The 57,671-nt window shown below is 53.7% G+C and carries 32 protein-coding genes and 1 tRNA gene (1 of these 33 cut by a window edge); 16 read left to right on the forward strand and 17 right to left on the reverse strand.

Annotation, left to right across the window (positions count from 1 at the left end; all coding sequences use genetic code 11):
• The 3 genes from KJZ99_08015 to KJZ99_08025 form a co-directional block, all read right to left on the reverse strand.
• Entirely contained in the window at nucleotides 1-1,410 is a 1,410-nt protein-coding gene (locus KJZ99_08015; GenBank protein ID MCL4305847.1) for an MBL fold metallo-hydrolase, read from the reverse strand.
• Nucleotides 1,411-1,624: 214 nt separating this feature from the next.
• Nucleotides 1,625-2,149 carry a fasciclin domain-containing protein gene (locus KJZ99_08020; protein ID MCL4305848.1) on the reverse strand — a complete coding sequence of 175 codons (525 nt, stop codon included), beginning with the start codon at nucleotides 2,147-2,149 and terminating at the stop codon, nucleotides 1,625-1,627.
• Nucleotides 2,150-2,196: 47 nt separating this feature from the next.
• Nucleotides 2,197-2,382 carry a DUF378 domain-containing protein gene (locus KJZ99_08025; GenBank protein ID MCL4305849.1) on the reverse strand — a complete coding sequence of 62 codons (186 nt, stop codon included), beginning with the start codon at nucleotides 2,380-2,382 and terminating at the stop codon, nucleotides 2,197-2,199.
• Between the two features lie 170 nt (nucleotides 2,383-2,552).
• Here KJZ99_08025 and KJZ99_08030 point away from each other — a divergent pair, with 170 nt between their 5' ends.
• The 5 genes from KJZ99_08030 (at nucleotide 2,553) to KJZ99_08050 (ending at nucleotide 8,010) form a co-directional block, all read left to right on the forward strand.
• Nucleotides 2,553-3,179 carry an XRE family transcriptional regulator gene (locus tag KJZ99_08030; GenBank protein MCL4305850.1) on the forward strand — a complete coding sequence of 209 codons (627 nt, stop codon included), beginning with the start codon at nucleotides 2,553-2,555 and terminating at the stop codon, nucleotides 3,177-3,179.
• Between the two features lie 243 nt (nucleotides 3,180-3,422).
• Nucleotides 3,423-3,866, forward strand: a complete 444-nt coding sequence (locus tag KJZ99_08035; protein MCL4305851.1) for a hypothetical protein — start codon at nucleotides 3,423-3,425, stop codon at nucleotides 3,864-3,866.
• On the forward strand, nucleotides 3,842-5,512 hold the full coding sequence (locus KJZ99_08040) for a right-handed parallel beta-helix repeat-containing protein (protein ID MCL4305852.1): 1,671 nt from the start codon (nucleotides 3,842-3,844) through the stop codon (nucleotides 5,510-5,512). The genes KJZ99_08035 and KJZ99_08040 overlap by 25 nt, the downstream gene beginning before the upstream one ends.
• Before the next feature lie 481 nt (nucleotides 5,513-5,993).
• Nucleotides 5,994-6,395, forward strand: a complete 402-nt coding sequence (locus tag KJZ99_08045; protein MCL4305853.1) for a hypothetical protein — start codon at nucleotides 5,994-5,996, stop codon at nucleotides 6,393-6,395.
• A gap of 13 nt (nucleotides 6,396-6,408) precedes the next feature.
• Nucleotides 6,409-8,010, forward strand: a complete 1,602-nt coding sequence (locus KJZ99_08050; protein MCL4305854.1) for a T9SS type A sorting domain-containing protein — start codon at nucleotides 6,409-6,411, stop codon at nucleotides 8,008-8,010.
• 78 nt (nucleotides 8,011-8,088) lie between these two features.
• Here the strand turns inward: KJZ99_08050 and KJZ99_08055 are convergent, their stop codons facing one another.
• Nucleotides 8,089-10,707, reverse strand: a complete 2,619-nt coding sequence (locus tag KJZ99_08055) for a hypothetical protein (protein ID MCL4305855.1) — start codon at nucleotides 10,705-10,707, stop codon at nucleotides 8,089-8,091.
• 211 nt (nucleotides 10,708-10,918) lie between these two features.
• Nucleotides 10,919-12,706, reverse strand: coding sequence for a T9SS type A sorting domain-containing protein (locus KJZ99_08060; GenBank protein ID MCL4305856.1), 1,788 nt, complete (start codon nucleotides 12,704-12,706; stop codon nucleotides 10,919-10,921).
• 308 nt (nucleotides 12,707-13,014) lie between these two features.
• Here KJZ99_08060 and KJZ99_08065 point away from each other — a divergent pair, with 308 nt between their 5' ends.
• Nucleotides 13,015-14,469, forward strand: coding sequence for a deoxyribodipyrimidine photolyase (locus tag KJZ99_08065; protein ID MCL4305857.1), 1,455 nt, complete (start codon nucleotides 13,015-13,017; stop codon nucleotides 14,467-14,469).
• Between the two features lie 205 nt (nucleotides 14,470-14,674).
• Here KJZ99_08065 and KJZ99_08070 read toward each other — a convergent pair whose 3' ends face one another.
• Nucleotides 14,675-15,670, reverse strand: coding sequence for a hypothetical protein (locus KJZ99_08070; protein MCL4305858.1), 996 nt, complete (start codon nucleotides 15,668-15,670; stop codon nucleotides 14,675-14,677).
• A gap of 243 nt (nucleotides 15,671-15,913) precedes the next feature.
• Here KJZ99_08070 and KJZ99_08075 point away from each other — a divergent pair, with 243 nt between their 5' ends.
• Nucleotides 15,914-21,712 carry a methyltransferase domain-containing protein gene (locus tag KJZ99_08075; GenBank protein ID MCL4305859.1) on the forward strand — a complete coding sequence of 1,933 codons (5,799 nt, stop codon included), beginning with the start codon at nucleotides 15,914-15,916 and terminating at the stop codon, nucleotides 21,710-21,712.
• A gap of 474 nt (nucleotides 21,713-22,186) precedes the next feature.
• Here the strand turns inward: KJZ99_08075 and KJZ99_08080 are convergent, their stop codons facing one another.
• From KJZ99_08080 to KJZ99_08110, 7 genes are all read right to left on the reverse strand, one after another.
• Nucleotides 22,187-22,513, reverse strand: a complete 327-nt coding sequence (locus KJZ99_08080) for a hypothetical protein (GenBank protein MCL4305860.1) — start codon at nucleotides 22,511-22,513, stop codon at nucleotides 22,187-22,189.
• Between the two features lie 236 nt (nucleotides 22,514-22,749).
• On the reverse strand, nucleotides 22,750-23,253 hold the full coding sequence (locus tag KJZ99_08085) for a hypothetical protein (protein ID MCL4305861.1): 504 nt from the start codon (nucleotides 23,251-23,253) through the stop codon (nucleotides 22,750-22,752).
• A 151-nt stretch (nucleotides 23,254-23,404) separates the two neighbouring features.
• The gene (locus KJZ99_08090) at nucleotides 23,405-24,382 is read right to left on the reverse strand and encodes a hypothetical protein (GenBank protein ID MCL4305862.1); all 978 of its coding nucleotides are present in this window, start codon (nucleotides 24,380-24,382) and stop codon (nucleotides 23,405-23,407) included.
• A gap of 39 nt (nucleotides 24,383-24,421) precedes the next feature.
• Nucleotides 24,422-29,800, reverse strand: coding sequence for a DEAD/DEAH box helicase (locus KJZ99_08095; GenBank protein ID MCL4305863.1), 5,379 nt, complete (start codon nucleotides 29,798-29,800; stop codon nucleotides 24,422-24,424).
• Nucleotides 29,801-29,802: 2 nt separating this feature from the next.
• Nucleotides 29,803-34,875, reverse strand: a complete 5,073-nt coding sequence (locus KJZ99_08100) for a hypothetical protein (protein MCL4305864.1) — start codon at nucleotides 34,873-34,875, stop codon at nucleotides 29,803-29,805.
• Complete coding sequence (gene drmD / locus KJZ99_08105) at nucleotides 34,872-38,165, reverse strand: DISARM system SNF2-like helicase DrmD (protein ID MCL4305865.1); 3,294 nt, start codon at nucleotides 38,163-38,165, stop codon at nucleotides 34,872-34,874. The genes KJZ99_08100 and drmD overlap by 4 nt, the downstream gene beginning before the upstream one ends.
• Before the next feature lie 509 nt (nucleotides 38,166-38,674).
• Nucleotides 38,675-42,844, reverse strand: coding sequence for a hypothetical protein (locus tag KJZ99_08110; protein MCL4305866.1), 4,170 nt, complete (start codon nucleotides 42,842-42,844; stop codon nucleotides 38,675-38,677).
• Between the two features lie 352 nt (nucleotides 42,845-43,196).
• Here KJZ99_08110 and KJZ99_08115 point away from each other — a divergent pair, with 352 nt between their 5' ends.
• Together KJZ99_08115 and KJZ99_08120 are read left to right on the forward strand one after the other, a co-directional pair.
• Complete coding sequence (locus KJZ99_08115; GenBank protein MCL4305867.1) at nucleotides 43,197-44,864, forward strand: T9SS type A sorting domain-containing protein; 1,668 nt, start codon at nucleotides 43,197-43,199, stop codon at nucleotides 44,862-44,864.
• A gap of 359 nt (nucleotides 44,865-45,223) precedes the next feature.
• Nucleotides 45,224-45,508, forward strand: a complete 285-nt coding sequence (locus tag KJZ99_08120) for an excisionase family DNA-binding protein (protein ID MCL4305868.1) — start codon at nucleotides 45,224-45,226, stop codon at nucleotides 45,506-45,508.
• A gap of 90 nt (nucleotides 45,509-45,598) precedes the next feature.
• Here the strand turns inward: KJZ99_08120 and KJZ99_08125 are convergent, their stop codons facing one another.
• A complete protein-coding gene (locus KJZ99_08125) occupies nucleotides 45,599-46,675 on the reverse strand; it encodes a hypothetical protein (protein ID MCL4305869.1) in 1,077 nt (358 codons plus the stop codon).
• Between the two features lie 675 nt (nucleotides 46,676-47,350).
• Between KJZ99_08125 and KJZ99_08130 the strand changes: the two genes are divergently transcribed.
• The 3 genes from KJZ99_08130 to KJZ99_08140 all read left to right on the forward strand — a co-directional run bounded on the left by KJZ99_08130 (nucleotide 47,351) and on the right by KJZ99_08140 (nucleotide 50,639).
• Nucleotides 47,351-47,635, forward strand: coding sequence for a helix-turn-helix domain-containing protein (locus KJZ99_08130; GenBank protein MCL4305870.1), 285 nt, complete (start codon nucleotides 47,351-47,353; stop codon nucleotides 47,633-47,635).
• Nucleotides 47,636-48,888: 1,253 nt separating this feature from the next.
• Complete coding sequence (locus KJZ99_08135) at nucleotides 48,889-49,065, forward strand: hypothetical protein (GenBank protein ID MCL4305871.1); 177 nt, start codon at nucleotides 48,889-48,891, stop codon at nucleotides 49,063-49,065.
• Nucleotides 49,062-50,639 (forward strand): recombinase family protein, encoded by a 1,578-nt coding sequence (locus KJZ99_08140; protein MCL4305872.1) that lies wholly within the window; start codon nucleotides 49,062-49,064, stop codon nucleotides 50,637-50,639. Before KJZ99_08135 ends, KJZ99_08140 begins: the two co-directional genes overlap by 4 nt.
• On the opposite strand, the gene KJZ99_08145 is transcribed toward KJZ99_08140, so the two are convergent.
• A tRNA-Gln gene (locus KJZ99_08145) sits at nucleotides 50,607-50,681 on the reverse strand. The genes KJZ99_08140 and KJZ99_08145 overlap by 33 nt on opposite strands.
• Before the next feature lie 182 nt (nucleotides 50,682-50,863).
• Between KJZ99_08145 and KJZ99_08150 the strand changes: the two genes are divergently transcribed.
• From KJZ99_08150 to KJZ99_08165, 4 genes are all read left to right on the forward strand, one after another.
• Nucleotides 50,864-52,951, forward strand: coding sequence for a hypothetical protein (locus KJZ99_08150; protein MCL4305873.1), 2,088 nt, complete (start codon nucleotides 50,864-50,866; stop codon nucleotides 52,949-52,951).
• Nucleotides 52,952-53,145: 194 nt separating this feature from the next.
• Nucleotides 53,146-54,843: an aminodeoxychorismate synthase component I gene (pabB, locus tag KJZ99_08155; GenBank protein ID MCL4305874.1), complete on the forward strand. Its 1,698-nt coding sequence runs from the start codon at nucleotides 53,146-53,148 to the stop codon at nucleotides 54,841-54,843.
• A complete protein-coding gene (locus KJZ99_08160) occupies nucleotides 54,840-56,219 on the forward strand; it encodes a sodium:solute symporter family protein (protein MCL4305875.1) in 1,380 nt (459 codons plus the stop codon). Before pabB ends, KJZ99_08160 begins: the two co-directional genes overlap by 4 nt.
• Nucleotides 56,220-56,222: 3 nt before the next feature.
• A complete protein-coding gene (locus KJZ99_08165; GenBank protein ID MCL4305876.1) occupies nucleotides 56,223-56,525 on the forward strand; it encodes a Dabb family protein in 303 nt (100 codons plus the stop codon).
• Between the two features lie 71 nt (nucleotides 56,526-56,596).
• On the opposite strand, the gene KJZ99_08170 is transcribed toward KJZ99_08165, so the two are convergent.
• Together KJZ99_08170 and KJZ99_08175 are read right to left on the reverse strand one after the other, a co-directional pair.
• A complete protein-coding gene (locus KJZ99_08170) occupies nucleotides 56,597-57,301 on the reverse strand; it encodes an ABC transporter ATP-binding protein (protein MCL4305877.1) in 705 nt (234 codons plus the stop codon).
• A gap of 3 nt (nucleotides 57,302-57,304) precedes the next feature.
• Nucleotides 57,305-57,671 carry the 3' end of an FtsX-like permease family protein gene (locus KJZ99_08175; GenBank protein ID MCL4305878.1) on the reverse strand. 854 nt of this gene lie beyond the right edge of the window, so only the last 367 of its 1,221 coding nucleotides appear in the window; its start codon lies off the right edge, out of view; it ends in the stop codon at nucleotides 57,305-57,307.

Consider the following 57,671-nt stretch of genomic DNA (forward strand, 5'->3'; position numbering starts at 1 on the left):
CTACAACGTAAAGCTTTCTCCGCGCTGCGGAATGTTCACTTCCAACTGATCGTTGTCGTACAGAAGCCGGTCACGAAGAGAAACGGCTTGATCGTGTTCGCCGTGCACCAGAAACACTTTTCGTAGCCCGGCTAAGTTTCCTGCGAACGCGTGCAGTTCTTTGGCGTCCGCATGCGCGCTGAATTCGTTGATGGTGATCACCTCCGCCTTCACGTCGTACCACTCGTTGAACAATCGCACTTGCGGTTCCCTCTCGACCAGCCGCCGTCCCAAGGTGTGTTCCGCTTGAAAGCCGATCATCATGATGATGTTGCGTTCATCGCTGATAGTATTGCGCAGATGGTGCCGAATACGTCCGCCTTCCAACATGCCCGATGACGCAATGACGATGAACGGCCCCTCTTTGTCGTTCAGCTGCATGGACTCACGCACAGTCCTCGTATAGAGGATGCGTTCATCCACCAATGGATAATCGCCCGGATCTGGAAAGTCCTGCTTGGACTCCTTGTCGTACTGCTCGCGATGCTTACGATAGACTGCCGTCATGTTGATTCCGAGCGGGCTGTCCACGTAAATTGGAATTTCGGGGATCGACCCTTCATCGTGCATCCGGTGCAATACGTAGATCAACTCCTGTGTGCGTCCCAAAGCGAACGCCGGAATCACTACCTTGCCCTTGCGGTCCGTTGCGCGTTGAATAGCCTTCTGCAGCTTCTCATAGGCCAGTTCGCGCGGCTTGTGGACGCGGTTCCCATAGGTTGACTCCAGCAGTAGCACGGGAGACTGCTCGTCACAATACTCAGGATCCTTGAGGATTGGCGTATGAAACCGCCCCACATCACCGGAAAATGCAACTCGCTCAGGACCCGCTTCACCGTCAAATTCAAGCATCACCCACGCAGAACCCAGGATGTGCCCCGCATTGAACATCTTCAAGCGGACTCCGGGAACAATAGTCTGCCACTTTCCATTCAAAGGTTTGGCGTAAGGCGACTCTTGGAACTTCGACATTGTCGCGGGTACGTCGTCAACTTCGTACAGAGGTTCAGCGGGATGTTCAACTGGAATACGCTCCTTCTCCAACCAGCGGCGGTCGCTCTCCTGAATAGATGCACTGTCTTTCAGAATGTATTCCGCAATTTCTATAGTCGGAGAAGTTGCAAAGATGGGACCCTTATATCCGCGATTGACTAATAACGGAAGCAGGCCGCAATGATCCAGGTGCGCGTGCGACAGGACTACTGCGTCCACATGTGACAATTCCTCAGGCATGCCCCAGTTTAGTTCAAGAGCTTCCTTGCGCCGTCCTTGAAACATGCCGCAATCGAGCAGAATACGCTTGCCGCCAGCTTCAACAAGATGTTTTGTGCCTGTGACGCCGCCGGCGGCTCCGTGGAATGTGATCTTCATGACCGACCTTCTGTGAAGAGGAGATGATCTCTTGGTTCAAGATAGCCAAACAAAACGCGCCCGTCAAGTGACGGACGCGTTATAGAAAGAGATTGACGGGTGCCCGGCCGATTCCGGCAGGGGAGACTCCGCGTTCGGACAGGCAATCCCCGTCAAATCCCGCAGATAGTCGCTGACACGTTATATTCCTATGTGCGCGAAAGTGATGCGATGCTTACTTGGGCAGTATCACCGTGTCGATGACATGAATGATGCCGTTTGAGCACTGAATGTCGGTGGCGATCACCGTAGCATTGTCAACCATCACAGCGCCGTCCCTGACTGTAACCTTGAAGCTCTGGCCGTTGACCGTTGCTGCATCCTTCCCTGCAAGCTTCAGCGCATCCGCGGCAGTTACTGTCCCCGAAACGACATGATAAGTCAGTACGGAAGCAAGCTTGGCCTTGTCTGCCAGCAGTGCCTCGAGCGTTCCCTTTGGAAGCTTGGCAAAGGCCGCGTCGTTAGGGGCGAAAACCGTAAACGGTCCCGGTCCTTGCAGTGTCTCGACCAAACCCGCGGCTTGAACCGCAGAGACGAGTGTGTTGAAACTTCCTGCGCTGATCGCCGTGGCGACAATATCCTGCTGTGCGGCATTCTTGGTCAGAGCGGCTCCTGTGTGCGCCTTCTTGTCGCCTGCTGTGGCAAGTGCCGTCATGAGTAGCAGCGAAGAAGCTGCGATCAGAGTAATGAATCGATTCATGGTTGTGTCCTTCTTGCGTGAGTTATCTGGAATAAGGTTGAGCAAACTTAAGATTTGATTCGGAACGCCTGGTAGACAGCCGATAGCCCCACCAGACTATAGACGGTTCGCGAAAGTCCGGTCATGTTTCCGAATAGTGTCGCAACAAGGTCGAAGTTGGCGAGTCCGACAAGGCCCCAGTTCAAGCCTCCGACAATGACGAGAATCTTGGTAAGGATGTTGACGAATTGCATGGTTTCCCCTTTTTTGGGTTAGATTGACTAAGTCGGTTACAAGGTCAGCTTTGAGATATTGTCACGTCAGGGTCTTGACAACAGCTTCAAAGTGACTTACATTAAAAAAACTTTGAATGAATAGAGAATGTTTCCGTGGTTTCAAATTCGATGTCATAGGAATTAAAAACATGCGCAACAATGTTCCCCGCAATGAAAAGACAAGCCCCGAGGCCATTGATACGCTGACTCCCTACCTCGCGCAGTACACTTTAGGCGAGAAGATTCGCCGGCTAAGGCTTAGAAAAAGCATGGGCTTAGTCGAATTGGGGAGGCACACCGGCCTTTCCGCAGCCATGCTTTCCAAGCTTGAGAACAATCACGTTGTCCCGACTCTACAGACCCTCTCTCGGATCGCACTTGTCTTCTCGGTAGGATTGGATCACTTCTTCGCCGACCCGTCCAAGCACCAGACAATTGCCATTACGCGTGCATCCGAACGCATGCAGTTCGACGAGAAGCTGGACACCAAGGAAGTGCTGTATAGTTTCGAGTGTTTGGACTATTCGGCAACTGATCGAAAGTCCAATGAGTATCTTGCGACGATCAAGCGTCACGAAGACGGCACGCTTCCGCAGCACACGCATGAAGGTCACGAGTTCATCTATGTGTTGTCCGGCACACTCGGGCTGCAAGTGGAAGGCGAAGAGATTACACTCCACAAAGCTGACACCGCCTACTTCAACGCGCGGCTGCCGCACGGGTATCGCAGTATCGGCGAATCAGACTGCAAAGCCATCGTTGTCACCGTGCCGTAACTCAATGCAACGTGCGAGCGGTATCGCTCTTGGTAGCACGAACGCACAGATAAGCAAGGCGGTCCATCGGGCCGCCTGAATTTTACACGCTCGTTATATCAAACTGTTTATTGGGAACTTCCTCCTGTGAAGCAATTCACGATAGCAATCCCCTATTGACAATTGTTTTTTTTTTTTTGATATAATTACGGCAACCCGACCTGGCTTAAACTCCGGCACCACTCAATCCCCAAGGAGGTTGCAATGAAGAAGTCACTGTATGTGCTAATGCCCTTGATTATGGCTACTACACTGCTAACAATTCGGCAACTTAATGCGTGCACTGCCCCCACTGTGTCAGAGCAGAAAGCGTCTTTTACATGCGATGGAAACTGCCGATTTGACGCAATTGAAGCGTTCTGGACTTGTACGGCGAATAGCGGAAGTTACAAGGTTCATGTTGGAGTTTCTGAAGCAGGCGCCGGTGGCACTTTTGTCGTGAAACTGTGGGATACGACTCCTCATCCGGATAATGAGATTCTATCGCAAACCTTTAGTGCAACAGGCAACTGCGCGAGCGGCGACTTTTCCGTCAATCTAATCAATGGACATGAATACCGGCTGTATGTTGACGGAGCAAGTGGAATTGGTTGCAATGAAGGCGAGCAGGCCTGGGCAAAGATGTGCTACACTTGCCCCGCAAACTGAAAGATCAAGAGATGCGTTTCTTAAGCGGCATAGCGGTTATTGCTATACTCTTAAGTGAAAGCTTACACTCCGAGGGAGCGATTATCAGAGTTCCTGAAGATGCCGTAACTATACAGGAGGCTTTCGACCAATCAAGCATAAGCGACACAATCCTGCTATCAAATACCTATTACCATGAAACTGTTCGTGTTCCTCTTGGCCTTCGAACACTCGCAAGTAACTTCATCTATTCGAACGATCAGAACGATATAAGCACGACAATCATCCAACCCGGTGACACGGTGACTTCCGATACGTCTTGTTGCCTTGTGCTGATGCAGGGTTGCAGTCTGGAAGTTATCGGAATCAGCTTCAAGTTTGGGAAAGGCGTTCGCCAATCAAACGGCCGCTATGAGGGAGGCGCGATTTACGCTGAGTCATCTTTTCTTCGCATCTCCGACTGCTCATTCAGCAATTGTTTCGCAGATTTCGGAATCTGTATCTGGATACGTGGAGGTTCAGCGTTATCCGTCTATCGCACCCGTTTCACGACAAATGGCAGGATTACAGGAAGTTCTTATCCCCAAGCCTGCATACGAGCGACGGACACCCAACTCACTGTTGGCAATTGTCGTTTTGATAACAATTTAGTAGTTAGCGCACCAGCAATTGTCTTGACTTTCGGATCGGCGCAGATCCTCGATTCTGTTGTGGATTCAAATCTAACAACCAATTCATTTCTCCCGGCCATTACGGCGGATGACGCCGATTTGGTTGTCCGTGGAACCATTTTCAGGGAGAATGTAAACCTACATGGATTCGCGAACACAGCAATCAGCTCGGATACACGCAATGTTGTCATTGAAGGGTGTTCATTCTACTCGAACAGAGGTGGAAGTGTGCTCTCGCTTTGGGGAGACTCCGCACGTGTAGAGAACTGTCTGTTTGAGTCGAATGTTGCATCCATAAGGGGCACGGCCGGAATTTCGTTTGGTTACGGCGCCTACCAGGTATCCAATTGCACTTTTCGCGACAACACCGCGGAGGGTTGGGCGGTGCTGACGACCAATGGGACTACAACTGTAGCTGATTGCGAGTTCACAGGCAATGTATCGCAGTTAGACTCTGTCGGGTTAATGACAAGCCTCTACGATTCAATCATCCTTAGAGACTGCTCATTTCAAGGCAATACACCGTGCGCATTCTCGACAAATCAATGGTTTGAAGGCTTCATTGATGCGCGAAACTGCTATTGGGGTGCGGAGAGCGGTCCGTTTCATAGCCTTCTTAATCCCGATGGAGAGGGTGATACGATTCTCGGTAATGATGTCTTGTTTGTCCCTTGGCTCGAGAGTCAACCCAATGTGGTTGAAGAGCGAATAACTCCCGCAGTTAGTGGATTCGAGATCAATTCTGTCTATCCCAATCCCTTCAACTCTTCTGTAACCATTGAATATGCTTTGACTCGCGAGCAGGTCGTTCTGCTCGAAGTCTTCGACGTTCTGGGCCGCAAGGTCGAAACACTGCTTCACACCACACAGGCTCCCGGCGTGCATTCCGTGCTCTGGAATGCGGAGCATCAAGCGACAGGCCTCTACCTCGCCCGACTCTCTTCATCCATCACGGTTCCAACGTCTCAATCCGTCAAACTTCTCCTGCTAAAGTAAACTGTAGTTCAAACTGTCTTCAAAGAAAAGCCCCGCTTGTCGAAACAAGCGGGGCTTCACATGCGTTCTTAGCGGAGATTACGAATTGACCGCAACCACCACATAGTAGAACCTGTCTCCGATATTCAGCACACCGGGATCGGTGTATGACGTAGGGTGAGGCAAGAATTGGCGTTCCGGCAGTATCCAGAGGGCGCGTGTAATCATGCAAGTCCTGCGGATCCGTGACCAACGCCAGCAAGCCCGGCAAACCCTGACCGCCCACGGTATCAAGACTCGAAACCTCGATCCAGAATTCGCCTTGCAGTCTCTTCAGTGCAGCAACACTGGACTCATGCCAGCTTTCTGATTTCAGAGTACTTCTGCTGTGAATTTCTTCATGATTGTGAAATGGTCTTGACATTCTCCGTTTACTTTGATATGCTTTTAGCGACAGCGAACTCCGCGAATCAATCGATAATCAAGCTTTTTAGGGGCTGAAATGCAGGGACTTACATTGGTACTGGCAATTTGCTCATTCCTTGCAACGAGCAACGCACAAACATTCTGCGTTACAGCCACAGGTACGTGCTGCGTTGAAGACTACACGATAGTGTCCGATACGACGATCGTTCAGATTAACGATCTTGCTATGACATTTGATGCAGGAAGCGCAAATCATCGTCTGCACATTGTGCTTCAAATTGACGGCTTTGATCAGGAATCGTGGACAGTCTGCGGATGCGGCGAGCGAGAAGTACAAGTTGACCCAATTGGTCCGAATCACGTGGTTTCTCTGAAAGCTCGATGTACAGGCTGTGACTCCCCTTGCAGTGCTGGTGAAGGCAAGGCCTCCGTTTATGCGCCTGCCTCAAGCGTCACTTGCAAACTTCCGTGCAATTAGCATGTGTAGGATTATGCTTCTTGCAGTCCTCGTGCTCGCAGGAACAGGAACAGCCGAGTTGCGCGTCGTGCCCAGGGATTACTCTACTATTCAATTGGCAGTTGATCTGACTGCGGCGGGTGACACAGTACTTGTTCTCCGAGGCACGTATACAGAATCAGTGGACGTGCCGTGCCGAAGCATCGTTATCGCAAGTGAGTTTCTGATTACCGGTGACTCAAGCGACATTGCTGCCTGTATCTGGCGTGCCCATTCCGGGCAGCGCCACGTACTGGCAACAGAGTGTGCATTTGAAGTCAGCATAGACATCCTCGGCTTCACGTTTTCCGGAGAATTGACGGGAGGCGGACTGGAGATGATCAGGAATCAGGTTGAAGTCGCTGACTGTATATTTGATAGTTGTGTCGCCACGAATGGTGCAGCCATCAGAGCTGCAAAGTCCAATCTACAGATCGAACGATGCACGTTCAGTCACTGCTGGGCTGCCTCGAACGGCGCGATTGCTTATCTTGACAGCGTGAGATGCAACTTGGTCGATTGTGTTGTCTATGGATCCGGCGTTGGTAACCCGACCCGCGCGTTGTTTCGATTCCGACATCGTTCTGCTTATCTGAATGACCTGGTGATCAGAAACTGCGTCCTGCCGGACGAGCGGGTGCTGATTGATCTCTCCGGCACCGTTGATACTGTTTGGGCTTGCTCTTGCTCCATTGACAGCAACACCTTTGCCTATGGCTTCGTTCAAAGCGATGGACTTTGTCATGTCTTGACTCTGGAGCGGTGTAACTTCAGCACCAACACAATCCGGCGGAGTATTCTGCATGACGTGGTCATGGAAGTCGGTGAGGTTTCTGTAACCGAATCCATCTTTGAGCGAAACAACGCTGCACCGAATTTTGGTGGCGTATCCGCGATGTTTGTAAGCGGCGGGCGCTATGCCGACTTCCGGTTTTGGAGAAATCTCTTTCACGAAAATCATTGGAACGACGAGACCTGTCTCAATATCGATTTGGTGGGCGCTGAACGTGTCAGTCGTAATTACTTCATAGGTAACTCCTCAGTGTCCGTGGTCTTCGTCCCTTGCGTCACTTACGTGAATGGCAATGCAGAAGGCTCATTCATCCATAACGTGTTTCAAGGGAATCTTATGTCCTCAATGGAGGCACACACAAGCCCGCCGCCTGCGCGCGCTATTGAAAACTTTTGGGGCGACGCTTCCGGACCATTCAATGCAGAACAGAATCCCGCGGGACTCGGCGACACAGTCGGCACAAACATAGATTTCATCCCGTGGTCAATAGACACGTTGTTCTTGTCTGCGAATTCTTCTTCTGGACTTCCGACCGCCTTTGCGATGGGCTATCCCTATCCCAATCCGTTCAATTCTTCTGTAACCATTGAATATGCCTTGACGCGCGAGCAGGTCGTTCTGCTCGAAGTCTTCGACGTTCTGGGCCGCAAGGTCGAAACACTGCTTCACACCACACAGGCTCCCGGCGTGTATGCCGTGCTCTGGAATGCGGAGCACCAAGCGACAGGCTTCTACTTCGCCCGACTCTCTTCATCCGTCACGGCTCAAACATCTCAATCCGTCAAACTTCTCTTGCTAAAGTAAACTGTAGTTCAAACACATTGCAAAGAAAAGCCCCGCTTGTCGAAACAAGCGGGGCTTCACATGCGTTCTTAGTGAAGATTACGAATTGACCGCAACCACCACGTAGTAGAACCTGTCTCCGACATTCAGTACACCGGGATCGGTGTATGACGTAGTCGGAATCGGTACCGGCGTCAGCAACGTCTGCAGCGGCGTATTGAAATCATTCGAACGATACACCAAATATCCGTCAGCACGATTTGTTGCGCTCCAGCGCAGAATTGCGTCGTTGGTAACTCCGTCACGCAGAATTGTGAGGTCGATAACGGGATCGGGCCATGTTGTGGGGACGATTGTCGTTTCCACACAGTAACGGCTCGGCGAAGCAAGAATTGGCGTTCCCGCAATATCCAGACGGCGCGTGTAACTATGCAAGTCCGTCGTGTCCTGCGGATCCGTGACCAGCGCCAGCAAGCCCGGCAAACCCTGACCGCCCACTGTATCCAGACTCGAGACCTCGATCCAGAATTCGCCTTGCAGTCTCTTCAGTGCGGCAACACTGCTTAAGTCAACCTGCCACCAGCGATTCAACAACGAATCGCCGCCAAACGGCGAGACAGTCTCATTGGTGTCGATCTCTTCTTCGTAGACATACAGAAGTTCACCTGGAGTTCTGTTGTCAGGTCCTGGTCCATAGAACTTGAGCTGGCAGCGTGCCGTTCCGTCCGGCAGAGAGTTAATGTCTTCCGGATCCCAGTTCCACATGACCTGCACCTTGTTGATATCCACGGTATCCGCGTCTGCGGCCGGAACACCGTCCGCCAGCGGTGTGTAACGCACAAGGCGCGGATTGGTTAGCACCACGCTGTAATCACGCATGTGATACGCCAGCTCGTACGTTCCGGCAGGCTGTACATCTACAGCCATGTTATAAAGGGCGTTCAGCGGAACGTTGATCGGCGAACGTGTCGTGTCATTGGTGCGATCCTGCTCACCCGGATAGACCGAAGCCACACGAAGGCGATACGAACCGACAGCATCCGGAATCCACGTGACGGGAATAGTGACAAACTCGTTCGTGGCCAGCGTAGCCGTCGTCTGCTTCAGCGAGTCGGTGCCCTGATTCGTGCCGTTGGGACGTGTATACAGTTGGCGATAGCGCAACGCGTTGCCGATATTGCTGCTGCCTTCATTCACATACTCGAATGACCACGTCCGTGACAGGCCGACGGTCACCGGGAACGGGACCACCATCTTGCGCGTGGCCGCGTCAATCGCGAAAGCGCGCGTGGCAACGAGGTGAATGTAGTCAACGTGCAATCCGCTGCCGATTCCACCGTCATCGTTGCAGTCGGTTTCCAGGCGGAACTGCAGCAGCACCGTTTGCTCTCCCCACCGCGTGAGATCAATGTCAACCTGTGTGCCGCCGGTGGTCAAACCGCGGCTGCGGCGGACCCATCCGTTCAGCGAGTTGCCCGCATCCGGATGTGTCTCGCTGTTGTTGTACGCATAGTCGTAAACCACACGTGTCCAGGTTGCTCCGTTATCTGTGGAAATATAGATGGAGTAAAGATCATCCAGAGAGCTGTCGTTGTTTCCATCAGCATCCGGCAAATCGCACCAGACATAATATGCGAGCACCAACTTCTGGAATGCGTTGGGATCTGCGCCCGGTCGTGCCGTGTCCGGCAATACGATCGGCGGAGATGTCAGCGCGGTATTCAACCCGGCGATGCCGCGATGCTCGGCATTCCACGACCACACTTGATCGGGGCAGCCGACCATTCCTGTTGGTGCGGTAGAATCCTCATACACCCATGTATTGCCGATTCCGCCGCCCTCCACGGCATAGGTCGTCCAGCCGGTCGCATCGCCGTCGTTCGACAATAAGTTGCCGCCGCTGTGTGATACGCGAATTGAATCCACGATCAGGCCGTAGTAGGATGAATCATCCACCGCGCTGAAACCCGGATCGGAATAGAAGCTGTAACGGAACTTCACATTCGACTGTCCTGCGTAGGCGTCGAGATTCGCGGTAATCACAGTATATGCATTCGCGTTGGCCGTGCCGCCCCATGCCGGAATGTTCGGCCCAAGGCACCACTGCTCGCCGAACGCGTAACAGCTCTGGCCTGTGAAAGCAAGCGACAAACCAGTGGTAACGACTGACCACGTTGCGCCGCCGTCCGTGGAAATCTGCAGATTCCAACCGTCCCACATGTCGTATCCCGCCGGCTCTCCGCCCGGATCCTCAATCTTCCAACGGGCTTTGAACGCCAGCGTAATCGGCGCGCTTGCGCCGCTGAGATTGACAACCGGTGATTCGAGGTGCTGTTGCCATGCGTTGTCGTAGCCGCCGGGGGCAACGAGGTTATCCGTCATCGCGGCATTGCCAACCCACCATGCGGGCGCATTGGGATCGCCGATCGGCACGTTGTCTACATGCCAGTAGGGGGGTTGCGAAGCCGTTAAGTCACTTGACGTCCATACTGGCCCTGCTTCAAATGTCTGCAATACAATCGTGGTATCAAAAGCGTCCAGAGAATTTCCGGGACGACGAGCGAACAATTCCTGAATGGGAATCTCAATTTCCTCCCAGCCGTCGTTCCACGAAACGGCGGGAGAGTTGGCAGGCGTGACCATGAGATTCGTGCCGGCAAATGCAATTGCCGCGATTCCTGCGATCAGCGCCAGACGAAATCCAATTTTGCTGACCATACTTTGCTCCGGAATAGGTTGTTTATCCTTAGGTTGGGACCCGGTTACCCCAAGGTGACCGGAAACGAAAACGGGCACAAGAGGCGTTCTCTTCTGCCCGTTTCTGGAGGTTCGGAAGACGTTGGGCGGACAGACCACATCGCTGCGATCTGCCCGCCACAATTTAGAGTTTACGGCTTTACAACTGCCAGAAAGACGGGCGAAGTAGAAACTACTTCATCAACACCATCTTCTGGGTGGCGGTGAAGCCGTTCACCGTCAACTTGTACAGATACATACCGGTGGCCAGACCAGAAGCGTCAAACTCGACGCTGTGCTGACCGGCATCCTGCAAGCCATTCACCACCGTGGCGACTTCGCGGCCATCCACCGAGAAGACCTTCAGGCTGACCTGACCGGCTTCGCGGAGTGCGTACTCAATCGTCGTGTTCGGGTTGAACGGGTTCGGGTAGTTCTGCATCAATGCATACTCGGTCACGAGTCCGGCGCCTGCTTGCGGCGTCGCATAGACCGTCGAACCGAACAGCGTCATGCCGCCATTCAGATCAACTGCCGTCAGCTGATAGCCGTAGTTCGTGCCGTTCACGACATCGCGATCCACAAACGTGTAGCGATGGCCGCTGGGGCTGTCGCCTTGACCCGCTACTTGAGCAATCTCAACGCCGTTGCGCGTGAGCACGTAGTAGTCAATTTCGCTCTCTGCGTTCGTGCGCCAGTTCAATGTCACCATGCCGTCGCCGGCGATGGCGTCAAAGCTCGTGATTTCCACGGCCAGAATGTTGTCGCCAGCAAACGTCACATCCACCGGGCAGCAGCAATTGCGCGTGTCAATGTAGAGGTAATACGTATCGGGGAACCAGCAGCCGAAGTCATTAGGATCGCCGTTGCCAGTCCAATTGTAGGTCTGGCTTCCACCAAGCGGCGGGAAGGCCGGCTGACCGGCATCGAGATAGCCAAAGCTGTCGAACAGCCACGAGCGAATACGGAACCATTCCGCACAGGTCGAAGACGGAGCGATCGTGATGTAGAAGCACGTCGGATCATTCACGGACGTCCACGACAGCACGACGTCGCCGCCGCGGCCGGTGAACGATGAGGGTCCAAGCGCCGTGTTCTGATCATAGTCGCTGCAATAGTCGCACAGGTCAATCGTGCGCGACCAGATCGGCGAATCAATAATGATCGGATTCGTGTCGTCGTCGCCCGGATAGTTGCGTACGCACGGCTCGCATGTCAGCGGTGCGCAGCTTGTCACACCGGCTTCACCGTTCACAGCAGCCAGAATGGCGCCCACCGGCAAACCACCCGACGACCAGTCGGTGTTGTTATTGAACCAGCAGTAGTCCGGCGTGCCGGTAAACCACCAATACACCCAAGCCTTGCAGTTCGCCAACGCTTCGCGCTGCCAGTAAGGAGCCGGAGCATTGCCCGCGCCTGTCCATGAATCAATCACGAAGTGCACGAAGAACCCGTTCTCCACGCAAACGTCCAGCGGGATGTTCAATTCAATCAAACCCGTGCCGTCTGGATCGTCAATCTCTTCTTGGGTGAGATCATACGTGAACATTCCTGCCGAACCGAGCTGAGCGCCGCCCGGACCCTTGCATTCACGCGGAACGCCGGGGCTGGCCGCATCTTCCGGACAGGTAACAAACACGCGGCCCGTAATCGTGCCGGGTCCCGTGTTGCTGAAAATGACCAGTGTCAGATCCACAGATGTAATGTGGAAAGGATATATTGCCGGAGTGCAATTGCCGTCAGTCGCGGGATCAAAGTACTCGGCAATGTCTTCGCCCGGATCCCAACCGAAGCTGCCGTACGGCGTGCCCGTGAAGTGGTTCAGCACACAGGTGCCGGACCGCGGGGTCGGGTTGTCAGGGAGAGTGATCACAGGACGCAACGTGGGCAACAACTCACGCGCGTTTATGACCTCTGTGGCTTGAGCAATCGCGCTCAGGCCCAAAATCATCAAGACACACAAAATCAAAGTCTTACGCATACCGGGACCTCATAGGTTAAGAGGGTTTATCGTTTCACCAAAATCGGTTGTTTAAACATTTCCAGTACCCACGCATAAGGTATATTAAGACTATCTATTCGTCAATACTTTGAGCCATACTGACCAAAAAAGTTATGGCCAAGCACATGTCTATTGCAAGCGGTTGCTTAACTCTTAACTTTCATGTTTGCTGAAGTAACATCGTTATGTCACAAAGTCTCATTATATACTTGACCCCCCGCAAGAGGCATGCGCATTTTGTTCTACTCTCCTGACCCACTATGAGCACCCAACAATCTGACAAAAATTTGTTGCACTCCTTCCGTTTGCGCACCGTGAATTCCCAGTCACAGCAGCAGGGGAGTTTCGTACTCTATTGGATGCTTGCCCAGCGCCGAGTGACCCACAACTTCGCTCTTGAACAGGCAGTGAACTGGGCAAAACAGCTCGGCAAACCCCTGCTGATTCTCGAGTCCGTAACTCTGGTCTACGACTACGCGAGTCCACGGCAGCACGTCTTTCTGCTGCAGGGCATGGCCGACAATCAAGCGCGCCTCGCGCGCAAGCCCGTAACCTATTTCCCCTTCGTTGAAAACATTCCCGGCCAACGCGCAGACCTTTTGAAAGCGCTGGCGGAACAGGCGTGCGTCGTAATTGTGGATGATTTCCCGATGGCGATGCATCAGGAATTGATTGCCAACGCGGGCCTCGAGTTCCCCTGCAGGCTCGAAGCTGTGGACTCCTGCGGGCTGTTGCCGCTGCGCGCCGCCGAGGTAACCTTTCCTTCGGCTTTCGCTTTCCGCAGGCATCTTCAAAAAAACCTTCGTCCTCATCTTGAGCACTTCCCGCTGTCCGATCCGCTCGCACGAGTCACGCTTCCCTCGCTGAAGCTCGACGCGCGTATAACCTCGCTTTGGCCGCCCGCCGATCCTCAGAAGCTCTTAGCCGATCATACTTGGATGAGCGACCTCCCGCTGTTGCACGATGTCCCGCCCGTTCCAACTGCAGGCGGCACTTCCACAGCGGAAAAAAACCTGCGCGAGTTTCTGTCACACAAGCTCTCCCGCTATGCGACAGAGCGCAGCCAGCCCGGGGAGGACTGGTCCAGCGGCCTTAGCCCCTACTTGCACTTCGGTCACATCTCCGTGCATCAGGTCTTCTCCGAGCTTGCCAAACAGGAAGGGTGGAGCAGCAACCACCTCGCGGACAACGTCGCCGGTAAGAAGGAGGGTTGGTGGGGGATGAGTGCCAATGCTGAGAGCTTTCTCGATGAGCTCGTTACGTGGCGCGAAGTCGGCTACAACTTCAATCACTTGCGCGACGACTACAAAGACTTCTCGTCGCTGCCCCCGTGGGCGCTGAAGACGCTGAACGAGCATCGCAAAGACAAACGAACGTGGACCTACACCAAAGAGCAATTTGAACAGGCCGCCACGCACGATCCGCTCTGGAATGCCGCGCAGCGGCAACTCCTGACCGAGGGCCGCATTCACAACTATCTGCGCATGCTGTGGGGCAAGAAGATTCTCGAATGGTCCGCGTCACCCGAAGCTGCGCTCGAAGTCATGATCGAACTCAATGACAAGTGGGCGCTCGATGGCCGCGACCCCAATTCCTACTCTGGAATTCTTTGGTGTCTGGGCCGTTATGACCGCCCGTGGTTTCCCGAGCGCCCCGTTTTCGGGCAGGTGCGCTACATGAGCAGCGAGAACACCGCCCGTAAATTCAACGTCAAGAGTTACCTCGAAAAATACTCCCCGTAGCCAAACACAAAAGCCGCGCTTCTCACGCGGCTCTTGAACTCACTTCTTCCTGCGTCTCACCCCATCGAGACAGGAATCCTACCTTCAACCTCCTAACCTCAATTTGCCCAAATGTTTACAACATTTTTACAAAAATCACTTGACTTTTCGTAAATATTGTATTATATTAGCACCATGATTTTGAAACAACCCCCCAATCCCCAACCTACCAGTTCTGCCATAATTTAGGCTCTTCGCGCCAGCCCGCCACGTAAGCCGAAACCTTCCAAACCCCGAAATGCCCGTCCGCATCTTTGGGCCGCATCTTCAAAATTCGAATACCGACCGTCTGCTCTCCCTTCTGCATGTAGTCCGTCGCGTCTATCTGATGCGGCAGCACAATGTCCCCCGGACACCACCCGCTCCGCGAAAAATCCGATGACCACCAGCCATCCGTCCAGCGCGCGCAGTACGGATTAAACTCCCGCATCTTCCGGCAGTCCTCCCGCCACGGGCGAAACCGTTCGATGACCACATCGTTCACCGAAATCACGTTCGCCTTCGACACAAATTCATCCTCATCCCGACCGTCCGTGCAGTGTCCTGTGGACGTGTAGTAAATCACCGCGTAAGCGAATGAATCCGGGATCGTCACTCGCGCCGAGACTCCGTCGGGCATCTTCTCCTGCGTGAACGAATCCTCGTAGTAGATCGGCGCGACAAAATCCGGCATCTGTGCCGTCGTATCCGGTATGTATTCGAGCGCAAAGTCAAGCTCCCACCCGGGACTCGTCCACGTGTCCACCGATGCGCGCAGCGTTCTCCTGCCCTGCAATACCGGAGCAAGCTGTGTCACGTCCGCTTCGTGCGAAGTCTCGCCACCGAAAGACGTGATGAATCTCAGCACCTCAAGCTCCGCTGAGTCACCAAACACCAGTCGGATATTCCCCCCGCGATCATAGCGATCCGCCACCGTCCGCTCATCCACCGGTACCGGATGCAACCATAGTTTTGCCAGAATGCGCGTAGGCTGAGAAATCGTCGGCAGCGTGACAGTCTTTTCGACGACCCGTCCGTTATCCAGTGCCGTTTCTCCCTGCTTCAGAAACTTCCCCGAACTGTCGGGCGAAAAATGCAGAGCCGTGCGCTCAAACAGAGCAACACTTTTCGGCTGGCTCAGACAAACACCCGTCACAAACAGAATTGAAAGAAGGTAAATCATGGTCTGCAGAAGTTGGTGAAAATGAATACTCCATGATAGCACAATTCCCCCGAAATCAAAAGCCGCAATCCGTTCTAAGTATAGTGTCTCAATTGCGCCGAAGGCTCTGGCAGAAAGTGCCCACTATGTTCGGAAAACAAACAACAAATTCAATAAAAACAATAACCCAAATCACAACCTCTGCTGGTATACTCCTTGCTAAATGTTATGCAGATATTCCCCACTGCATTAACACTTTAGGCTATGGCCACCGCATATTCATTCCGCAAATCGCCTTTCGAGACTCTCAAAGAGCGCCGCGAACGGCTGTTCACTTCGCGCGCAGGCGCATCGCCCTTCCTTGGAAACGACCACGCAGCCCCTGCCGGACTTCACAAGCTTGCGACGTCCAAACTCAAGCGCAATGCGCGCGTGCTGATCCTCGGCAACGGCAGATGTCAACTCGCTTCGGACCTTGCGAAGCTCGGACACCGTGTCACTCTCACAGACTGCTCACCGCAGGCTCTTGCGACCACCGAAGAAGTCCGCCGCAGCTTGTCCCGCACCGAAGCGGAACTCGTCTCCGCCAAGCTCATCGAGTGCGGTCGTCTGCCTTTTACCGACGCGTCATTTGACAGCATCATCGTGACGGGCGTGTTGAGTCAGCTTGGAAGTCCCACTCCCTTGTTGAAAGAGTGCTCGCGTCTGCTGAATAGCAACGGACAGTTCCTGATTGCCGTCCCCGATAACTTGAGTGGCTACCATTCGGAATTTGTCACGTTGTGGACGGCCGACTCGCTCTCGACTGCGCTCTCCCCGTTCTTTGAGGAGCACGACGTTACCACACAGGACGGCACGCTGCTCGCCTGCGCGGCCAATAGCACGTCGGTCAAACACCCGGTCATCTACGCCATGATGAACATCCGCAATGAAGACCGCTGGCTGCGCGCCGTGCTCGACAATGCCGCACGCGTCTGCGACGGAGTCATCGTCTACGACGACGGTTCGACCGACAAAACACCCGACATCTGCAAAGCGCATCCTGCGGTCGTAGCCTATCAGCGCGGCGAAGAAACCGAAACCGACAAGGCCCGCGATAAGAATCGCATGTATGCGATGGCCTGCGAACTGAAATCGGATTGGATGCTCTGCATTGACGGCGACGAACTGCTCGAACCGACCGCACCGCGCCGCATCTTCGAGGCAATCAAGACCTGCCCCGCCAACGTGTCGCAGATTGATTTCGAGTTTCTCTACCTCTGGAACGACCACCAGCACTATCGCACCGACGGCATCTACACGGGAATCTATCATCCCTGTCTGTTCCGTCCGGTTTCGCAAACGTGGGACGAACTTGAATTTGCACCGACCGCGCACGCCGGAAATCTGCACTGCGAACGCGTCCCGCAGAATCTCGCCGGAGAGCGCATCCGCGCCGACATCAAAATTGAGCACCTGGGCTACATGTTTCCTGAAGACCGCTTGCGGAAATATCAGTGGAACAAAAGCAAAGATGTTACGCACGCCAAGCAAGGCTATTACGAACATCTGCTCGACCAGCCGCACATGACGCTCGCACCGTGGGACGGCCGGCCGGATTCAATCATACGGGGGAACCGCAAGGTGGAAAAGCAGACGCTTAAACCGGATTACTACTACGCCAACGCGCGCCGCAATCTTGCTGAACGCGTTCCGAAAGACGCCCGCAATGTGCTCGACGTCGGCTGCGGCAACGGCGCGACCGGAAAACTGATTGCCCAACTCACCGGCGCCCGCGTGACCGGCATTGAAATTCATCCCGAAGTCGCGCAAGTCGCGCGGCAGGTGCTCGATGATGTGCATGTGCTCGACGTTGAAGCCGACCCGCTGCCGTTTGCTCCCAGACAGTTCGACTGCATTCTCTGCGGCGACGTGCTGGAGCACCTGATTGATCCTTGGAACGCGCTGAAAAAGCTGCTCGTTCACCTGAAACCGACGGGCTGCATCATCGCCAGTCTGCCCAATGTGCGCAACCTCGGTGTGATTGCCAAACTCCTTGAAGGCTCGTGGAACTATCAGGAGTACGGCATTCTCGACAGCACGCACCTCCGCTTCTTCGCGAAACAGGATATGCAGCGACTCTTTGCTCAAGCCGGACTGCGCGCGGAACTCGTCGAAGTTGTCCGCGACCCGTTGTTCGAACGTCAAATGCAGAACCCCGCTCAGGAAGTGCGCACTCTGGATATGGGCGGACTTGTGCTGCGCGACGTCTCTCCGCAGGACTTGGACGAATTGACTGCACAGCAATTCATCTTCGTGGCCAAACCCGACGCCGCCGTCCTGCCGAAACCAAAACCCGAAGTCTCCGTCGTGATTCCCGTGTATAACAATTTGCCCTACACGAAGTCCTGCCTCGACTCCCTGTTCAACACAGCCGAGCGGACGCCTCACGAAATCATCGTCGTCGACGACGGCTCCACCGACGGCACGGCGGACTATCTGGCAACGCTCGGGGACAAGATTCGCGTCGTGTCACACGACCGCAATTACGGATTCGCGCGTTCGTGCAATGACGGAGCGCGCGCATCTGTCGGACAACTTGTTGTCTTCCTCAATAACGACACCGAAGTTCTGCCGAACTGGCTGGACGCGATGGTCACGACGATATCAGCGGATCGCAGCATCGGCATCGTCGGCAATCTGCAAATCTTCCCGCAGTCGAAACTGGTGCAACAGGCGGGTATCGTCTGCGACGAGCGCAAGCACGTGCACAGCATCTACAACAACCAGCTTCCGGCCGACCATCCGGTCGTGCAGAAGCCGCGCGAGTTTCAGTTCATCGCCGGCAGCTGTCTAATGATTTGGCGGCAGCTATTCATGGAAGTCGGCGGCTTTGATGAAAGCTTCAAGAATTCATGCGAGGACATCGACCTGTGTTTGCGCGTCACGCAGACCCGCCGCAAGGTCTGGTATTGCCCGCAGAGCCGCATCTATCACCATGAATCCAAATCCGTCTCCGGCCACGACAAGAACGGCGCGAACTACCGTCTGCTGCTCTCGCGCTGGCAGGACCTGATGATTGCCGACGCGGACCACTACTATCTTGAAGACGGTTTCATGCGGCTGAGCGATGGCCGAATCGTTCCTTTGGACAAACAGGAAGACCCCTCACCTATGGCCTCTGACACGCGCATCGCACTGCTCACCACCTATCATCAACGCTGCGGCTTGGCAATCTATGCCGAGCAGCTTTGCGAAGCTCTGACAAACAATGGCGAGACGGTGCTGATTCTTGCGGAAAAAACCACAGAACTTACGGCGGCGGATTTGCCGAATGTCGTTCGTTGCTGGTCACGCGACAAAGACGGCGGCCGCGAAATCCTGCAGCAACTGCTCACACACAAGATTCAAGTGCTGCACGTCAATCACGGCGGCATCTTCGCGCTGGACGGCTGGCTGCTCGATGTGTTGAAACAGGCTCGTGCGCACAACATTCGCGTCGTGACAACGTTCCATTCGACCGAAACGCGGGACGAGCGTCTCGCGGAAATCGCACGCTTCAGCGACGCCTGCTGGGTGCATCATCCGCAGAATATCGTCGAACTGGTCGCGCTTGGCGCATCGCCCGAACGCATCGAGGCAATGCCGATTCCTCTGCCCGCACTGAACTTCGCCGACCTCGCGGAAGCCAAACTCGCTCTCGAATGGAACCCCGCACAAAAAGTCGTAGCGACGTTCGGCATGGTGGACCCGCACAAAGGGATTCTCGAACTTATCAATGCCTTCCCTGCATTGCAGCGGACGACGGATGCCAAACTGCTGATAATCGGCGCACCGCATCCCGCCAGCGAAACAAGCTGCGCCTATCTGAGTCAGTGCATGAATCGCGTGCGTGAATTAGGTATGGACGACCACATTCGCTTCCTGACCGACTTCATGCCCGAAGCGGAACTGACCGCCACGCTGCAGGCGTGCGATGTCATCGTATTGAACTATCAGAGTCAGCGCTTTGAAGGCTCCGCCTGTCTGACGCGTGCTCTTGCAGCAGGTCGCCCGGTCGTTACGTCAAACGCTCCGGCACTCGACGTGGCCGCACCCGTGACTCTGCGTACCACAGAACAGTTCGATTTGCAGCACGCAATCCTGCGCGCGCTGAACAATCCGTTCCTGACACGCGCGCTGAAGGACGCGGTGAAAACCTACGCAACGGCTATCAACTGGGAGAATTCGGCGAAGAACTACTTGGCGAGCTACGAGCGGGTGTTGACTCGCGAAGCGGCCTGCACGACGGACCTGCTGAAATACTATGCCACGCATCCCGACGAAATCTACAACGAACCTTTGCAGCGTGAACGCGTTCGCTGGCTCGCAAGCAAAGCGAGCGGCCGCATCCTCGAAATCGGCCCCGCAAACGGCTATGTCGTCGAGTTCTGCAAAGGACATGAGGCTGTGGACATCTACCGCGAGCGGCTCGATGTCGCCCGTGCTTTGCGCGGCGGCATCACCTTTACCTATGGCAACGTCGTCAGCGGACTTCCCTACAAAGACAAGAGTTTCGACGTGGTGATGTCTCCTGAGATTTTTGAGCACGTTGAATGGGAACAGGCCGTCATCGCACTGAAAGAGTGCATGCGCGTCGGGAAACGGGTGTTAGTCACCATTCCGAACGCGGACAAGCCGGACTATAATCCGGACCTCGTGCACAACATTGAACATCGCTGGCTGGTGACTCGACAATTGCTGGAAGCGTGGCTAAAGGAAGCGGGAGCGGTAAACTATGAACTGGATTGCTCGAGCGACCTCGACTTCTACTTAATCGACATCGACAGCACGGCAACCAAGCCCTCTGTCACAGTCTTGCCGCGCGCGCAGCGGCTGCCTCACTTTGAGGTCAGTCCCGGCCCGGCGGTGACGCTTGCGATGGATGCCTCGCTGCTGACGGACGATACGCTAATCGTAAGCGGCGCAGGACGATTTTTCATTGAACTGCTGAATAGTCTGCGCGCCGTGCGACCCGAGTGGACTCTTAAGCTGGTCACCCCGCATGCGAATAATCTTCGTGAACGGTTAACACAGGCGGGAGCTGCGCACGCGTTTGAGGTGGTGGGGTGGAAGGAGCTGCGTCGTGGAGCGGCGGATGCCCTGTTGCTGCCGCATCCGACCGGCGAGGATACACCGGAATATGTGCAACTTGCGCGAGAGCTTGGATTGACCGTCGCCTGCCTGATGCATGATGTCATTCCGCTGGCCTATCCGCAACTCTATTTGACGCAGGATCCGCTCGCGCGGGATCGGTATGTCGCTTCGCTGCGCGCGCTGAATGAAAAGTGTGACCTCTTCTATTGCTCTACGCAGGCTACGGTTCAGGAGCTGCAAATCCGGCTCGGCATGCAGCTCGCAAGACTGCGGACGATTCACGGAGCACCGACGCTTACAGCGGAAATGGCTTCAACGAGTTTCGAGAACTCAGAACTTCGCGGGATGCAGGAATCTGGAAGTCTTTACTTTCTGCACGCGGGCGAATTGTCTCCGGTGAAGAACCTGCGGACGATACTGCGCGCGGTAAATGAACTGCGGCAGACGGTGGATAGTAATCTGAAGATTGTTCTCGCTTGCAACGTCACGCCGCCCGCCGCAGAACAGATTAAACACGCTGCTCGACTTGACGGCCTCGATACGGGAATGCTCGTGCTGCCGCGCGACGTCAGCGATACAGACATGGCGCGTCTCTATCAGAATGCTGTTGGCTGTCTTAGCCCAAGTTTGATGGACGGGTTGTCGCTGGAGTTGCTGAATGCGCTTGCTCTGGGCACACCGGTTGTCGCGGGCCGGACTCCGGCACAGGAAGAAACTTGCGGAGAAGCCGCGCTGTATGTGGACCCGCAGCATGTCGAAGAGTTAACTTCGGCTGCCGGCCGGTTGCTGACAGACCGGCAAACTTGTCTGCGGCTAAGCGAGGCGGGGAAGAGAGAGGCTGCGCGTTACAATTGGACACGCAGTGCGGAGAAGTTCGCGGTCTACCTGACCGAATCGCTCGTGAAGAAAGGAGCGGTGCGCGCTTTGCCCTCTAAGGTGCACGCATAGCCTGATACACGAAGACCCGCGGCTGAAAGCGGGTCTTCAATCAATAGGGCATGGATCGTGAGGTTCAGCAAAACGCCAGTGACATACAGAAAAGGAAAAGCCCGCGAATCACTTCACGGGCCTTCAAAGGTGGCTGGCCTTCGTGGACTCATTTAGACACTGCTTGGCAACCACAGAAAGGCTTGATATGCCTGATCTTGGGGCTCTTCTGGGGGCAGAAGCGGCTTGAACGAGCGGCATCCAGATGCGCGGACGGAAAACAATCGTCCGGCATGTTTGCCAAAGTATGCTTCCGATTAGCGAGCCCGCTTAAATGGTCTTCGGCCTGCATAAGAGATTTGGAGTGTTCCGACCGACTAATTCTTCAAGCCTACGACGCGACAGTTGTGCGAAGATAGATACAATCATCCGCACCGAGACAGTACCCCTGAAATACCCTGAAAGACAACAATCACAATGTATCTGTGGCGTCGTTCAGGGCCGATCAGAGGTTTCGATGCATACAAGCAAGTTGTCAGCGATCAATTGAATTGATGGCCAGAAGCTGCTCAGGGTGCCTGACCCTAAACGGTAGACGGAGCTATGGCCCTCCGCGTCCGTGATGTAGAACTTCCAGAACTGAGCCGGATGCGCATCGAGTGTTATGCGAACCACGGCTGAACCACCAGAAAGCAGCGCCGTTCCGACCTCATAGTCCTGAACCGGACTGGTCAAATCGACGGTAGGGAGCCCCAGTTGTTCGAAAAGGGGAAGGTCGTCGGAATAGGTACGGACACGAAATGAGAGTGGGGAATCGTCCATAGGTATCGGCTTCCTTGAACTTAATATGATTGGGTCAAGAAGGTGTCAAGCTTACTTTACAAAGTCAAGGTAAGATGTTCAACTTCTGCGTGAAACTCTGACCATGCCTCATCAGCGTGGCTTCTGCAATCTGAACTATTTCCCTTTAACTTCGCCCGCTCGACGCGGTGAGTCGACGATTCCTTCATAAGCCACCCTTAGGCTCCAGTGGCCCAATCTGCGTATCATTCCCATGATCAGTCTCGAACTTCTCCGGGTGCTGACCTACACCAGTCCATCGTTTCAGGGTCCTGGTCGAAATAGCGGCTAAACCGATCCCACCTTTCAAGACATTGAGGCCATGCTTCAGCTGGTAGCCTATACATCTTTCGAGACCAGCCTGCCTGAACAAACTTCCCTACCCACACCGACGGCACGATAAAAACCCTTGGTGACCATGTTCGTTCCGAACTTTCCCGTAAGTCTACAAACGCATACCAGAGACTCTCGCTGCATCGCTCGACCGCCGATGGACCGACATCCCACTCACAAACCTCTTTGCCATATCTCTTCGGTCGATGTGCCCATCTTGAGGTCTTAACCTGAATTGACAGCGACGCTGAGCCATTGGGTTCAGCCACAACAATGTCTACACTTGGAACGTTCCCAAGCGTAATGGCAGCGTGAATCTCCCGGATGCCCAGACAGTATGCAACATAGTGCTGTCCAGCAGCGCCAATAAATTGCGAACGTGCAGGCAAGAAAAACTCCTCTCTGTGTCAAGCAATGGACTTACTTTGCAGATCACTCGACTTGCCGATGTTACCTACTCTTGATTCACCCGTCGGAGCATATCCTCCAACCATCCTCTGTCAAGCACAAAGTTGACGACTTTCGTATACTCGCCATCGGTCACGAATGCCTGTATGTGGCCCAAGTGATCCCGTTTGAAATTAGGGCTCGTTGGGCCTCTTCCGCAACTCCTGACCCATAGAATAGCCGAAATAGCCCATCAGGAAGATCAAATGAGAATAGGGCATCTCCATGAATCGTTGTTGCTTGTTCGGCTCGATACATGAACCAATTTGTTCCACGATAGTATATGGTCACATCCTCCATGGTACGGAGATTGGAAATCACATCCGGTCTGGAAGGAACCAAAAATAATGGAAATCCACCTCGAATCACGGCCATAAGCGCCCCACCTATTCGTCTGCATTCGTCTACGATCGGTCGAATTGCATTCCGGAATTCTCGTATCACGTTTTCATCATTTTCCTCGTCTCCATTCGCAAAGTTATCTTCTCGCATCTCGCCTAGCTTCACTCTAATCATCCTTCGTGCAACGGACAGTTCAAGTGGAACGCTCTTGTCAGAAGTCCCTCCAAGTTGTTGGTAACTGACTTCTCGAAACTTCTCCAGTAGTGGTCTAATGAACGTCGATCTTGCAAGCGGGATTAAATTGCCATCTTGCGCAAAAGCGTAAGTCTCTGCGGGTTTGCTGAATCCAAGATTTGTGAAAATTGCATACTGATAGTGGTATCGACGAGAGGAAGCGGCAGGTTGTACGGAGCGTGGACACCACCATTCACCCACGTCCTTCAATACACCAACCGCATTTCTTACTATTTCCAGTCCAACTTTGTCTGTTAAGAACTTTGCTTCTCCGAGCAACCTTTGTGGATGACTAAACGGCTGCTGAATATCGAAGTCCGCAATTGCATCTATTTGATGAACTTCTCCTCGCCCGCGAACCTCCAATCCAGATTTGCCGTTCTGAAGTGTTCCATCGTTACCCGCGGATAAAACGGTTCTATATCCAGACTGTCGTAGAAGAAACAGCAGGACTTCCTCAAGGAGCATTCCACGTATTTGAGCCATACTCGCCACGGACTGTCTCCTCGTAATTATGGGGTTCGAAAAAGGGAACTACTTCGCATCGCCTAATGCCTTCGAAATAGTCACAATGTGCTGCCGCATGATTTCCGGATCAGTTAGGTCGCGAGATTGGACGACAATGACTTTGTAGCCAAAGGCTTCCATAAGGCCGCGGAGGGCTTGATCTTTGATTTGTTGCTGCGGATCACCGTGCAGCGATCGACTCATCCCGTCAAGATAGACAGCTACCTTTATGTCCGAATTGTTCGGATCAACATATAACCAGTCCGGGATGGAAATCATGCCATCGGCGAGTCGTACTGTCTCCCGTAATTTGCCTGCTGGAATATGATGTTCGCGAAGTATCTGGGCGAGTTCAGCTTCAGGTCTATTGGACGGCGTACCCGTGCCCGCACCGGACTCCTCAAAGATAGCGTCGATTGTCCTATATGGTTCCGGTTGGTTTCTCAGCTCTTCAAGCAGGGCATTTGCCACTGTGCGGTCGAGATGCTCATGGTATACTTGATTGCGATAGGTCAACAAACACGAGTAGCAGGCTTGATCGCAGCTCGCTTTGCAGTCTAAGACGTCAGCCGCGGCTGTCATGAGCTCATCCCATCGGCTCAGCATTTGATCCAATATACCCGAACCACCAACCATCGGATCATAAATCAGGAAATTCACCATCTCGTGCTCATCTGGAATTGGCAAGAGTTCCAAATCCCCGCGGCCCATATCCATAATGCGAGCAGCCGCTGTCCGGAGCGTCTCCCCAATATTGATACCTTCTGGCAAGCCACTCAGCTTATGGAAAAGCAGAGCATCGACGTCGGTTTTAGTGGTTAGGGCCAGTTGCATAGGTTCGCGGCCGCACCTTTCTTGGTGGTGCGCGTCAAATCGCTCTTTCTCTTTGTCCACAACATACGGACTCTTCGCGGCACCACAAATCGGGCAAATATGGAATCCGAGCTCGCCGGAACCGGCCTTGCCCGCCTCACCTAAGTTGACAAGTTCGATTCCCTGGCCTCGTAGATGATGGACCTCGTACTTTCCAATCTTGAATGCTCGACCACCACGATGATGATCAAGTAATCGGCCTGCTATAAGAACAGGCATTGCAAATCTAAGAACCTCATCCTCTGTAATCCGGCCCTCATGTGCCAGGTCCAAATCTGAGATTGGGATTGCGCTGACAGCTTTGAGACCAGACTGCCCATAGTCAACCGTCGCACCGGCACGTGCGACATATTGTTTTTTCGGATCGACGTGAAGGGTAGTGATACCGCCTTCGGCCTCTGGAGCGAAGTGGTAACGCGTAACATAGAAAGTCCCCCGATTTGCATAGAGTCGGTTGCCTGCCACGAATTCACGCAAGGCCACAGCTCGCGGCCGAGACAATTCAAATCGCACCGGCCCGGACCGGCGTGCAAAGCCAGACAAGGCTGAAGCAACGATGCCGCCCTCGTAAATTCCATAGCCCGGAAGAAATCCCTCCGAGCTTAGAACGATCAGCGTGTAAGTCGAGTTGTCCCGTTTCACGACGCTCTTGATAAAGTCATCGCATCGTCGAAGCAACTGCTCCTCTTCCTTTTCAATAAGCCCTATTCTCTGTCGACGCTGAATCTCCTCGCGTGTCTTTCGAGCCCAGCCAAGTCGATCATGAAGACGCTCCAATACCAATTGAAGTTCGTCCGGCAGCCTCACGAGAGCCTGTTCAATGCTCTGCATAGTGATCAAAGCGGCCTCGTCTCTCGGCCAATGGGCCAGAAAAAGCCCGTGTATCTTCTCAACGAGCGAGCTTTTCTGACGGTCAATCGATTCGCCCAATTTATCCATTGACGGAACTGTTGTACGGAAGTGATCTTCGTCATCCAACAGATACTCGCGAATGAACAAGGGAAATGCCTCGTTGAGCACCTTCTCAATATGCTCGGCAATATCAGTTCCGTCTTGAGATTGTAGCAGGAGCTCGGAAAGCACCGCAGCACGGACATGCTTCTCCAGCATAAGTGGATTTCGAAGATTGAAAGCCGGTGCAGCAATCGATCCGCCAAGAAGCCTTAATGGGTCTTCAAAGAAATATCGATCGTGGTTCGCGTGACGGCAATGCGTCGTGATCACAGCCATACGCTCCTGTCGACCCGCGCGTCCTGCCCGTTGCCAATAATTGTTTGGCTGTGGAGGGACATTTCTCATTAGGACCATGTCCAAGCCACCAATGTCAACACCTAACTCCAGAGTCGGTGTAGCAACCAGGCAATTCGTCCGTCCCTGGGGTGACTTGAAGTCCTGTTCGACCTTATTCCGCACCTCGCTTGGCACCTGTGCAGTGTGCTCTTCGGCGTTCACCATCGTGAACGGACGCCGCATGACTGATGTGTTGTAGTCTTCCCAACTCGGTTCTTCACGAACGGTGGTTCCACCGCAGTACCTTCGCATACACACGTTTCCCGGTGCAGAGCGCGTCGATATCCTCTGGCACTTCTTGCACCGATGACGTTCTTCCTGAACAGCAATGCGAACCTTGCTCGAATCGATCTGCCCTACATCATGTTCTATCACGTCGCCATTGGCGGTTCGGATGTCGACTGTTTCCACAATCCCAAGTTTGTTCGTCAATAGCTCCCATAATGATTCGGTTGCCAGATTGAGGTCAAGTGACTGTGAGTTGCTTGACCAAGCCTTGAGTAGCAATTGTACCAGCGAATTCCCCCGAGAATTCGTCATGCTCCGCCAGTACTTCGCTCTTCGGCCATTTGGCGACCGCGGAGTGAGAACCATTCCTTCTGGCTTGAACTCGCGGACCGGTAGCAGTCCTGCCTGGACCCAAGGGTCGTCCTTTTTGTGATAATGCGAAAATACCGGATCGCGATCGACATACAACATACGCCCCCGTCGCCAGGTGTCCAGAATTAGCGACACTCCTTGGACCGCTTCCGTTGGGGTAATTCCGACAATGTTCGCCCACTGTACAACGTCAGACTGTTCAGGAGTCAATCCCTCATAATCCACTCGTGCTAACCCCATGGCCTCAAGGATTTCACGTTTGCGCAATCCGGAGGTGAACTCACGGAGGACCATATACTCAAGGGCTCTTCCAACACGAATCCACAGGTTCCGCTGTTCAAAGGTCTGATCGGCAAACTCCTCCACCATTTCCGGCAGCAGTACTTCAACTAACCGACGCTGACGCTTGAACGACGCCTGTAGCTCATCAGTCAATTCGTCTAACGACAGCGACCGATCGGCACTCCTCATAATCTCATACATCATGTGTCGCAATCGAATGCGTCGTCCATGATCTTGAATCCAACCGGCTTGAAACGCGGCGTCTTGTCGACTGTCCGCGAAAATCACAAGTTTCTGATGCCCTTTTGGAGCTGAATTAATCATTGCCTGTGCCAGGACATGTACATCGGCGACGGCTACTGCACGAACCTTTCGCGCAGGTTCAAGCATCCGTCCCCCGATCTTCCGGCTAAGTGCTCCACATGTGGGACAGCTGCTTAATTGGCCACCAAGGACCAAGACTGGCAGCAGCGGCTTATCATGGCCACACCCCTCTGCCAGACACCGACTCCCACCAGTGACATGTAAAGCACCGCAAACTCTACAAACGAAGGCTGTCATGAACTTCTTGGCGGCAGTACTTTCCTCATCCTCATCAACTTCATCCAACAGCCTGTTTGTCATCACTAAGCGAGTTCCGCTTGGGTCAGCTGCCCACCAGGCACTCGATTCACCGGTAGTTGTTTCCTGCAAGTTCCCGCTTGTGAGGGAAACTCTGTGTCCGCTGCCTTCAATAATCTTTAGTTTTCCGTAGTTGCGCTCGAAGAAGTGTTGACCACATTCTCGACAGACTGCGACAGGGAATAGTCCGTCATCATGAACGAGTGGCAGCGTGTCTTTCGCTTTAGATTGAGATGGGAAGAGCTGTAGACTTGTGGTTACACCGTCACCATCCGCGGCAACAACCATTTCGTCCAGGCCTCGAACGAAGAAATGCACCTTGGGTCGCAACAGAGACTCGCCCGCTCGTCCGGCAGCCGCTCCCAACGTAAGGTAAGCCAACAACTCGGCGGTGGTTGCCTCACCGGCTAAGCAGCGATTATGTTTCACGGCATTGGAAACTATCCACGCTCCCTCTGCAAGTTCTTGAGGTCGCTTCAGTATCTGCGCGCACTGGAAAACGTACTCATTACTTACAAGGTGATCGAACAAGCTACCACGCCAATCGTCGCCGGGATTGAAAGATGTTCCTGTAAGCGACTCTACTTCGGTTATTAACGCAGACACATCAATCGGTTCATTCAACGCGGTGAGCAGCCTGCTCAAGCGCTCCGTTCCAACACCCTGAGGCGGCTCGGGCTTGTAACGGTTCTTTGGCCACTCACGTTGTACATACGACTCCCCGACAAGCTTCACGGTCTTTTCACCCACGCCGAAGAAACGTGAGGCAAACCGGATCGCAGCCTGTCCATCATCTTTCTTGTCCGGATCAGTCAGCGTCGCTGAAGTTCCGATACAGATGACTTCTTCCGCGGCTTTGTTTGCCAGCAAGCGGAGCCGCCTGATCAGACATGCAACCTCAGCACCGGCAGCCCCGTCGTAGGTATGAGCTTCATCGAAGACCAAATACTTGAGTGGCGAGCTCGCAAACAACTTGACATCTGGAAGGCGCGTCAACAGAATCTCGAGCTGGCGATAGTTGGTGATCAGAATCCGCGGCATTCGTTCGCGGATTTCCTCTTCAGAAAGGCACTCCTCGTGCGGAGCCAAGGCACGAGCTGCCTTATCCCTCTGACGTGCTTCTTCCAGTCGCTTTTTCCGTTCGTCGAGATAGGCCGTTCGCGATGATCCATCGAATCGGTCCACCAGCGGACTCTGGCCGCTCCTTGGTGTCGAACCGATCCATTGTCCAAATGTGATTCCGGTACCCGCGAGCATCACGCGCAAGCGCTCAAGCTGATCGTTCGCCAAAGCGTTCATCGGGTAAATTAAGATCGCAGTCAGCCCTTTGAGCACGCTTTGATCACGCTGCCTCAGTAAGTCATCGATGATCGGATAGAGAAATGCCTCTGTCTTGCCCGATCCGGTACCCGTGCTGATCAGGACGTGCTTGTTTGCCTTGACCGCCTCGAATACTTCCTGCTGGTGCCGGTACATCTTAGGATACCCGATAAGTCCCGGCATGACCGGATGCAGCACACCCTTGCTGGCCATGTCCGCAATCGGATCACCCGCCGCGAATGCCTCAGATAAGGTCACGTACGGACCCTTGATGAGTGGCATGTCCAGCGGCGTCGCGGAACTCAAGAATGCACGTGCCTGCTCAGCAAGTTCCGGATCGGCCATAGGAAAGGCCGACAGCAAATAGCGCCGGAACTCTTCGGCTACGTTATTGGCAAAGACAAGGGGATTGATGGACATAATTACTTTTTCCTTCTGCGACCGAATTCTTCTTCCCCAAACAGATTTGTCGGTATCGGATTGCCGAGCAAGTCCCGGCGAGTTCCGTCCGCATCAACTGTGGTAGCCGCAACTGGAGCAGTAGCCGGTTCGTCTTTAAGATATTTGTCGAGTTCCTTTTCGCTGCCCAGCAGGGCAATTGCGTCTTGCTTGCAGTGGTCCCAGGTCCAGCCGTGGCGGGGGTCGTCTTCGGCGAAAAGTTCCGGTCGCCAACTGTGGCAGCCGGTGCGCTTCATGATCAGCGGTTGATTCAAGCCTTTGGCTTTCGCGGCTTGCTCATTGGTGAGTTCCGGAATACCGAGCATTTCGAAGAACTCATCGTTGGAAAGCTCGGCCGCGGAGTCTGCGGACCACTTGCCTTCCTTCAGTTTGCGGAAGGCGTTGGCCGCAAGTCCGGTCAGGCGTTCGGCGTAGGGCAGTTGTTTGTCCACGCGCCAGAAACCTTTGGGGTCGGAGGGATCATCGCGCACAATCCAATCGAAGTCATCTGGATCGAGCCCGTACAGGTCCGCGCACAGCGCATCAATCTCCACGCGTAGCCGCAGCCGGTCCGCCTCTGTCACCGCCCACCACTGCTTCCACTCTTTCTGTTCAAGCTCCGGCAACTCCTGCTTCAGCTTCAGCCACTCCGGTGCAAAGCGGCGGTGAATGAAGGTCAAGCGTGACAACAATGCGATGATAGTCTCGTGATGGAGAGCAGAATGAGGAAGGAGTCCCTCTTCAACAATGAACCAATTCACGTTTATTCCACCAAGCTTCGCCCTAAACGTAACATCGAATAACATAGAGCTAACAACACCTGCGAACTTCAGACATGACCAGAAGTCTCCTTCATTAACGAGCAGGACCGAAGCACTATTCCCGCACGGAACCGGGCCAATTGCTGATCCAATCGCAGTGCGTGTATTAGTCCCTGAACCTGTCGACATAAGTGCGAATTTGAAGCCTCGGCACCTGTTGTCCGATGAAATGTAGGTGTCTTTAGAAATCAAATATTGCGGCTCGAGTGCCTTGGAATCAAAAGGAATCTCACGCCACTCTGCACTTCTTCCCTTTCCGCTCACCCAACCCTTCTGCATCGGGTCAAACTGCCCAATCATCCGGCCTTCATACAGCGGCAGCGCCACGTCCCCCTTCGGTCCAATCCACCGGCCAAACACATCCGGCTTGTAACCCTGCGCTTCCCACTTCTCCCGCGGCGGAAAGAGCTTAGAGTCGTTAGTCATATGGAATTCAGTCGCGTATTTGATTTCCCAGCCTGGCTTGTTGTCGCCGATGCGGAAGGAGTGATCGTAAATCTTGCGCGAAATTTCCAAGTCGCGCGCCGTGCGCACTTCCGGCAGCGATTTCGAGCGCGGCGAGAACAGTGGAATCAGCGAGCGGTCGAATTCAAACACCGGCGGCTCGCTCTGCTCCCACTCCGTCACGTCATGCACCATGAACGCGGCCTTCAACTTCTGTTCCCCTCCGTTTACGGGGGGGTTAGGGGGGGACTTCTGAACAATCACGGCCGCAAACTTGAAGCTTGAGTGAATATCAAAAATCTTCTTCCGGTTCTCGAAGCTGAACAGCCAATCCCATGTGCACTTATCCAGAAACAGCTCGCGCAGCTCCTGCGTGCCGGAATCGGTGTAAAGTCCGGACGGTACAATCAAGCCCAGCCTGCCGCTCTTGCCTAACAGCGTGTGCGCGATTTCCAAAAACATCTTGTACGAGTTCAAATCCGCGCTGCCCTGATAGCAAAACGGATGCGGCTGTCCGGCAAATCCAATTCGTTTCCTAATTCTGTCGAGCCACAACTCCTGATACCCTTTGGATGCCGCACCTTTGGCAAGCGCAACATCGAAAAACGCACAGACTCCGCTCACCCAATTAGACATCGCCTTGAACTGCGCTGAATAGTCCAGCCAGCGTTCCGCGCATTCAGGAAGTTCCTTGAACAGTTCATTCTGTTGCCGCAGCGCTTCCTGTTTGTCGTAGGTGCGGTAGAGCGGATCGTAGTTGGAAAAGAACTCATGCGAGTTCGGCTTCATCACCTCCCACGGTGGATTGCCCAGCATGGCGTCGTAACCGGAGCGCGTCGGCGTGAACACATCGGGGAATTCCAATTCCCAGTGGAAGAAGCGCAGATCGTGGGCGAGGCGGGTGATGATTTCATCGCGTTTCTGTTCCCCTCCGTTTACGGGGGGGTTAGGGGGGGTCTGATGAAACGTCTTCGGCGTGGGCACGTGTTTCGCCGACTCGGCATCCATGGGCCAGAACCAGACGGCGCACCACTCATCCATGGCGCGCTTCAGCCGCTGCACGTGCGGATTTTTCTGCAAGGCATTGTACTCGGCTTCGCGCGCTTCCACTTCCCACGCGCTGAGGCTGTGCAGCCGGTCGTATTCCGCGCGCGCTTCGGCCACCACGTCAATCGGCTCCAGCTTTTCGGCGGGAAAGAGCGGAATCGTCTCGCGGAAGTTCGTATCAATCAGCGAGCGCATCTCTTTCTTGATGATGCCGTCGCCTGTTCGCCGCTTGCCTTCAAACGAACCCTTCAGGAAGGTTTCAATCCGGCTCGTGCGTTCGCCGTCCTTGCCGTCGCCGCCCTCGCGCTCCCATGCTTTGATGGGATAATCCAGCACGCGGTCCAGCCAGCAGCCCACCAGCGCGTTGCCGACCTTGATCTTGTGATCCAGAAAGCCGAACGGCAGTTTCTCGTCCATGGTTTCGACCCACAGCGACACGCGCGCAAACTCCACGGCCAAGGGATTGATATCCACGCCGTAAATGCAGCGCTCCACCACGTGCCGCCGCAGCAGAGCCTTGACGCGCTTGGCAAACAGATGCCCGCGCTGCTCGTCATCCGGCGGAAACGGCACCAGCTCCTCGCCGTCCGCACCCTCGCGCGGCTTGCCGAAGGGCAGCGTGAGCTTGGCCGCCGCGACCGCGTCTTCCAGATTGCAGTGATGCACCAGCGACTTGTACAGCGCTTCGGTAAGATAGTGCAGCGCCGCGACAAGAAATGACGCGCTGCCGCACGCCGGATCACAGACTTTCAGGCTGAGAATTTCTTCGGGAGTTTTGGGAGTCTTGTCCGCCTTGTAGCACAACGGCTCAAGCGTGCGGTGCACCGTGGGTACAGCCAGTTGCGGCTTGGTGTAGAACGTCCCCGAACCCTTGCGCACATTGCCCGCACGCACGAGGAAGAATTCACCGTCGCCGACCACGCGACGAATGAGCGTATTCGCAACCTCTTCGACACGCTTGTCAAAGGCGTAGTCGGATTCGTTCCTACGCTTCTTAGGCGCAAGTCCGGCCACCTCAACAGCTTTCTTGGCCCAGGCCCGCGCTCGCTGATCGGCATCGAGATGCTCCGCTGAGAAAACTGGTGTTTCGTCAGTCTCGGGCGCGACGGGCTGTGCTTCTACAGTAGAATCAGATTCTGCTTCAAACAGCGGAGCGGGTTCCGGCTCGACTTCCTCGGCCTCTTCTTCCTCCTCAACTTCCTCACTCTCGCTTGACGATTTGCCGGTGGCTTTCTCTTTGCCAAGTTTGGTCAACAGGTCTTTGAGACCTTTCGGATCAGCCGTGAGCATCCCTTCCAATCGCTCGAGCGGCAGCACAGGCTCGCGACCGATGTTCAGGAACACTTGCGCGTTGTCGGTGGCGCGCTTCAGCTTGTAGTCGAGCAGACCTTCGTAGATGATGCCAATGAACTCCGTGCGCAGCGCCGTGTAATCCACGGGGCCTTCCACCTCGCGGCGCGTGCGACCGACAATCACCGGCAGCTTGCCGCGCAAGAGCCTGCGCAGAATGCTGTACACCGTGTGGTCGCTAATTGGAACTTCGCGTTCGAGCACATACAGCGCGCGCAAGACAGGATCGGAATCACTCGCATTGCCGGGGCGGAAAAGCAAGCCGCCGTAACGCGTGGCCGTGAAATTCGCGTGACGCGAACCTTCGTGCACCAGCCGGAACAGCGCCACCAATCGCGGCCAGGCATATTTGTATTCCACCAGCCGGTTCTCGCCTTCGCGTTGGCGCTCTTCATCCAGCGTTTCGAACAGCGACTTAATGCTGTATGACTCCGTGTACAGCGCGTCACTGATCGGAAACAGCCCGCGCGACTCGGCGAACAGACAAACGACCGCGCGCATGACGATGCGAACCGTGGCCTGCAAGAGCGCGTCGTGCACCTCGGCATCGGTTAAACGACTCCCCGCAGGCGCCGTGTAAATACACTCCAGCAAATCGGTTTTACGCCGCGCTTCGATGGATAAGGCATCCGTCAAATGCTCCACCGCGCGCCTGACAGACTCGCCGAGCACGCTGGATAAATCTGCTTGCCGCTTGCGCGACTCTTCAACTGCTTCCAGCAGACTGAGCGGACGCGTCTTCTTCGGATCATCGGAGCGCGGCGGATTAAGCGTGCCCGACGAGAGCAGCTGCTTCAGCCCCGCGAGTTCCTGCTCGCCTTCGCCTTGATCGAACCAACGCTCCACTTCCCACTCGCACCACGACTCGGTATCGAGTCCGGCGTAAACCAATCGCACCTGCAAACCGTTGATGAGCAGACCCAGCCGATTGCCTGTGCCGCGCAGAAGCTCAAGTAATCTCGCATACGACGTGCGACCGCGGCCACGACCGACATGCGGATTCGTATCCACCATGATGAGCAAGCGTGACTCCCCGACTTCCACCGCTCTATGCGGTCGCACCGCTTCTCGACGGCTGCCCACCTGAAAGACTGCGGTCATCGACTCTGGGAACTGCCCCTGCTTGCGAACATTCGCTGCGAAATAGCCGAGGAATCCTTCAAACAGCGCGTCTGCAAACTGAAGGACAGCTTTCTCCGTGATCGCAAGTGAGTCTTTGGGTCCAGAGTGAATCGCCGCCTGAAAACGCGTGTACGCTTGCCGCAAGTAGTCTATGTCATTCCAGCGAATCTTGTCCGGCTGATTGAAGCGATCCACCATGACCGCGGGCGACAAGAGCAGTCCCTGATGACGAAGCCGCGACCACCACGCGTGAGCATCGATTGTGGGCTTCATGCCAGGTCCTCCGCAGTCGGCTGAATCAGATACTCCACGGCCAGCGGTAAGACGCGGACATCACGGATCGTGAAGCGTGCAGGCAGCAGTTTCTCAAGACGCATTTTCTGCTCGCGTTCCAAGCGTCGCTTGGTCTCTTCAACATTGAGCTGCAAGACTTCGAGAATCTCTTTGAGCTCCATCACGCGGCGCTCGCGAGTGACGTTGATATCTTCAAAGAACGTCTGCTGCGACGCAACAACTTCGGCTTCCGTAATCTGCTGCGCGACTTTCTCGAGTTCTTTTCCGCGTCTGCTTTCATCCAGCGCCTTCAGGCGGATATCGTAGGCTTCCTTCGTGGATTTCTGATTCTTCTTCAGAGCTTCGGCAGCAACCTTCTCAAACTGCGTGGCAAGCTCCGATTGGCGTTTGAGCATGTACTTATCAAGCTCGGCCCGATGATCGTCCCACTTTAGGCGAAGTGTGCGCCACCACTGATCACGACGCGCTTCCGATTTGATGGGCAGCGGACGCTCCGCAAGCATTGTCTTACGGAAGTCCGGATCAACCACTTGCAGCCGCGACCCTTCAACGCGAAACACTTCGCTGAAGACTTCATCATGCAGCGGCTCGCGGAGTTCATTCGTCACCGTGATGGTGTAATGCAAAACAGCCAGTGCTTCAAAATTCGATTTCTGCACCGCGGCGACTGTCCAGCGCCGGATTGGATTCAAACCGTAGGGCTCATGAAGTTGACGCTTTAGAACCGACATGGCTCGCTGCATGACCGGATGCCCGAGCCGCAACAGAACCTGGTGCTTTTTCAACCGCAAGAGACGCCTGCCACTGATTTCCTCAGTCACCAAGTTCTCGTCGAACACGAGTTGCGGTCGGTGCTGTCCGCGGCCGACCGTCAATTGCTCCTTAACCAGTGACTCCCATGAAGGTGGCGGATCGAGGTAGAAGAAACCGGACTTGCCCGAAATCGGCGTAAGCTCACCCTGGCCTTCCACCGTAACAGCAGTACGCAGTATCGCTTCCAATGCAGCGGGTGTGATACCGAGCGCGGTTTGTGTGTGCTCGAGCATTCGACTGGCCTGCTGATCGGCAGCGATAATTTTGTCTTCCCCCTCCGCGGGTACATCTTCGTTTTCAGAGCTCTGTTTGCGCGCTTCTTCTATTTCCGTATCAAGAACAATCAAGTCTGTCTTGCGACCACGGAAGTGATTCTGCAATGCCTGATCGAACACCTGCTCCACGCTGCCCAGGTCCTCGCGGACCGTCTCCACCTTCTGGGCTACTTTGAGCAAGAAGTCCAAGTCCTCATCCTGATCACAACGAAAGTAGTGAATCTGAACATCTCGCAATTGGCCATGTCGCCAAACACGACCGTTGCGCTGTTGAAGTTTGGTCGGTGACCAAGGAATATCAAAGTGAATAATCCAGCGGCACTGATCCTGAAGGTTGATACCTTCCGACGCTGCGTCTGTCGCCAAGAGCAATCTCACTTCAGATTCTTCTGACTCGAACTCCTCCTGAACAGACTTGAATTCTGAAGTTCCCATTCCTCCAAACAGGAGTGACATCGTATTCGCATTGAAGCCTTCTTTCAAGAACCGTTGCCGCAGAAATTCCAGAGTCTCTCGATACTCGGTGAAGATAATGAGACGCTCATCATTGCGGAGCTGCTTGCCATTGGTGAACAGATTCTTCTTCACCCACTGAACCAGAGCTTCTGTCTTCGAATCTATCAGACCGGCAATCTTCAAATCCTCATCATCGACTTCAATTGCCGATCTGCTGTACCCAAGTGCTTCAAGTGCAGCGCCAACCTTTACCTGTGCGGCTTCGAACGCGTTGCGACGTTGACGAAGCCACGCGCCACCGTAGCGAGATAAGTCTGCTTCTGCAACAGAGCGCTCTGAATCGTTCGCCGATACGTCTTCGGATCGTTCCGACGCTGTCTTTGTTAGACTGAAAAGGTCTTCCTGTGCATCGTCGGGAGTTCTCTCGACATGTCGCCACCAAGTTCTGGCAAATGCAAACGGACACGAGAGCAAGCGCTTCGTCAGAACACTGAACACAAAATGACCGATCCATCGCTCGGCAGCAGTTCCGGATTCTTCAAGGTGCTTCTCGCCTGCCTTGCGATACTCTCGGACTGAATCATACAGAGCTGCTTCCTTGTCGATCAAGTTGATTGGTATTTCAGCAGGAGGCAGGAAGTCCGCAAAGGGAGCGTGTAGCGTGCAACGCTTGATATCATCCTTCAACCGTCGAATCTTCGTGTCCTCAAGATTGACGTGATCAACATCTGTCATCTGTGGGCGAATTTGAAAGCGCACCGGGTCAAGGAGTTCTAAAAGGCCGGTGAAGCTGACTGTCCGTCCGTTGTGCGGCGTTGCGGTGAGAAAGATTCGGTGCTCGAATAGAAAACGGATTTCTGTGAGCATCTGATGACGCTGACTGGACCGACGGCTGTTCTGTGGAGCGAAGTTGTGCGCTTCATCCACAATGAGCAGGTCCCACGGAGCATAGGGCACATCCTTTCCGTTTCCCCGCTCTGCATCCGGTCCTTCACCTGAGCCCTGAAGGAACTGCTGCCGGATGTCCGCCATACGCAAAAAATCCATGGAAGTGATGATCCGTGGGAACGCCTTCCATGGATTTGTATCCATGCCGAACCTCTTGCGGATTTCGAATGTGGAATCGCTATCAACAATCTCGAACTCCATGTTGAATTTCCGCTTCAGTTCAGACTTCCATTGTCGTTGCAGTAGCGCCGGGCACAAAATAAGAATGCGGCGAACACGTCGGCGAAGCAAGAGTTCTTGCAAAACCAGACCTGCTTGAATTGTCTTGCCAAGCCCAACTCCGTCCGCCAACAACAGGCTGACGCGCGGCATTTGTAGCGCACGAATCACCGGAACGATTTGATACGGATGAACCTGAACCGCAGAACTCCATACTCCGAGCAACGGTTCATGATCGATATCGTTAGCAGACTCAAGTCTATTCAGCCGAGCCCATCGATGCGCATTAACAAACGGTCGAAGTGCGCTCGGATGATCAGGAACATGCTCGCCAATGGTTGGCAGCGCCGAAGTACCGAGTGCCATCGCTGAAGGCTCCAACTCCCACAACAAAGTCTCGCGTTCTACTTGCTGCCGATCATCGAGGTACTCAATCTCAATAATGTGAGTGCGTCCGCTGCCGTCGAGATTATCGTGAGCGCTTACAGATCGGACCGTCGCCAAGCGGTTTCGAATTCGGACAGCTTGACCGATCTCGGGGGACTGGACAGTAGTCATAGTTGGGATTTCGGAGCTGTGAAGCAAAGGGAGAGGGTCTCCTGAGTGAGGCAAGGCGGAGCCTAACAGAAGTCGTGAGGACAGGCTGGACAGAGCCGCGGGGATATCAAGTGGTGCCGATACCAGCAAGTCAATATAATATAACCATTAGCAATAGAAATTTCAAGAACTTGTTTAGACTCGATTTGCGAGACTCTCACAGGCATCCAGTACGGAGATTGTGGAATACCAGCCCGCTGAAGGCGTCGGGACTGCGGGGCAATGTTGGTAATTCAATGGTTTACAAGCTGCTGTATAGGCGAGGCCTCAATTGTGCGGGGCTCCGGGCGTCCATTCTGAATCAGATTTCTGAAAGAAAAGGGAGGCCGCCATTCGACGACCTCCTTCAAATTGACCAGTGCAACCATAACGTACATGATCTTCTGAAAGGGTTCCAGATCGCCCAAAGAATCCTTCATTGATCCCTCATGTTCAACGAAAAGTAATTCGAACGACCGCCTCCGCCGCACCTACGGAAGTCGAAGGTTAAGCTGAAAGAGCTCGACTCTGTCCCGCGTAGATGCGAGAGACTCTGCCTGGGCACGCAATTGTGCACCGATATTCTCAAAGGAGCCATTCTTCGCAGAAGACTTCTTGCGCTCGTCGCTATTGTCCCAGCTATCGCAATAGAAGTGCGCAACAATGTACAGTCCTGCACGCACTCTATTCTGAGCCATGTACCGATCGAAGAGCTGAGTCTTCATTGAATTCAGAAGCTTGGGATTCCAACATCCTTTAACTTCTAAATAGATAACCATCGGCTCAACAGAAACCAAATCTTGCTGACAGAGAGCTTCAATGCGAATATCTGGCTTCTGCCCGCTCTCGCTTCCCATTCGCCTGCGAATCTGTACTTCACGATTCACAACAATTCTCTTGTCAACAATCCTTTTTATGAGCTCTCTGGCGATGTAATCCGACACATCTTCCTCGTCCTTGGGTCGCAAAGCCTTGTCTGGAAGTTGATTCCAAAGCGACTTGACTGACGGATATTCTTGATGCTGAATTTCCGACTGAATATCACCCATCGCCTTGATCATGATGTCGAGCAGTTGCCTTGGAGACTGAACGTACCGATTAGATGCGTTGTCAATTAGCTTGCTGACTTCGCGGGGAGTCATGGGCCGCCACGTGGCCGTTCGAAGGCGTTCCTTGGTGTCCGCAATGACATACCGAATCCAATCCTGACGTGGGCATTGTTCATGAAGCCTTTCGAGCGTGACGATAGATTCCTCCGATACTCGATTGGCAATCTGAGTTACAAGGGCATTCCTGAACGACACCAAATTGTCCAAATTACTTACGCTGTGCGCGCCAATATGTTCTGGATCCTGTTCTGGTGGGAATTCCCTCGTAACCCACAAATAGAGCTCGGCAATATCGCTCAGTGGCCAGTTACGGGTAAAGGCGTCGGACCTCTCAAAACGACGCCCTATCGCGAGCGCAAAAGTTCTGGCAAACTTCCTACTGCGGTTGAGCAACTCTTGCAGGAAGGACCAAGTCACGGTATCCGTGTCAGCGGCCAACGTCAGTACCAATTCGATAAGCCGCAACTTGCCGGTTTGGCTTCTCGGGAGTTTGTCTTGAATTGCGCCAATGGCCCAAGAGGTGGCCGATTCATGGCCGTGCGAGATCAAGATGTGAAGGAGCTTCGAAGCAGCACGCGGTGGTGTCTTACTGTCTTTCAGTAGACCAAGCAAGTGGTCTGCGAGGCGGTCGGACCAACAGGCTTTGATACGTTCGACATAAATGACGTCCTTCGATCGAACAACATCCGCTCGTACAAGACGAAGAATCGTGTCAGCGACCAATGTTGGGTTTGATGACTTTGCAAAGTCCAGCAGATTGTTATAGGCCTCATGATCGTCGGTGCCGTCCATGAATGCCATGTGAGGTGGTAAGGCAAGGATTACGGGAATCCAACGCAATTGCATTGCGTCGGTGAATCTGTTCAATTCCTCCGGCTGCTCTTGAGCAAGAAGAGTGAGAGCGGTACGCCCAGATAGGGCTAAAGACGGAAAGGAGTTTGTTTCAATCCACTCATCAATCAGAGGATCACTCTCTTTCAGAAAAAGTAGCCCGGCGGCCACAACGCGAGCACGCGTGGCGATATCGGCTGCCCGCCAGCCGTCGGTATTCCGAACGTCGAATAGGATGCCTGAATGATGCGGGTGTTTGTGCGCCAATGCATACGGTACAAGCCACCAGAACCCGGCATCCTCAGTTTCCGTGCGATTGAGGATATCATCAAGAAAAGGTATCTGGGATTCACGCGCGGCTTGCTGCTCCTTTCTCTTTTCTTCTTCCCTGACATGCTCCAGATTCCGGGCCTGTCTCTCACGTGCGCGCTGTGCTACGTCCGACTTAAGCTCGAGGCCGTTCACTGGATTTCCGAACTCATCGTTCAGTTCAGATACCCTCTGACATACGTCGATCACCTTGCTGACTTCATTGATAATGGCAAAGTCAACAGTGTGCCATACTAACATGGAAATAAGCCTTCGCTCCGCCTCCGGGCGGTCTTCCTGAACCAAAGATAAGAGCCAATCAAAGTCCGAGTTCAAGAGCCATGGATCATTGTTGCCCAAGAAGCTCAGTGCAAGTCGTCCGGTACGAGCCTCTGAACCAGCACAAAGCGGAATTAGGAGTCGGACTACTTTCCTGCGGTGTGCCTCGTTCGCAAGGAGTGCATCCTTGAACTTATCTGGCTCGTTCCATTCCGAGATGGACAGGTGTTTTTCAAAGCGCGCGGCCACTGCATTGGCGAAGGCCTCGGCGACACTATCGTCTTCAACATTCTCCCAAGCAAGTTCAAAGACACCCTGCGCCAAGCGATTGTGCCCCAATGAACCGTATTGGCCGGGATGCCGAGCCAGCCAATTGAGTGCTGGAACCAGGTGTTCTCTTTTCAGTGAGCGCGGTAATGTCCAAGAAAGAAAGTGATGATAATGTCCGATTCTACTCGAGAATCTGTCCGGCGTCAGGAGTTCGAATAGCTCTTTTGCTGTGAGGCATGTTGGCCACATCGCCTCGAGCGCAGAGGCCTTCAGGTCGTCGTATGGGTCTTCGCCGGACTCACTTCGCGCAATGAGGAGCAAGGTCCTTAGTTCTTCGCTATCTGCGCATTCAACTGCTGCGTTTATGGCAGCAATACGGATTTCATGCAGCTCACTTTGGTTTAGGGACACTGCCACCAATGGTTTGCCGATTTGTTTGACTTTGCAAGACTGAGCCATGCGAATCGCGGCGATACGGACACGAGCGTCTTCCCCTTCATTAGTAATGTACCGGTCAAGTTGTCCGGCGATATTCGAGTGATTGAGCTTATGCGCGTGCTGGTCGGCCTCACTTCCGTACGGTCGAAAGTCCCGGTTGCGATATCCGTCCAAGACCGCATCAACGAGTTTTTCGCGCGTTTGCTGATCGAGTATTGGAAGATCCGCAAGCATCAGAACAACCGGCTCCGTGGCAAGTACGAAGCGACAGAATTCGGGCTTCAAGTTCACGAGCCATGCTGCCAAACCATGCAGTTGAGGTATTAGCTTGCCATCTGGATGCTGGAGGATGTCACGCAGTTGGTTTTCGGGCAGGTCTTTCAAGAACTCTGCGGCCAAATACTCTGCAAAAGTAGAGTGCGCCCACCCCGTGTAGTCCCCGACCTTCGTAAAGAGTCCCGTGTCTATAGCTTGGGTAAATGAACCTTTCGTTAGGCCTTGAGCCATGAAGTCGTCAAGCCCTAAGCATACTACGTCATAATTTGGTTTATGGCTTCCAGGGTGAAATGTCCTGATATCTGTTAGCAATGACACTGCTGCGATACGTGAAGCGCTTCGAACCAACTCAATGGGGTCGTCGGCCTCATATCCGGGCGCAGTGAGGTTATGATGTTCTTTTGAGCATAGAAATTTGCAGCCATCGCGGTACAATTCGGCCAGAGAATTGGGAAATTCACCTGAGCGCTTGTAAAGCGGTAGCAAGAAGTTGAGCAGCGTTACCGGACGAGTTGCGAGGGGAACCAGATCTTTCTTGAGAGCAACCTGAATGAAGTCATCCGAAGAGACGCCGAACGCCGCACAAGCCATTGCGACACTGCGGCGATTCAGCGCTGAAAGCTCCATGACCGCAGTCGCTTTCTCGCCGAATAGACTCTGAAGTTGCTCTGTCCATGCTGGATTCCATCTCGCGGAGCGGCACGCTATGCGGAGCTTGATATTGCTTCGGTCGCGCGTCCGAAGCTCTTCAATGATCGATAGAAGAACACCATCCTTTGCAGTGTCAACACTATCAAAGAACATGTAAATTGGTTGATCATTCGCCGTAGTTAACTCCGCCCGAGGACCAAATACTTTGCCGTAGAGAGCGTCGTCGCTCGTGTGGATTTCAAGGTCTATGGGGACGACTCTTGCGCCCTCCGGTTGCTTCATGGCAATTGACCTTTTCCATTCGGTGCTTTTCCCAACACCCGGATCGCCCAGCATGATTAGGCATTGAAAGGCGTCGAGGTCCTCGAATTTCTTCAGGTTCGACGCAGAGCCTTCTGGGTCATCGGGGAAACCGCTGAACGAGACGGATAGCTGGCCACCCCACGGCAGCCAGTAGCGAGTCCAAGGAATGTTCCTGATTTTATCGTCGCGTGACATAGGTTTGAGGGTGTCTTGGTGGGCCGAAGTGCCCTTTAATCTACCGCTAAATCCCTGTAAACACAAGAGACGGCCCCAATGCCGTCTCGTCTTCTGGCCAGAATTCGCAATCCATCTGCCCCCACCGCCGCTTGCCTTCCGCAACTTTTTGGTTTACATTTAGATATCCTACCCGAGCAAGCCGGGGAAACTCAGCGCTCAGACACACAATCAAGAATAACGGCGAAGCCTGTTCCCTCCTTAGGGACACAGGCCTCTGGCGCGTGCTTGGTGGTGTGCTTTGCTCGGGTAGGACCGGCAGGCTATCGCCGTAACGCCCAGTGGCTTTTTTTGTTACCCAGCGGAGGCAATTATGAAGGCGTGGAGATGTTTTTTTGTTTTCGCAGTGTTGCCACAGGTGGCGATTGCTCAACCACCTACTATATGGGAACGAGCCTATGGTGGCTCGGAGGTTGAGGAAGGCAAAACGATTGAACAAACGGTAGATGGTGCCTTTATTGTTGGTGGGTTCACTTACTCATTCGGATCAGGTGGTACAGACATGTGGCTCTTGCGGCTAAGCGCAAATGGCGATAGTCTATGGAGCCGAACATTTGGCGGAGAGGGTAATGAATTCTGCAGTGGCCTTGCCGTTATGCCTGATGGATATCTACTCTGTGGCGCAACAACGTCTTTCGGCGTGGGTGGCGAAGACATTCTACTTGTTAAAGTGAGTAGCGACGGAGATTCACTGTGGAGCAGAACGTATGGACGTGCAGGGAATGATCTCAGCAATGTTATCCTTTCCACACCCGAAGGAGGATTCTTACTCGGCACGGAAGGAGTTATGTCTATTCTCAAGATCGACGCAAACGGCGACAGCCTGTGGTCCCTTTCGCTCGGAGGCGCTATCCATACAATCACATCTACTGCTGATGGTAACTACGTCGCGGCAGGCTATTGGGGTAACGGTTGGCCCGGCGATGCAAACATGTGGATGTTTAAGTTCACGCCTGACGGGGATGTTCTTTGGACTCAAACCTATGCCGACTGCGGCGATCAATGTCACAGCGTAGCAGAGACTCAGGCTGGTTTTTCACTCTTTGGCTACTCCAAGATCGCCTGTGGAGCTGAACAATACTGGGTACTCAAGACGGACCTTAGTGGTGACCCTATTGAGACTCACAATTATGGCGGAGGCTCCTACGACTATTGCTACGGGGGTTTTGTGGGCACAGACAGCGGATCTATGCTCGCAGGCTATACTTGGTCGTTTGGCAGCGGCCTGCGCGACGTGTGGCTCGTAAAGACCGATTCTGAGGGGAATATGCTTTGGGACCAAACGTATGGCGGTAGCGATGATGACCGCGCGGAAGAAATTAGGGAATTACCTAATAGAGAATGCATTGTAGTTGGGAGCACAAGTTCGTATGGAAGTGGGAACTCTGATGTATATGTGATCCGGTTAGGTCAAGATGACTCAATCCTGCCTGTGGAGTTGCTGGACTTTGAAGCCTTGCCCGGTGACCAACAAGTTATTCTTCGTTGGTCAACCGCATCCGAATCCAATCTCGAATACTTTGCAATCTCGCGGGACGGCGTTAATATGGCTCAAATCCGCGCCTTCAACTCTGCTCTTGGGCACGAGTACGCATGGCTCGATCATTCGGTTGCCTCGGGACAAACTTACCTGTACACCTTGGCTTCCACGGACTTTGATGGGCACACTGATGTACTCGCAACAGCATCAGCCCGGCTGCCTGACCCTTCTGTTGCCTCGGACTACTTGCTTGGTCAGAACTTTCCCAACCCATTCAACGCGTCTACTAACATTACATTCTCTATTCCGGATGCGAACTTCGCAACACTCAAGGTCTACAACCTACTTGGCCAAGAGGTGGCAACGCTGTTTGAGGGATGGCAACCCACGGGTAAGCAAACCGTCACGTTCGACGCGTCGGACGCGTCATCGGGAGTTTACCTTTACGAACTCTCATCGGGCAAATCGTCAATGTCCAGAAGGATGATCTTGTTAAGGTAAACGTTCACTCTTGCCAACTGAACGGCTCGGATTATCCGAGCCGATTCTGTTTTGAGACACCATGCATGTAGACCTCCGTAAATGACGGGCGAAGTGTCGCCAATTTGCCCGATCGTTTTCGAATTTGAAAATGATCTCAAAAGAAATGGAAAGGCGGTTCGCTGCAGTTTAGAACGTTATGGTCCATCCTTTTCGAGTCTTTGCGGTGGATTCGGTCGACGAGTGCACCTAAACATTTGTCAAATGTTGTAATAGACAGTGTGCCGAATGAGTTTCCAAGAAAATCTGAAAATGGTCTATGCGTGTCCGCGCCACATTCGACTATGACTTGGTACAACGACACCAACACCGAAATCAACATGTCACATCAAATCCCTTCTATCAATACCATTCATCGCGCCATGGTCATCGCTAAGGCGCAGCAAAGAGCGGCACAGATCAAGCAAATCCCCGAACTCGAGACACTCAGTCCAAGGGAGGCAGCGGAAGTTCTGCATGCGGACGTTCGAGCTATTCGCCGCGCTATCCGTGAACGCAGACTTTCCGCTTTCAAGATCGGGGCACGGAAGTGGAGAATTAGAGTTGTAGATTTGAACAAATATGTGGAGGTCCTTACGGCGGAGTGGCTGGCGGGAAAGCCATAGTCGGAAACACAATTTCCGCCAAACACAAACGGAATTCGGCCCTCCAGCGGTATTCATGATCCCGTCGAGGCTACTCTGGCTAATCCCGGCTTAAAGGCCAAACGACCGCCTAAGGGCTGCCAAAAGAGCTTCGTGCAGCCCTTCGACGTAGTAGACACCCTTTGTTTCGAGAGTGCCGATAGTCAGCCCCTCAATCTGGTGGAGCCGTTTGATGCGATACCTGTCACCGAGTAGATCGGCCTCACTCTTCACCCCCTTCAGCCATTTCAATAAGGACTCATTCTCGGCATACTTCTTAGCGGCATAGAGCGGCACAATCATAGAGTCCGGAAAGATACCGCATGTTCGTAGACTCTTCTCGATATACTCCGCCATCCTCCTGCGATCCCCAATGTCCGATGAAGAAAGCGTTTCACCTTTCTCAAATCCTAATCCCCTACGTATCGCCGCCGGGTTTTGGCATCGCAATTCAAGGCGCACGATCTCATGGCCACCCGACTTCTTCTTTCGGTCATACGTACTTGCTTCTTTTGATGGCCTGCGAGATCTTGAGCTGAACTTAAGATGTACAGGACTTTGTGATTTCACACGCCCACTACGTTGGTCTACTGGAAGTGTCCCAAGGCTTCGAATCAACTTTGTTGTTTCAGGGCACAAGATGTCGAAACCTAAGTCAAGTCGGCTAACAGAAACAGGGTAGCCGGTGAACAAGCATGGGCACTCGACGTGGTTCTCTACCAACTCTGCAATTCGAGGCCAAACAGATGACCACTGTTCAATTGGCAAGAGGTCACTACCTTCGAACGGGAAGTCACCTGAAGGTTCAAAAGTCATGATGAGTCTGTTGTACCGATAACTAAGCCTCACAACTTTCGGCTCTGTCCACCCTGAGTTTTTTCCGCAAAACTCCTGCTTAACATCTTGTCTCGCCCAGTAGTCCTTCCCTCTGATTTTCAACCCTGTTTTCATATCTCCGGTTATTATGCCGATTCGCCTCAGCTTCTTCCATTTGAGCGCCGATCGTGGCACTACAATTGTAAACTTAATTGTGTGATAGCCAAAGAGAATCTCTGCTGCCCGCGCATCGAAGGTTTTCCCGCGTGGTCCTTTCTTGACAAATCGGAGCTCATGGCTACGTCCAAAAAACTGCGCATCGTGATTATTCATAGTCTCTCGTAATTCAGTGTTTATGACTGAATTAGTGTTGAACGAGTTTCAATTGTCGCACACATAGTATTACTGGTCTAATGAACCCCTTGGCGGGTATTTCCATGTTTGCGAATCTGTTTTCCGGGAGAAATAGATCTACATCCTACGTGTCACAGTCACCTTCCTTTGTTGTGGGCTCCCTCGAATGTGGTTGTGGCCGATGTCATAATGTAATCTTCACATGAGAAAAACACAAATCCATTTAAGAAAATTGTTCCGAATTCGCCGCGAACTTGAGAATTTACGAGTCCGCCCGTTCTCAATTCGTTCGATGTTGAAAAGAGATTTACATCTATATGTTACGTGCACCATAACAATAAAATGGAACTGGCCCGTGTTTTCGTCTGTGACTATCTCCGATCGGTTCAACACAAATATCGCTTTTCTTGGCCGTGCAACTTGACTTACTACTCGCGATTGATTATGGTTGCATTACATCACGGCCACATTTGCTCGTTTGAGCGGTGAGTCGCGGTAAAGTACCTATCACAGCGTAGCAATAGTGTTGTTTTTGTGGTTCTGTTGAAAAACGGACATAGAGGCAACACTTTTCATTTTTTGAATGTTGCGTCGCGCGAATGGAAACACTTAGAATTCATAGTTCGCACTATTACATTGACTTGGAGATCGAGAATGAGCAAAAGAGAACTAAAAGTAAATCCTCCTGCGTTTATCGGTGCGCGCGATGCTGCGAAGCAACTTGGGTTAAGTGTGCCGACCCTCTACCGCTACATCAAGACCGAGGGCCTTCCTTGCTTCCGAATCGGTGGTTCCTATAGGTTTCGGCAGTCCGAACTGGATGAGTGGATTGAAAAACACAGGGAGCCAACCAATTCCGTACGGCAAGACGCGCGATCATTGTTACTTGATGCCGTCTCGATCTTGGACAAGTACCCCGATGAGCCAACCAAAGAGTGAATACTGTGTGGAGTGTGTGGGCGAACTGAAAAGGTCAGTCGCTGGCGCTTCCCATATTGCACAGCACGGCGTATTTGAGATGAAGCCATTAGCTGCCGTTAAGGATACTTCTACAAGTGGAAGCTTAGAGAATTGAATCGTAAGGGAAATACAGAACAAGGAGGATTGACAATGAAAGCAAAGAACACGACGAGAAAGACAACCAAAGCACCTATGAAGACGAGCAAGTATACTGCCGTGTCGCTCGTTTGGAACAACTGGATCCGCATTAGCACCCAATCGGTTTGGACGGATCAACTCCGAGTGAAGTCATCAATTACATTTAAAGTCGACGGGGAACGGCTGACAATGCAGAATTCAAAAGGTCTTATCGTATTTAGCGTTGACACTTATCGCGGGCGACGATGTCTAAATATCCTAATTCTCGAGGAGTATCTATCTCTATTTCAGGAAAACGGTAATATCATGGACTACGCAAATAGGTCGCGAGTTGGAGGCAAGTTCCGATACCAAGAAACAAAACGGACTTCCGGGGACGCGATTACTCTTGAGGGAATCAGAGCAATTAGAGTCGTTGTAGCCTCAATGGAGGGTGGCTTTCCATTGCAAAAAGGCTCAATCGCTCTGGTCATCGATGATGAAGATGCGTATTCGGCGGAGGACGTTAGTGGCAATGTTATGGTAAGCAATGGCGTAACCGAAGACAGCAAAATAGTCACACATATTCTCATAGTCGAAGATCACGACGAGTGTTATCTCCGAAAGTGTGTACGAGAAACTGGGCGTGAATCTTTGTCGCTTAACAACACGCCACCGGATTGATTTGCAGTGCTTAGGCATTTCTCAAGAATTCACGATGTGCCGCATGAAAGCAAACGCTAACAAGGAATGAATCCGGAATTCCCGAGCTCCCTTGTGAAACAACAGAGCGTCTCCAACCTTCGCGCATACTTTCAGATCCTTGATGACTGGGACAGGTGCATGAAGCATACAGAAGCCAACACTACGGCAGCTTTCGACCAACCTCGGTCGATGAAGCGACAATTGGCGGAACCTGGGAGAAGGCGATCGGAGCCCCTTTGCCCAGAGATTGCCTCATCGACATTCGTTCAAATTCTCATGATTCAGCATGAAATCGGCGAATTTCCGCCGCCTTCGGGTCACTTGCCTAACAGAAGAAGCCACCTTGAGCTTGACACTTCGAAAAGTACATGTTATTGTTACGCTAAGAGATCAGTGCAGTGTAAGCTCAGATGACCAAGCAACCACAACAGGACAAAGAAGAACTAAATCGCATGATCCACATTCGTGTAAGTGACGAAGCGCATCGGCAGTTGCGGATCTTTGTTGCTCGTCGCCAGACCACTGCTCAGAAGTGGCTCACAGAGTTGGTCATGCGTGAACTCGAGCGCGAGAAGGACAAGTCGTGAGTCTCGGATTGGGTATGCACGGAGCGCGTCGAAGAGCTCTTGTTTACGCACGTGTTAGTTCAAAAGAACAAGAGAAAGAAGGATTCAGCATTCCTGCCCAATTGGGCCTGCTCCGCGATTACGCAACTCGGCAGAATCTCGCGATTGCTCAGGAATACGTTGATATCGAAACCGCAAAACAGGCAGGACGGACCGCATTCACCGAAATGGTGAACTTCCTCCGAAGGCAGCAACAAAGCAGAAATGGTACCGAACGCTGCAGAACGATATTGGTTGAGAAGACAGACCGGCTGTTGCGGAACCTGAAGGACTGGGTTACCTTGGACGACTTGGATGTTGAGATCCACTTGGTCAAGGATGGCACCGTGTTGTCCGATGAATCACGTTCGTCTGAGAAGCTCATGCACGGCATCAAGGTACTGATGGCAAAGAACTACATTGATAACCTATCTGAAGAGGTAAAGAAAGGCCTTGCCGAGAAAGTCCGGCAAGGCCTCTATCCTGGGAAGCGTCCGTTGGGCTACCGCCATGTAGAGCGGAACGGCAAAAGAGTTATTGAAGTCGAGCCGAATCTCGCTTCGGGAATCGCCAAGCTCTTTGAACTTTACGTAACCGGACGATATTCGTTGCAGGACCTTGCCGAACGGTCGGATGAATTCGGGTTGAAATACAACGAAACTGGAAATCCAATCAGAAAGACAACCGTTCAAAAGATTCTAACGAACCCGATCTACCATGGCGAATTTCGTTGGAAAGGTGCCATTCACCAAGGTAGCCATGAACCAATCATATCGAGAGAGCTTTTCGAGCAGGTACAGATCCAACTGGCATTGAATGGAAGCACCAAGACAACGAAAGAGAAGAGGACTTGGGCATTTCAAGGGTTAATGAAATGCGGGCACTGTGGCCATGCGATGATTGCTGAGATCAAGAAGGGAAAGTACATCTATTATCACTGTGCCAACTACTTGAGAGGCTGCAAGAGCGACTGGATCAAGGAAGGCGAGGCTGCCCGCCAATTCGGAGAAATACTGCAGGCAGCGCGTATTCCAGATGTCCTTGTGCCTGCGATTGTGAGGATTCTGCGCGACGGCCATGCAGACAAGAAACGCCACCACGAAGAGGCCGTGAAGGCCCTACAGAGCCGTCATAGGCACCTTCAGGCGCGGTTGGACGCGATGTACGAGGACAAGCTCGACGGGGCTATCACAGCCGAGTATTTCGAGCGAAAGGCCCAAGAATGGCGCCGGGAGCAGTCCACGCTGACTCGCAAAATCGAGCAGCACCAAGGTGCCGACACGGATTATGCCGATTTTGGAGTCCGTCTGATCCGACTTGCCCAACAAGCAGGCGAACTCTATCAATCTCAAAATAATACCGAGAAGAGAAGGCTTATAGAAATCGTATTATCGAACTCAACTTATAAAGACGGAATCATCTCGCCAGTTTATCGTAAGCCTTTTGATATTATAGCGATTAGAAACGAAGAAGCAAGAAAGGAAAAGGCCGTAAGTGACTCCACTTACGGCCTTAGTCCCCGATGGCTGGGGAACAGGGACTCGAACCCCGATTAACAGATCCAGAGACTGTTGTCCTGCCAATTAGACGATTCCCCAAAAACAGGATTTTATTGAGCTTAAGTGGTAAGAAACCAACCTTAAGGAACGGTAATATAAGGCAGTCTGACTCGAGAATCAAGTCAGGTGCGATGAAAAATCTGGCCAGTTTTTTGCAATCTTTTGGATGACGTAAATTGTAAATGATTGTAATCCGAAAAGCTATAGGTGACAAACGGCCCATGGACCCGTCGCAAAATGCCTACGAAGTGACCACTCCGCTCCTCCGACAGGTTCCTCAGGCGGCTCTGGACGCCGTTTTTGGAGCTGCGGGACTCGTCACAGCAGACCTGAAGTTGTCGGTTGTCGGTCGTTCGTGGGACGAGTTTATGGCTCGCTCCGGTCGCAGTGATTTGGCCCGCAATGCTCTGCTGGGAAGTTCAATTCTGCTGTTCTTCCGCAACGACGAGCAACGCCGCGTGTTTGAGAGTCTGCTGCACTCGATGCACTCCGACGAACTCGGCGTGCACAATCAGGTGGTTGACCTCGGCACCAAGGAGAAGCCCTTCTATGTGCAGCTTCACGTGCAGGGACTTTGGCAGGACGGGGTGTTTGCCGGCTACTTCGTGCATTGCCTCGACATCACACGCGAACACACCAACCGGTTAATGCTGATCGAGCGCGACCGCGAGTTTCAATCGTTGAAAGAGGCTGTGGAGAAAGCGGAAACTTCGGCGCGCGAGCTGCAGGAGAAACTGCGTGTGTCCGCAGAAGAGATTGCGCAGCGCGAAGCTCAGCTCAAAAAAGTGACCGAAAAGTCCATGCGCATGGAAAGAAGTTCCCGGGAAGCTCTCGAGCACTCGGAAAAAGCCGTGGAAAAGTCTGCGCGGCTCCAGCACGAATTGGACAAACTGCGCAAACAGCAGAGTGAGAACACGCAGGCCGCGCAGGAGCTTGAGAAGCAGTCGGCAGAGTGTACGAGACTGACCCGTGCGCTGGAAACGGCGCAAGCCAAGTGCGACACTCTTGAGCAGGAACTGCAGACGTCAATAGCCCAGCGTTCCACGCTCGAGCAGGAATTGCAAATGCTCCGCGAGAGTCAGAACGGCCAAGCAGAAGGTGTCGCGAACGCTGCGCAGGAAATTGCGGCCTTGCAGGCAACGCTTGGCGAAATGACAGGCATGAAAGACTCGCTTGAGCAGGAATATCAGAAACTCCTGCAGGAAAACGAACAGAGTCGGAAAGAAACCGCAGAACTTCGTGCGGCACTTGAAGAACTGCGAAGCAACCCTGTTGTCGTCGCTGCGCCGCCTGTGCAGGACACAAGTTCGGCCGAGCTGCTCACAATGATTTCTCTGCCCGCCTGCTCTCTCGATCTTGAGGGCAAGCTTGTTTGTGCCACCGGTTCATTCTGGGAAGAATTGGGTTCGGTTCCGGAACAGGGTGTGGGTCAGTCATTTGCTGACTGGTTAAGTGACAACGAGGCTGCGCGCTTTGCAGCATGGCTGGAAAGTCAGACAGACGCCTGTTGCGATGTGACGGCGGCGGATGGTAGTTCGTGGCGAGCCTGCGCGGTGGTCGGGAGCAACGGGACTTGGCAAAGCGTCATAATTGAAGCCGGCACCGCTGCGGCCGCAGTTCAACCCTTGATTCAACCGGCCCCTCACGCTGCGACCGGACCGTCACAGGTGAGAGCACTATCCCGCGAATTGGCAGACGAGTTCAGTAATCTCCTGACCGGCGTGCTGGGACATGCGTCGCTGGCCGCAGCCGAGATGGACTCACATACTTCCCGCGACATCATCGCAATCGAGCAGACGGCACGTGAAGCCGCACAGCTGGTGCGCAAACTTGCCGCGCTGAGCGGCAGCGGCAAGCACGTGCAGGATAACGATCTGGCAAAGATGCTCAAACAGTACGTTAAGAAGATGCCGCCCGAGTTCTATGGTGTTTCTCCACAGCTTGTGTTGTGCGACGACGCGTGTCTTGTGCACGGCGACACGGGATCTCTCAAGATGGTGCTTGAAGCGATATCCGCTCATGCGCGGGACAAAGCAAGCGAGGATGCGCAGGTTTGCTACACACTGTCTCGCGCAGATGAGGACGTTTGTCTCTCTTTGTCGTACAACGGAAGTGCGGGCTATCCGGCGGGCTGGCATGAAGGGCAGCCGCCGTCCATCGGCCAATCGGGTTGGGATTTGATTTTTGCCCGTGAGGTCGTACGCGGAATGGGAGGGGAAATTGAGTTGACGGACGACGGAGAACGCACAATGCTGCTGATGACCATGCCTTTGGTCAATCAAGAGGAGCAGGTGCGTAACCGAAGTTAGCGCGGGCGAAGTCGCCAACACCTCAGTGTGAACGGCCCGTCGCTTCGTACGACGGGCTTTCAATTTGAAAGAGTCCGAGGAAATCCGTACCTTCTGCCGCTATGAAAGCCCCCCCGACCGCTATCCTCACTCTGCCAACGCAAGAGCGGTTTCGCTATAGGCACGTTTCTTTCGGCGCTCCGACTGCGGTCTGGATGGCTGCGCGCACTGACGAACTGCGGCAGTGTCTGGCGCGGACGGAAGAGTTTCAACGCGCCGGCAAATACGTTGTTGCAGTTGTAACCTACGATGCGGCGCGAGCCTTTGACTCTGCACATGCCGCACACGAGCCGGGTGCGCTTCCGCTGGCTTGGTTTGCCGCATTTGACCGTCCCGGTGAGTATGAGCCATGTGCGCGGCCCTTTCAGCTTGGCGCTCCGCAAGTGCAGACAAGTGAAACGGAATATGTCGCGGCGGTGCACCGAGCACTGGAACATATCCGCGCGGGCGACGTGTATCAAGTGAACTATACTGTTCGCGCGCACTGTGAGTTTCATGGCAGCGCGGCAGGCTTGTTTGATACTCTCGTGCGGGCCGTTCCGGTTCCGCATGCGGCGTTCGTAGACACAGGCGCCGTGCAGATAGTTTCCCTTTCACCGGAACTGTTTCTCCAGCGGGTCGGCGGCACGTTGCTCACACGACCGATGAAAGGCACGGCGTCACGCCGCCCGTCGTGGGACGTGGACGAAGCCGCGCGTCTCGCCCTGCAGCACAGCGAAAAAGACCGTGCGGAGAACACGATGATCGTGGATCTCATGCGCAACGACTTGGGCCGCGTCTGCAAAGCGGGAACGATTCGTGTCCCGGAACTGTGCGTTGTCGAACGCTATCCGACCGTGCATCAGATGATCAGCACCGTGACGGGTGAACAACTTGAGGACGCCTCGCTCTTTGACATTATTGCCGCAACATTTCCGCCGGGCAGCGTGACAGGCGCGCCGAAGATTCGCGCAACGGAAATAATCAGGAATCTCGAGCATACACCGCGCGGGATGTACTGCGGAACGATCGGGCTGTTCATGCCGGGCGGAGACTTCGTCTGCAGCGTGGCGATTCGCACGCTGGAGATTCAAGGCAACGTGGCGACGCTCGGCATCGGATCGGGAATTGTTGTGGACAGTGTTGCGGAACGCGAATGGGAGGAAGTGCTGCTGAAGGCAAAGTTCGCCGAACGCCGTCCACAGGAGTTCGCATTATACGAAACTTTTCGCTGGCAGCCGGAGCTTGGGTTTCGCAATCTTCACAGCCACTTACGTCGTCTGAAGCGTTCGTGCGATTACTTCGCGCGTCCGTTTCCGCTAAGGCGGATTCTCGCCGTTCTGCGCGAGTTAAAGGCGACGCTCGGGAACGAGCACAACCGCGTTCGCTTGAATGTCGATCATGATCAGGTGAGTTTTCAGCTTATGCCCGAAGAGCTCGGCTGGCCGGAGCGGGGAGTGGTTTTGATGATCCCCGAAGCGCGGCTTGATCCGGACGATCCGCGACTCTATCACAAGACGACGCTTCGCCCGGAAAAACTCGCGGCCCGCGAGTCGGCGAAAGCGCGCGGGGCGGACGAATGTCTGTTTCTGAATACGCGCGATGAGTTCACCGAGGGAACGATTGCGAATGTGATGTTCAAAGTGCGCGGGGAATGGCTCACACCAAGTCTGTCCTGCGGCTTGCTGCCGGGCGTCTGGCGCGACATGCAGATTCATTCCGGACGCGCGCGTGAAGAGATCGTGCGTTACGACGATTTAGACAGAATTGAGGAAGTGCGTATCGGGAACTCTGTACGCGGGGAAGGGAAAGTGATACGCATCATTCGGGAAGACGGCCGCGAGGTGTATCGAGATAAGGGAGAAGCCCGTTGAGTCCGGTCTTCATCGGAATACTAATCTACATCAGTATCGCGTTGATCATCGGACTGGTCGTGTCGCGCAAGGTGCATAGCGAGAGCGACTACTTGATTGCGGGCCGACAACTCGGATACCTGCTCGCGACGTTCTCGATTTTCGCGACGTGGTTCGGTGCTGAGACTTGCGTCGGAGCCTCTGCCGCAATCTATGATCGAGGGCTGTCCGGCGGCAACGCCGATCCATTCGGCTATACGATTTGCCTGCTGCTGATGGCACTGCTGTTTGCCGGGCCGATGTGGAAGAAGAAACTCACGACGCTTGCTGATCTTTACAAGGACCGCTATTCACCGGGAGTTGAGAAGCTCGCGGCGATAATCATCGCGCCAAGCTCCTTGATTTGGGCGGCGGCGCAGATTCGCGCCTTCGGCCACGTGCTTTCGGTGTCGTCCGAATTGCAACTCGAAACGGCGATCCTGATTGCGACGGTTATCGTTCTGATCTACACCGTGAGCGGCGGATTATGGGCGGATGCCTACACGGACGTGATTCAGGGATTTGCGCTCATCTTTGGTTTAGCAGTGCTCGCCGTAGTGATCGGCACACATGAGCAGACGCCGAGATTCAATGACCTGCTGAGGAACATCTGGACGGGCAGCGGCAATGCGGAGCCGGAAAGCTGGTTGTCCTCGCTGGACGGCTGGGCGGTGCCGATCTTTGGTTCAATCGTTGCGCAGGAGCTCATTTCGCGAGTGCTCGCTGCGCGATCCGCAACCGTTGCGCGCCGATCGGCGTTTGCGGCAACGGCAATCTATCTTTTGATTGGGATGATTCCGGTTTATATCGGACTGGCGGGAGTGTCGCTGTTGCCCGGAATTGAAGACTCGGAACAGTTGATGCCGCAGCTTGCATTGACGTATCTGCCGACCGTGCTCTATGTGATGTATGCAGGTGCGCTCGCCTCCGCAATTCTCTCGACGGTGGACAGCGCGCTGCTGGCGGCCTCGGCGTTAATCGAACACAATGTGATTCTTGCCAGTCGGCCGCAAATCAGCGAACGCAATCGTCTCTTGATTGCGCGCGGCGGTGTGCTTGTGCTGGGAATTGTCGCATACTTTTTGGCGATTTATGGCACGACGACTTATGAAATGGTCGAAATGGCCTCAGGCTTAGGCAGCGCGGGAATCTTTGTGATTTCGCTCTTCGCCCTGTATTCTCGGCGGGGCGGCCCATTGGCGGCGACGGCCGCACTGATTGTCGGCTTAGGGGTGTCGGTGTGGGGAAGCTACATCCAACCGTTTGACGGGTCGTATGTGTTCTCGATTGCGGGGGCATTTCTTGTATATTATCTGATCTCTTTGCGCGAACCGTCGCGCGATTTGGCGAAAGAGTAAAGCATGATTCGGCATGTGGTGATGTGGAAACTCCACGAATTCGCAGACGGGCACAACAAAGCTGAAAACGCACTCCGTGTGAAGAGCGCGCTCGAGAGTCTGATCGGCAGGGTTGACGGTTTGATATATCTTCAAGTGGGCGTCAATCAGCTTCCCGGCGAACAGGCGTTCGATCTTGTCTTAATGTGTGACTTTCGTGATTGGGAAGCACTCGAATCGTACCGTACGCACCCGCTTCATCTGGGGGTGATTGAATTGCTGAACAAAGTCCGCTCGGGTCGCGTGGTGGCGGACTGGGAGGTCTGAATATCTCAATGATAGACAAAAGAGGCCGACCTTGCGGTCAGCCTCTTTTCATTTGGAGAAATCAGAGATTATCAGGCAACCAGCAATGCCTCGGCTTCTTTAGGGACTCGCCCGTTCATGACAATACGTCCCGCTTCAAGCCGGAGAGTCCGTTTGGCTCTCTTGGCGGCGCTCGGGTCGTGCGTAACCATGACCACAGTTTTCCCCTCACGATTCACTTCCGACAAAAAGGCCATGACTTGTTCTCCGGTCTCAGGATCCAAGTTGCCGGTTGGCTCGTCAGCCAGAATGACCGCCGGATCAGATGCGAGCATGCGCGCCAGCGCAACTCTTTGCTGCTGCCCGACGCTGAGTTCGGACGGTTTGTGATCACGTCGATCTTTCAGGCCGACACGTTCCAGCAGTTCCAACGCCCGCTCCGCCTGCCGATTGCCGGGAATTCCACCCAATAACAGGGGAATCTGGACATTCTCCTGCGCAGTCAGGTAGGGGATCAAGTTAAACGTTTGGAAAACGAATCCAATTCTTCTGCGCCGGAGTTCCGCTCTATCATCCGGAGACAAGTCGTAAAGCGAGTGATTCTCCAAATAGACTTTTCCTTCAGTCGGAGAAAGCATTCCGCCCAAACAGAGGAGCAGAGTGCTCTTTCCGCTCCCGCTGGGGCCAACCAATGAGACAAAGTCCCCTTGCGGAATATCCAACCACATATCATCCATCGCAACAACAACGCTGCCGCGGTGCTTATAGTGTTTCTTTGCGCCTTCAACCTTGAGCATCGTCTATACCTCCTGCAGAGTCGTACATGGATCCAATCGGGCCGCCCGCCATGCAGGCAGTAGACTTGCCAGCATGGTCAACGAGAGTGAAATGCCTAACGCAAGAAAGAGCAGCGTGGCCATCGGCAGGACGGGCACACCAGCGAGCTTTGGCCCGGAGACAACAGCAAGGGCTGTTCCGAAGATATATCCTCCCACTCCAGCGGCCAGACCAAGCAGAATCGCTTTCAGCATGAAGATCTGCACGACCATCGAGGAGCTTGCGCCAAGCGCCATCAGAGTCCCGATTTCCTTGCGGCGCTCGAATACGTTCGCATACATGTAGTTTGCGATGCTCGCGCCACCGACCAATGTGATAATAATCAGAAAG

Source organism: bacterium (assembly GCA_023382385.1).
Classification (GTDB): Bacteria; Electryoneota; RPQS01; order RPQS01; family RPQS01; genus JABWCQ01.

Bases quoted from the DNA above. Each gene is read 5' to 3' on its own strand.
- KJZ99_08015 (MCL4305847.1), bottom strand. From the start codon at position 1,410: ATGAAGATCACATTCCACGGAGCCGCCGGCGGCGTCACAGGCACAAAA.
- KJZ99_08020 (MCL4305848.1), bottom strand. From the start codon at position 2,149: ATGAATCGATTCATTACTCTGATCGCAGCTTCTTCGCTGCTACTCATG.
- KJZ99_08025 (MCL4305849.1), bottom strand. From the start codon at position 2,382: ATGCAATTCGTCAACATCCTTACCAAGATTCTCGTCATTGTCGGAGGC.
- KJZ99_08030 (MCL4305850.1), top strand. From the start codon at position 2,553: ATGCGCAACAATGTTCCCCGCAATGAAAAGACAAGCCCCGAGGCCATT.
- KJZ99_08035 (MCL4305851.1), top strand. From the start codon at position 3,423: ATGAAGAAGTCACTGTATGTGCTAATGCCCTTGATTATGGCTACTACA.
- KJZ99_08045 (MCL4305853.1), top strand. From the start codon at position 5,994: ATGCAGGGACTTACATTGGTACTGGCAATTTGCTCATTCCTTGCAACG.
- KJZ99_08050 (MCL4305854.1), top strand. From the start codon at position 6,409: ATGCTTCTTGCAGTCCTCGTGCTCGCAGGAACAGGAACAGCCGAGTTG.
- KJZ99_08055 (MCL4305855.1), bottom strand. From the start codon at position 10,707: ATGGTCAGCAAAATTGGATTTCGTCTGGCGCTGATCGCAGGAATCGCG.
- KJZ99_08060 (MCL4305856.1), bottom strand. From the start codon at position 12,706: ATGCGTAAGACTTTGATTTTGTGTGTCTTGATGATTTTGGGCCTGAGC.
- KJZ99_08070 (MCL4305858.1), bottom strand. From the start codon at position 15,670: ATGATTTACCTTCTTTCAATTCTGTTTGTGACGGGTGTTTGTCTGAGC.
- KJZ99_08075 (MCL4305859.1), top strand. From the start codon at position 15,914: ATGGCCACCGCATATTCATTCCGCAAATCGCCTTTCGAGACTCTCAAA.
- KJZ99_08080 (MCL4305860.1), bottom strand. From the start codon at position 22,513: ATGGACGATTCCCCACTCTCATTTCGTGTCCGTACCTATTCCGACGAC.
- KJZ99_08095 (MCL4305863.1), bottom strand. From the start codon at position 29,800: ATGTCCATCAATCCCCTTGTCTTTGCCAATAACGTAGCCGAAGAGTTC.
- KJZ99_08100 (MCL4305864.1), bottom strand. From the start codon at position 34,875: ATGAAGCCCACAATCGATGCTCACGCGTGGTGGTCGCGGCTTCGTCAT.
- drmD (MCL4305865.1), bottom strand. From the start codon at position 38,165: ATGACTACTGTCCAGTCCCCCGAGATCGGTCAAGCTGTCCGAATTCGA.
- KJZ99_08110 (MCL4305866.1), bottom strand. From the start codon at position 42,844: ATGTCACGCGACGATAAAATCAGGAACATTCCTTGGACTCGCTACTGG.
- KJZ99_08115 (MCL4305867.1), top strand. From the start codon at position 43,197: ATGAAGGCGTGGAGATGTTTTTTTGTTTTCGCAGTGTTGCCACAGGTG.
- KJZ99_08120 (MCL4305868.1), top strand. From the start codon at position 45,224: ATGTCACATCAAATCCCTTCTATCAATACCATTCATCGCGCCATGGTC.
- KJZ99_08125 (MCL4305869.1), bottom strand. From the start codon at position 46,675: ATGAATAATCACGATGCGCAGTTTTTTGGACGTAGCCATGAGCTCCGA.
- KJZ99_08130 (MCL4305870.1), top strand. From the start codon at position 47,351: ATGAGCAAAAGAGAACTAAAAGTAAATCCTCCTGCGTTTATCGGTGCG.
- KJZ99_08135 (MCL4305871.1), top strand. From the start codon at position 48,889: ATGACCAAGCAACCACAACAGGACAAAGAAGAACTAAATCGCATGATC.
- KJZ99_08150 (MCL4305873.1), top strand. From the start codon at position 50,864: ATGGACCCGTCGCAAAATGCCTACGAAGTGACCACTCCGCTCCTCCGA.
- pabB (MCL4305874.1), top strand. From the start codon at position 53,146: ATGGCTGCGCGCACTGACGAACTGCGGCAGTGTCTGGCGCGGACGGAA.
- KJZ99_08165 (MCL4305876.1), top strand. From the start codon at position 56,223: ATGATTCGGCATGTGGTGATGTGGAAACTCCACGAATTCGCAGACGGG.
- KJZ99_08170 (MCL4305877.1), bottom strand. From the start codon at position 57,301: ATGCTCAAGGTTGAAGGCGCAAAGAAACACTATAAGCACCGCGGCAGC.